Source organism: Candidatus Nitronauta litoralis (genome assembly GCA_015698285.1).
Lineage (GTDB): Bacteria > Nitrospinota > Nitrospinia > Nitrospinales > Nitrospinaceae > Nitronauta > Nitronauta litoralis.
Genome location: CP048685.1, coordinates 3,575,629 through 3,630,290, shown reverse-complemented (window position 1 = coordinate 3,630,290; position 54,662 = coordinate 3,575,629). Strand labels below are relative to the sequence as shown.

General features: G+C 46.1%; 65 protein-coding genes and 2 tRNA genes (2 of these 67 only partly in view). 34 read left to right on the top strand and 33 right to left on the bottom strand.

The annotated features are described in order from the left end of the window. Positions 1 to 94, top strand: the end of a protein-coding gene (locus G3M70_16670; protein ID QPJ63419.1) for an NAD-dependent epimerase/dehydratase family protein. 905 nt of this gene lie to the left of the window's left edge; the window shows 94 of its 999 coding nt (coding positions 906-999); the start codon falls outside the window, past its left edge; the stop codon is at positions 92 to 94. On the opposite strand, the gene larB is transcribed toward G3M70_16670, so the two are convergent. Next, complete coding sequence (gene larB / locus G3M70_16665) at positions 72 to 827, bottom strand: nickel pincer cofactor biosynthesis protein LarB (GenBank protein QPJ63418.1); 756 nt, start codon at positions 825 to 827, stop codon at positions 72 to 74. The two genes, G3M70_16670 and larB, sit on opposite strands and share 23 nt — an antisense overlap. Continuing rightward, positions 817 to 1,842 carry an NAD(P)-dependent glycerol-3-phosphate dehydrogenase gene (locus tag G3M70_16660; GenBank protein QPJ63417.1) on the bottom strand — a complete coding sequence of 342 codons (1,026 nt, stop codon included), beginning with the start codon at positions 1,840 to 1,842 and terminating at the stop codon, positions 817 to 819. The genes larB and G3M70_16660 overlap by 11 nt, the downstream gene beginning before the upstream one ends. 269 nt (positions 1,843 to 2,111) lie before the next feature. Between G3M70_16660 and G3M70_16655 the strand changes: the two genes are divergently transcribed. The 3 genes from G3M70_16655 to G3M70_16645 all read left to right on the top strand — a co-directional run bounded on the left by G3M70_16655 (position 2,112) and on the right by G3M70_16645 (position 4,167). After that, entirely contained in the window at positions 2,112 to 2,801 is a 690-nt protein-coding gene (locus G3M70_16655) for a tetratricopeptide repeat protein (GenBank protein ID QPJ63416.1), read from the top strand. A 146-nt stretch (positions 2,802 to 2,947) separates the two neighbouring features. Further along, entirely contained in the window at positions 2,948 to 3,943 is a 996-nt protein-coding gene (locus G3M70_16650; protein QPJ63856.1) for a M48 family metalloprotease, read from the top strand. 26 nt (positions 3,944 to 3,969) lie between these two features. After that, complete coding sequence (locus G3M70_16645; GenBank protein QPJ63415.1) at positions 3,970 to 4,167, top strand: hypothetical protein; 198 nt, start codon at positions 3,970 to 3,972, stop codon at positions 4,165 to 4,167. Between the two features lie 53 nt (positions 4,168 to 4,220). Here the strand turns inward: G3M70_16645 and G3M70_16640 are convergent, their stop codons facing one another. Further along, positions 4,221 to 6,482 (bottom strand): aconitate hydratase, encoded by a 2,262-nt coding sequence (locus tag G3M70_16640; GenBank protein ID QPJ63414.1) that lies wholly within the window; start codon positions 6,480 to 6,482, stop codon positions 4,221 to 4,223. Between the two features lie 247 nt (positions 6,483 to 6,729). On the opposite strand from G3M70_16640, the gene G3M70_16635 reads away from it, so the two are divergent. From G3M70_16635 to G3M70_16625, 3 genes are all read left to right on the top strand, one after another. Beyond that, positions 6,730 to 7,503 (top strand): alpha/beta hydrolase, encoded by a 774-nt coding sequence (locus tag G3M70_16635; protein ID QPJ63413.1) that lies wholly within the window; start codon positions 6,730 to 6,732, stop codon positions 7,501 to 7,503. Positions 7,504 to 7,528: 25 nt separating this feature from the next. Beyond that, the gene (locus G3M70_16630) at positions 7,529 to 8,728 is read left to right on the top strand and encodes a hypothetical protein (protein QPJ63412.1); all 1,200 of its coding nucleotides are present in this window, start codon (positions 7,529 to 7,531) and stop codon (positions 8,726 to 8,728) included. A gap of 92 nt (positions 8,729 to 8,820) precedes the next feature. Then, entirely contained in the window at positions 8,821 to 9,135 is a 315-nt protein-coding gene (locus G3M70_16625) for a hypothetical protein (GenBank protein ID QPJ63411.1), read from the top strand. Positions 9,136 to 9,196: 61 nt separating this feature from the next. Here the strand turns inward: G3M70_16625 and G3M70_16620 are convergent, their stop codons facing one another. Further along, positions 9,197 to 9,736: a hypothetical protein gene (locus tag G3M70_16620; GenBank protein QPJ63410.1), complete on the bottom strand. Its 540-nt coding sequence runs from the start codon at positions 9,734 to 9,736 to the stop codon at positions 9,197 to 9,199. Between the two features lie 147 nt (positions 9,737 to 9,883). Here G3M70_16620 and G3M70_16615 point away from each other — a divergent pair, with 147 nt between their 5' ends. The 5 genes from G3M70_16615 to larC all read left to right on the top strand — a co-directional run bounded on the left by G3M70_16615 (position 9,884) and on the right by larC (position 13,615). Continuing rightward, positions 9,884 to 11,275: an MBL fold metallo-hydrolase gene (locus G3M70_16615; GenBank protein QPJ63409.1), complete on the top strand. Its 1,392-nt coding sequence runs from the start codon at positions 9,884 to 9,886 to the stop codon at positions 11,273 to 11,275. Positions 11,276 to 11,368: 93 nt separating this feature from the next. Continuing rightward, positions 11,369 to 11,442: transfer RNA gene (locus tag G3M70_16610), tRNA-Met, on the top strand. Positions 11,443 to 11,488: 46 nt separating this feature from the next. Next, positions 11,489 to 11,782 (top strand): (2Fe-2S)-binding protein, encoded by a 294-nt coding sequence (locus tag G3M70_16605; protein ID QPJ63408.1) that lies wholly within the window; start codon positions 11,489 to 11,491, stop codon positions 11,780 to 11,782. A 13-nt stretch (positions 11,783 to 11,795) separates the two neighbouring features. Continuing rightward, positions 11,796 to 12,371: a hypothetical protein gene (locus G3M70_16600; protein QPJ60359.1), complete on the top strand. Its 576-nt coding sequence runs from the start codon at positions 11,796 to 11,798 to the stop codon at positions 12,369 to 12,371. 59 nt (positions 12,372 to 12,430) lie between these two features. Next, positions 12,431 to 13,615: a nickel pincer cofactor biosynthesis protein LarC gene (gene larC / locus G3M70_16595; GenBank protein QPJ63407.1), complete on the top strand. Its 1,185-nt coding sequence runs from the start codon at positions 12,431 to 12,433 to the stop codon at positions 13,613 to 13,615. A gap of 4 nt (positions 13,616 to 13,619) precedes the next feature. On the opposite strand, the gene G3M70_16590 is transcribed toward larC, so the two are convergent. The 4 genes from G3M70_16590 to G3M70_16575 form a co-directional block, all read right to left on the bottom strand. Then, a complete protein-coding gene (locus G3M70_16590; GenBank protein QPJ63406.1) occupies positions 13,620 to 13,895 on the bottom strand; it encodes a DUF507 family protein in 276 nt (91 codons plus the stop codon). A 3-nt stretch (positions 13,896 to 13,898) separates the two neighbouring features. Further along, positions 13,899 to 14,180, bottom strand: a complete 282-nt coding sequence (locus G3M70_16585) for a DUF507 family protein (protein ID QPJ63405.1) — start codon at positions 14,178 to 14,180, stop codon at positions 13,899 to 13,901. Positions 14,181 to 14,201: 21 nt separating this feature from the next. Then, positions 14,202 to 14,277: transfer RNA gene (locus G3M70_16580), tRNA-Gly, on the bottom strand. A 21-nt stretch (positions 14,278 to 14,298) separates the two neighbouring features. After that, entirely contained in the window at positions 14,299 to 14,484 is a 186-nt protein-coding gene (locus G3M70_16575; protein ID QPJ63404.1) for a hypothetical protein, read from the bottom strand. A 311-nt stretch (positions 14,485 to 14,795) separates the two neighbouring features. Here G3M70_16575 and tatC point away from each other — a divergent pair, with 311 nt between their 5' ends. Further along, entirely contained in the window at positions 14,796 to 15,671 is an 876-nt protein-coding gene (gene tatC / locus G3M70_16570) for a twin-arginine translocase subunit TatC (GenBank protein ID QPJ63403.1), read from the top strand. A gap of 11 nt (positions 15,672 to 15,682) precedes the next feature. Here the strand turns inward: tatC and G3M70_16565 are convergent, their stop codons facing one another. Beyond that, positions 15,683 to 16,225 (bottom strand): hypothetical protein, encoded by a 543-nt coding sequence (locus G3M70_16565; GenBank protein QPJ63402.1) that lies wholly within the window; start codon positions 16,223 to 16,225, stop codon positions 15,683 to 15,685. 367 nt (positions 16,226 to 16,592) lie between these two features. Between G3M70_16565 and G3M70_16560 the strand changes: the two genes are divergently transcribed. From G3M70_16560 to hemC, 7 genes are all read left to right on the top strand, one after another. Next, positions 16,593 to 17,483: a pentapeptide repeat-containing protein gene (locus G3M70_16560; protein QPJ63401.1), complete on the top strand. Its 891-nt coding sequence runs from the start codon at positions 16,593 to 16,595 to the stop codon at positions 17,481 to 17,483. Positions 17,484 to 18,022: 539 nt separating this feature from the next. Continuing rightward, entirely contained in the window at positions 18,023 to 18,505 is a 483-nt protein-coding gene (rpiB, locus tag G3M70_16555; GenBank protein QPJ63400.1) for a ribose 5-phosphate isomerase B, read from the top strand. Position 18,506: 1 nt separating this feature from the next. Beyond that, positions 18,507 to 19,766, top strand: a complete 1,260-nt coding sequence (locus G3M70_16550) for a serine hydroxymethyltransferase (GenBank protein QPJ63399.1) — start codon at positions 18,507 to 18,509, stop codon at positions 19,764 to 19,766. Positions 19,767 to 19,860: 94 nt separating this feature from the next. Continuing rightward, positions 19,861 to 20,322 (top strand): transcriptional repressor NrdR, encoded by a 462-nt coding sequence (gene nrdR, locus G3M70_16545; GenBank protein ID QPJ63398.1) that lies wholly within the window; start codon positions 19,861 to 19,863, stop codon positions 20,320 to 20,322. A 121-nt stretch (positions 20,323 to 20,443) separates the two neighbouring features. Continuing rightward, entirely contained in the window at positions 20,444 to 21,232 is a 789-nt protein-coding gene (gene ccsA / locus G3M70_16540) for a cytochrome c biogenesis protein CcsA (GenBank protein QPJ63397.1), read from the top strand. A 2-nt stretch (positions 21,233 to 21,234) separates the two neighbouring features. Next, complete coding sequence (locus G3M70_16535) at positions 21,235 to 22,509, top strand: glutamyl-tRNA reductase (protein ID QPJ63396.1); 1,275 nt, start codon at positions 21,235 to 21,237, stop codon at positions 22,507 to 22,509. Then, positions 22,509 to 23,456 (top strand): hydroxymethylbilane synthase, encoded by a 948-nt coding sequence (hemC, locus tag G3M70_16530; GenBank protein QPJ63395.1) that lies wholly within the window; start codon positions 22,509 to 22,511, stop codon positions 23,454 to 23,456. Before G3M70_16535 ends, hemC begins: the two co-directional genes overlap by 1 nt. A gap of 25 nt (positions 23,457 to 23,481) precedes the next feature. On the opposite strand, the gene G3M70_16525 is transcribed toward hemC, so the two are convergent. Genes G3M70_16525 through G3M70_16515 form a run of 3 tightly spaced genes read right to left on the bottom strand, consistent with a single transcriptional unit; the run spans position 23,482 to position 25,844 of the window. After that, positions 23,482 to 24,285 (bottom strand): hypothetical protein, encoded by an 804-nt coding sequence (locus tag G3M70_16525; GenBank protein QPJ63394.1) that lies wholly within the window; start codon positions 24,283 to 24,285, stop codon positions 23,482 to 23,484. 53 nt (positions 24,286 to 24,338) lie between these two features. Then, entirely contained in the window at positions 24,339 to 24,548 is a 210-nt protein-coding gene (locus tag G3M70_16520; protein QPJ63393.1) for a DUF2892 domain-containing protein, read from the bottom strand. 15 nt (positions 24,549 to 24,563) lie between these two features. After that, entirely contained in the window at positions 24,564 to 25,844 is a 1,281-nt protein-coding gene (locus G3M70_16515; GenBank protein QPJ63392.1) for a Glu/Leu/Phe/Val dehydrogenase, read from the bottom strand. Between the two features lie 81 nt (positions 25,845 to 25,925). Here G3M70_16515 and nadC point away from each other — a divergent pair, with 81 nt between their 5' ends. Both nadC and G3M70_16505 read left to right on the top strand, forming a co-directional pair. Then, positions 25,926 to 26,852 (top strand): carboxylating nicotinate-nucleotide diphosphorylase, encoded by a 927-nt coding sequence (gene nadC / locus G3M70_16510; GenBank protein QPJ63391.1) that lies wholly within the window; start codon positions 25,926 to 25,928, stop codon positions 26,850 to 26,852. A 30-nt stretch (positions 26,853 to 26,882) separates the two neighbouring features. Continuing rightward, positions 26,883 to 27,326 (top strand): hypothetical protein, encoded by a 444-nt coding sequence (locus tag G3M70_16505; GenBank protein ID QPJ63390.1) that lies wholly within the window; start codon positions 26,883 to 26,885, stop codon positions 27,324 to 27,326. 6 nt (positions 27,327 to 27,332) lie between these two features. Here G3M70_16505 and G3M70_16500 read toward each other — a convergent pair whose 3' ends face one another. Continuing rightward, positions 27,333 to 27,758 (bottom strand): DUF1566 domain-containing protein, encoded by a 426-nt coding sequence (locus G3M70_16500; protein QPJ63389.1) that lies wholly within the window; start codon positions 27,756 to 27,758, stop codon positions 27,333 to 27,335. Between the two features lie 145 nt (positions 27,759 to 27,903). Between G3M70_16500 and G3M70_16495 the strand changes: the two genes are divergently transcribed. Continuing rightward, positions 27,904 to 28,509: a hypothetical protein gene (locus G3M70_16495; GenBank protein ID QPJ63388.1), complete on the top strand. Its 606-nt coding sequence runs from the start codon at positions 27,904 to 27,906 to the stop codon at positions 28,507 to 28,509. A gap of 14 nt (positions 28,510 to 28,523) precedes the next feature. Here G3M70_16495 and G3M70_16490 read toward each other — a convergent pair whose 3' ends face one another. The 5 genes from G3M70_16490 to tatA form a co-directional block, all read right to left on the bottom strand. Beyond that, complete coding sequence (locus G3M70_16490) at positions 28,524 to 28,916, bottom strand: CBS domain-containing protein (protein ID QPJ63387.1); 393 nt, start codon at positions 28,914 to 28,916, stop codon at positions 28,524 to 28,526. Positions 28,917 to 29,005: 89 nt separating this feature from the next. Then, positions 29,006 to 29,353: a P-II family nitrogen regulator gene (locus G3M70_16485; GenBank protein QPJ63386.1), complete on the bottom strand. Its 348-nt coding sequence runs from the start codon at positions 29,351 to 29,353 to the stop codon at positions 29,006 to 29,008. A 21-nt stretch (positions 29,354 to 29,374) separates the two neighbouring features. Further along, positions 29,375 to 30,193 (bottom strand): DUF1538 domain-containing protein, encoded by an 819-nt coding sequence (locus G3M70_16480; GenBank protein QPJ63385.1) that lies wholly within the window; start codon positions 30,191 to 30,193, stop codon positions 29,375 to 29,377. Beyond that, on the bottom strand, positions 30,193 to 30,927 hold the full coding sequence (locus G3M70_16475; GenBank protein ID QPJ63855.1) for a DUF1538 domain-containing protein: 735 nt from the start codon (positions 30,925 to 30,927) through the stop codon (positions 30,193 to 30,195). The genes G3M70_16480 and G3M70_16475 overlap by 1 nt, the downstream gene beginning before the upstream one ends. 348 nt (positions 30,928 to 31,275) lie before the next feature. Then, complete coding sequence (tatA, locus tag G3M70_16470) at positions 31,276 to 31,560, bottom strand: twin-arginine translocase TatA/TatE family subunit (GenBank protein QPJ63384.1); 285 nt, start codon at positions 31,558 to 31,560, stop codon at positions 31,276 to 31,278. A gap of 131 nt (positions 31,561 to 31,691) precedes the next feature. Here tatA and G3M70_16465 point away from each other — a divergent pair, with 131 nt between their 5' ends. Further along, the gene (locus G3M70_16465; GenBank protein ID QPJ63383.1) at positions 31,692 to 32,213 is read left to right on the top strand and encodes a hypothetical protein; all 522 of its coding nucleotides are present in this window, start codon (positions 31,692 to 31,694) and stop codon (positions 32,211 to 32,213) included. A 6-nt stretch (positions 32,214 to 32,219) separates the two neighbouring features. Here G3M70_16465 and G3M70_16460 read toward each other — a convergent pair whose 3' ends face one another. The 3 genes from G3M70_16460 to G3M70_16450 all read right to left on the bottom strand — a co-directional run bounded on the left by G3M70_16460 (position 32,220) and on the right by G3M70_16450 (position 34,533). After that, entirely contained in the window at positions 32,220 to 32,519 is a 300-nt protein-coding gene (locus G3M70_16460) for a flagellar biosynthesis anti-sigma factor FlgM (protein ID QPJ63382.1), read from the bottom strand. Then, positions 32,516 to 33,292, bottom strand: coding sequence for a hypothetical protein (locus G3M70_16455; GenBank protein ID QPJ63381.1), 777 nt, complete (start codon positions 33,290 to 33,292; stop codon positions 32,516 to 32,518). The genes G3M70_16460 and G3M70_16455 overlap by 4 nt, the downstream gene beginning before the upstream one ends. 386 nt (positions 33,293 to 33,678) lie before the next feature. Beyond that, positions 33,679 to 34,533, bottom strand: coding sequence for a pirin family protein (locus G3M70_16450; GenBank protein QPJ63380.1), 855 nt, complete (start codon positions 34,531 to 34,533; stop codon positions 33,679 to 33,681). Positions 34,534 to 34,853: 320 nt separating this feature from the next. Here G3M70_16450 and G3M70_16445 point away from each other — a divergent pair, with 320 nt between their 5' ends. Together G3M70_16445 and G3M70_16440 are read left to right on the top strand one after the other, a co-directional pair. After that, positions 34,854 to 35,063, top strand: coding sequence for a heavy-metal-associated domain-containing protein (locus tag G3M70_16445; GenBank protein ID QPJ63379.1), 210 nt, complete (start codon positions 34,854 to 34,856; stop codon positions 35,061 to 35,063). Between the two features lie 225 nt (positions 35,064 to 35,288). Continuing rightward, the gene (locus tag G3M70_16440) at positions 35,289 to 35,456 is read left to right on the top strand and encodes a helix-turn-helix domain-containing protein (protein ID QPJ63854.1); all 168 of its coding nucleotides are present in this window, start codon (positions 35,289 to 35,291) and stop codon (positions 35,454 to 35,456) included. Between the two features lie 172 nt (positions 35,457 to 35,628). Here the strand turns inward: G3M70_16440 and G3M70_16435 are convergent, their stop codons facing one another. After that, a complete protein-coding gene (locus G3M70_16435; GenBank protein ID QPJ63378.1) occupies positions 35,629 to 35,850 on the bottom strand; it encodes a transposase in 222 nt (73 codons plus the stop codon). Between the two features lie 62 nt (positions 35,851 to 35,912). Here G3M70_16435 and G3M70_16430 point away from each other — a divergent pair, with 62 nt between their 5' ends. From G3M70_16430 to G3M70_16420, 3 genes are all read left to right on the top strand, one after another. Further along, entirely contained in the window at positions 35,913 to 36,158 is a 246-nt protein-coding gene (locus G3M70_16430) for an NAD(P)-binding domain-containing protein (GenBank protein ID QPJ63377.1), read from the top strand. 666 nt (positions 36,159 to 36,824) lie between these two features. Continuing rightward, positions 36,825 to 38,864, top strand: a complete 2,040-nt coding sequence (locus tag G3M70_16425; GenBank protein QPJ63376.1) for a TonB-dependent receptor — start codon at positions 36,825 to 36,827, stop codon at positions 38,862 to 38,864. Positions 38,865 to 39,111: 247 nt separating this feature from the next. After that, positions 39,112 to 40,185 carry a hypothetical protein gene (locus tag G3M70_16420; protein QPJ63375.1) on the top strand — a complete coding sequence of 358 codons (1,074 nt, stop codon included), beginning with the start codon at positions 39,112 to 39,114 and terminating at the stop codon, positions 40,183 to 40,185. On the opposite strand, the gene G3M70_16415 is transcribed toward G3M70_16420, so the two are convergent. The 11 genes from G3M70_16415 to G3M70_16365 all read right to left on the bottom strand — a co-directional run bounded on the left by G3M70_16415 (position 40,170) and on the right by G3M70_16365 (position 50,150). After that, on the bottom strand, positions 40,170 to 40,469 hold the full coding sequence (locus tag G3M70_16415; GenBank protein QPJ63374.1) for a hypothetical protein: 300 nt from the start codon (positions 40,467 to 40,469) through the stop codon (positions 40,170 to 40,172). The two genes, G3M70_16420 and G3M70_16415, sit on opposite strands and share 16 nt — an antisense overlap. A 64-nt stretch (positions 40,470 to 40,533) precedes the next feature. After that, positions 40,534 to 40,887 carry a transposase gene (locus tag G3M70_16410; protein ID QPJ63853.1) on the bottom strand — a complete coding sequence of 118 codons (354 nt, stop codon included), beginning with the start codon at positions 40,885 to 40,887 and terminating at the stop codon, positions 40,534 to 40,536. Positions 40,888 to 41,096: 209 nt separating this feature from the next. Beyond that, the gene (locus G3M70_16405) at positions 41,097 to 41,426 is read right to left on the bottom strand and encodes a PepSY domain-containing protein (GenBank protein QPJ63373.1); all 330 of its coding nucleotides are present in this window, start codon (positions 41,424 to 41,426) and stop codon (positions 41,097 to 41,099) included. 570 nt (positions 41,427 to 41,996) lie between these two features. Next, complete coding sequence (locus G3M70_16400; GenBank protein QPJ63852.1) at positions 41,997 to 43,481, bottom strand: FMN-binding glutamate synthase family protein; 1,485 nt, start codon at positions 43,479 to 43,481, stop codon at positions 41,997 to 41,999. A gap of 189 nt (positions 43,482 to 43,670) precedes the next feature. After that, positions 43,671 to 43,847 carry a hypothetical protein gene (locus tag G3M70_16395; GenBank protein QPJ63372.1) on the bottom strand — a complete coding sequence of 59 codons (177 nt, stop codon included), beginning with the start codon at positions 43,845 to 43,847 and terminating at the stop codon, positions 43,671 to 43,673. 81 nt (positions 43,848 to 43,928) lie between these two features. Continuing rightward, a complete protein-coding gene (locus tag G3M70_16390) occupies positions 43,929 to 44,459 on the bottom strand; it encodes a hypothetical protein (GenBank protein QPJ63371.1) in 531 nt (176 codons plus the stop codon). Between the two features lie 544 nt (positions 44,460 to 45,003). Further along, entirely contained in the window at positions 45,004 to 46,386 is a 1,383-nt protein-coding gene (locus G3M70_16385; protein ID QPJ63370.1) for a HAMP domain-containing histidine kinase, read from the bottom strand. Beyond that, the gene (locus G3M70_16380) at positions 46,386 to 47,063 is read right to left on the bottom strand and encodes a response regulator transcription factor (protein ID QPJ63369.1); all 678 of its coding nucleotides are present in this window, start codon (positions 47,061 to 47,063) and stop codon (positions 46,386 to 46,388) included. The genes G3M70_16385 and G3M70_16380 overlap by 1 nt, the downstream gene beginning before the upstream one ends. Before the next feature lie 624 nt (positions 47,064 to 47,687). Further along, the gene (locus tag G3M70_16375) at positions 47,688 to 48,833 is read right to left on the bottom strand and encodes a trypsin-like serine protease (GenBank protein QPJ63368.1); all 1,146 of its coding nucleotides are present in this window, start codon (positions 48,831 to 48,833) and stop codon (positions 47,688 to 47,690) included. 3 nt (positions 48,834 to 48,836) lie between these two features. Further along, positions 48,837 to 49,619 (bottom strand): bifunctional demethylmenaquinone methyltransferase/2-methoxy-6-polyprenyl-1,4-benzoquinol methylase UbiE, encoded by a 783-nt coding sequence (gene ubiE / locus G3M70_16370; GenBank protein QPJ63367.1) that lies wholly within the window; start codon positions 49,617 to 49,619, stop codon positions 48,837 to 48,839. Positions 49,620 to 49,727: 108 nt separating this feature from the next. Then, positions 49,728 to 50,150, bottom strand: a complete 423-nt coding sequence (locus tag G3M70_16365; protein QPJ63366.1) for an EVE domain-containing protein — start codon at positions 50,148 to 50,150, stop codon at positions 49,728 to 49,730. A gap of 225 nt (positions 50,151 to 50,375) precedes the next feature. On the opposite strand from G3M70_16365, the gene G3M70_16360 reads away from it, so the two are divergent. The 5 genes from G3M70_16360 to G3M70_16340 all read left to right on the top strand — a co-directional run. After that, positions 50,376 to 51,326 (top strand): nucleoid-structuring protein H-NS, encoded by a 951-nt coding sequence (locus G3M70_16360; GenBank protein ID QPJ63365.1) that lies wholly within the window; start codon positions 50,376 to 50,378, stop codon positions 51,324 to 51,326. Between the two features lie 6 nt (positions 51,327 to 51,332). Then, complete coding sequence (locus G3M70_16355) at positions 51,333 to 51,992, top strand: bifunctional 4-hydroxy-2-oxoglutarate aldolase/2-dehydro-3-deoxy-phosphogluconate aldolase (GenBank protein QPJ63364.1); 660 nt, start codon at positions 51,333 to 51,335, stop codon at positions 51,990 to 51,992. Between the two features lie 48 nt (positions 51,993 to 52,040). After that, the gene (locus G3M70_16350) at positions 52,041 to 52,310 is read left to right on the top strand and encodes a hypothetical protein (GenBank protein ID QPJ63363.1); all 270 of its coding nucleotides are present in this window, start codon (positions 52,041 to 52,043) and stop codon (positions 52,308 to 52,310) included. Positions 52,311 to 52,579: 269 nt separating this feature from the next. Beyond that, positions 52,580 to 54,088 carry a GAF domain-containing sensor histidine kinase gene (locus G3M70_16345; GenBank protein ID QPJ63362.1) on the top strand — a complete coding sequence of 503 codons (1,509 nt, stop codon included), beginning with the start codon at positions 52,580 to 52,582 and terminating at the stop codon, positions 54,086 to 54,088. Between the two features lie 2 nt (positions 54,089 to 54,090). Then, positions 54,091 to 54,662 carry the 5' portion of a response regulator transcription factor gene (locus tag G3M70_16340; protein QPJ63361.1) on the top strand. Its footprint extends 70 nt past the window's final position, so 572 of the gene's 642 nt are visible here — the first part of the coding sequence; the start codon lies at positions 54,091 to 54,093; the stop codon falls past the right edge of the window.

The following is a 54,662-nucleotide window of genomic DNA, read 5'->3' as shown; positions in this document are numbered from 1 at the left end:
CGCCAAAAGGGATTTGAACTATAGACCTGTCGTTTCACCGGAAGAGGGCTGGAAGAAAATGATCCGTTGGTTTAAGACTCACCCAGTAAATTGATTTTATGAGCAAGACAGGCGGCACCAAACCCGTTGTCAATATTCACAACACCGATGCCCGTTGAACAACTGTTTAACATAGTGAGTAATGGAGCGAGACCCTCAAAAGAAGCTCCGTAACCTACACTTGTGGGAACCCCGATAACTGGTTGTTCAACAAGCCCTCCCAGTACGCTGACCAGCGCACCTTCCATTCCAGCAACGGCGATTATTACCCGGCATTTTCTAAGAGTCTCCAGTTTGGCTAACAGCCGGTGAAGCCCCGCGACACCGACATCGAAAACGCGCTCCACTTCAGTGCCAAGGGTTTCCAGTGTGATCGCCGCTTCTTCAGCGATAGGAATATCTGAAGTCCCAGCAGTAACAACGGCGACCTTGCCCCGTGGTACCACCTTCTTTTTCTTCAGGACCAGAAGTCTCGCCTGCTTGTGAAATTGAGCTTTTGAGGGTAAAGAGCTTTTAAGTTTTTTATATACTTCTTCATCCAAACGGGTGGCCAGAACATTCTGTCCAGAGGCGCAGAGCTTTTTTAAAATCGTTTTAAGTTGTTGAACCGACTTTCCCTCGCAATAAACCACTTCTGGGATACCTGATCTTAGTTCCCGGTGATGATCCAACCTGGCAAAACTGATGTCTTCAAAAGGAAGGTTTTTTAAACTATCAAGTGCTTTATCGGGGGAAACTTTTCCTCTGGCAACCTGGTCGAGGAGGTTCTTTATTTCTTCAGGCTTCATCAAGGCCCCTTACACCCGAGAACTCGCTTCCAGTTTCTACTTTCATTAGATCAGCGAGGGCTCGCCCTGGTTCCTTGTCTTCGTACAAGACCCGGTAGGTTTGCTCTATGATGGAGGCCTGGATGCCGAATTTTTCTTTCAAGGTAAAGGCTGATTTAACCGTTTTGATGCCTTCCGCAACCATCTTCATATTTTCAATTATATCTTTGAGCTTGTCTCCCTGTCCCAGTTTGATTCCAACCATCCGGTTACGACTCAGATCACCGGTGCAGGTCAGGACTAGATCACCCAGTCCGGAAAGCCCATAAAAGGTTTCGGCCCTTGCACCCATTGCCGTTCCTATCCGGCTGATTTCCACGAGGCCCCGTGTAATGAGTCCAGCCCTGGTGTTGTTCCCCAATTCGAGGCCATCACAAATCCCAGCGGCTATTGCGATAACATTTTTCAGTGACCCACCAATCTCGACACCAAGAACATCTGTACTGGTGAACACACGTAGAGTGTCGGTTGAAAAGATTTGTTGGACTGTCTCTGCCGCTCCCGGGTTTTCTGAGGCTACCACAATAGTGGACAACACTTTATTGGCGACTTCTTTAGCAAAAGTAGGTCCTGACAGAGTTACAAGTGGAAATTTACTTACGAGCTCCCTTTGAATTACCTGGGATGCAGGAAGCAAGGTTTCTTCTTCCAATCCTTTACTTGCATTTACGATGATCGCGTTGGGGGCAAGATGTGGGCGAAGGCTTCTTGCAATAGATCCAAGAACATGAGACGGGGTCACCAGAACAATAATCTTTTTACTTTGAACAGCGTCCCTCAGGTCATTGACCGGATTGACAATGTCCGGGAGGCGGAACCCAGGCAGGAAAAGCCTGTTTTCCCCGGTAGTTTGCATGGATTGGGCCAGATCACTTTCCCAAACCCAAAGGTCGACCGGGAGGCCTTTGTTCCCAAGGTGTATTGCGAGGGCCGTTCCCCAACTCCCGCCACCGATGACTGCAACTTCTGGTGTCATTTATCAGTTTTGTTTCAATTAAGGGTTGTTAAAATCTGTACGCTAAGCTTTTTTGCCGATACTATAGTATCCTCTGGTCCAAATTAAAAGGGCAGGAAAGTCCTGATAAAAAGGGGCTTGTGTGGGGTGTTCCTTTGTGCTTAAATTGTCGTTCGTTTTGAAGGTCAGATATGTCTTTGGACGTTACGACATTATAGATTCATCCCTTTTCTTCAAGTATAATTTGTGTTTGCATAATTATACTTCCAACCTTAAAACCTGCAAAATCAATGGCCGCTGAACAAGAAGTATCGAGAAAGCAATTACTGAAAGAGGTTGATCCGGTTTATTCTGCCGGCAGTAAGATCATGGAGCGCCTGGTTGTCAACAAGGTTCCCCTTTTTATCCTTCTGGCCATTATCGTGTTTTCAGCAGCGGGATTGGGAATCTACCAAAAACAGCAGGCTAAAAAAATCCTTCAGGCGGAGGGGCTCGTGTTTGAAATGGAGCAGATCCGTGAAAACGCCAAGGATAAATCTGCTGATGCGGTCCTGAATGAATTAAAGACCAAGTTTGAGGAAATTTCAGAGGGTAAGCAAAAGAGAAGGGGGCAACTTTTGTTGGCCGACTCCTATTTCCAGTATGGAAAATTCGATGATGCAGAAAAAGTCTATTCGGAATTAAAGAATAATGCGACAGGGGATCTTTTGACAGTAGATCTCGCTCGAAGAGGGTTGGGGCATGTGTATGAAAGTAAAAAGGATTTTGACAAGGCCATCCAAGCCTACAAATCGATTATAGACAATCCAGGCCCCTTGCCGGTATTCTATGTATATCTAAGTCTTGCCAGGTCTCATGAACTCAAAGGAGATGTGGAAAATGCCAAGCTGGTACTTAGGGATATTGAAGCCAAATTTCCCGAGCATCCAGATATTGAAAGGGTCAGACTCCAAATCAAAAAACTGGAGGGAGGATCCTGAAAATCTAACAAAGGAAAAACCGGGTGATAAAGGTCTCGTCAGGTAAGGTTAAATTTCTTCCCGGTTTGATAGTCGCCCTTGTTCTTCTCGTTTTTCCGGCAATCGTTGCAGCAGTTCCCTTCATTAGCAAAGAAACTGAACTTGAGATGGGTCAGAACGCTGATCCTCAAGTGATCGCGCAGTTTGGCTTGTATCCCGACAAGGACCTTCAGCTCTATGTAAACCAGATAGGGCAGGATCTTGTATCTTCCCTTAGTAATCCAGAATTCGACGATTATTTTTTCAAAGTTGTCGATAGTCCCCAAATCAACGCTTTTGCTCTTCCAGGTGGTTACATTTATGTGACACGTGGAATTCTGGCTGTCATGAACAATGAAGCTGAATTGGCCGGGGTTCTGGGCCATGAGATTGGTCATGTGGTCAATCATCACGGGGCTGAGCAAATGGTCCGCAGTATCGGGGCGCAGATTCTTGCCATCGGGGGTGCCATCGCCAGCCCCAAAAATGCGGGTCCATGGCTGGCTGTCAGCACTCAACTATTCACGACCATTAATATGGGCTACGGCCGGGAAGCTGAACTGGAATCAGATGCCCATGGTCTGATGAACGCCTATGAAGCGGGATACGATCCCAAGAGCGCCATAAATTTTTTCCGAACCTTGCGGCAGCAGGAAATCATGTCCGGGCAGTCTTACCACAGTTTTCAGGCCACTCATCCGGATACCAAAATCCGAATCATCAAAGGGGATTCCCTGGCGGATACGATTAACAATCGTGGGAACAAGGTGACCAAAAAGAATCGGGATAATTTTCTTAGAAAAATTGACGGGTTGATTTACGGTGGAAAGCGCCATTCAAAGGATCGGCGTGAATACAAACCGGAATACATCGATATATATGAAGTTAAAGCTGGGGAAACTTTCAACAGCATTGCTGTGAAGGAACTCAATGAGCCCCAACAGGACCTGGATATTGCTATTTTAAATGGGATGCGATTAGAAGATAAATTAGAGCCCGGAACCCTGTTGAAACTGGTTAGAAAAGGTAAGCCAGAAAACCACAAGATCCTGGATTTGAAACCCGATCTGGCACGAAATAAAATGAAAAAAAAGCGCGAATTGAACTTCACCTTTTCTGATTAAAGCCCCCCTTTTTTAGTCCAGGGCTGATGAACGACTCCAATTCTATCTTTGTTCTCGAAAAAGCCTGCACGGTTCATCTGAAACCCGAGGGTGAAATCTGCAACCGCCTGCAAAAAGGACGACAGGTTCACCTGGTTCAGCGCAAAGGAAGCTGGGCGAAAATCACCTGGCGAAATGGAAAGAAAAAAGGCTGGGTCGATCTTGGATTGAAGGATAAGGCATAAAAAAACCCGGAAGGCGAACCTTCCGGGTTTTGAAAATTCCTGCTAAAACTCAATTAACCATTTTGTGCGCCAACGAAGTTCAGAGCAGAGCCCGCGTTGAACCACTGAATCTCTTTTGCATTCATTGTGTGGTTTACGGTGAGCTCTTCAGATGATCCGTCTTCGTGAGTGACCACCATTTTAACCGGCTGCCCCTCCGTCAATTTGTCAAGATCCTTGAACGAAACCCTGTCGGTCTGCTGGATCTTGTTATAATCATCCTTATCTGAGAAGGTGAAGGGCAGGACACCCTGCTTCTTCAGGTTGGCTTCAAAAATTCGAGCATAGGATTTTGCGACCATAGCGAGGCAGCCCATGTGGCGCGGCTCCATGGCTGCATGCTCACGGCTTGATCCTTCCCCGATGTTTTCATCGGCAAATGAAACCCAGCCTTTCCCATTTTCTTTGTAATGGCGTGCGATCTTGTTCAGTTCCACATCGTCTTCGCCGGTCATCAGGTTCTTACCGGTGCCTGTACCCCCACCAAAGGCGTTAGTGGCTCCGAGGAACATGTTGTTACTGATGTTGTCGAGATGCCCCCGGAATTTGAGCCAGGGACCAGCCTGAGAAATGTGGTCGGTGGTACATTTCCCGTCGGCTTTGAACAACACAAACAGATCCTGATAGTCTTTAACCGGATCCTGTTTTGGGAATGGTTCAAGGAAAGACAGGCGTTCACTGGCCGGATCTATAATGACTTCTCCGGATTTAGTTGGAGCCATATAACCACTGTCTTTGGTTGCATAACCCTGTTGCGGATAGACTTCTCCGGTAGGTGGCTCAAATTTGAAATCCTTGCCGTTATCCGTTTTGATGCTGTCCGTGAGCGGGTTGAAATTGAGAGATCCTGAGAAGGCATAAGCCACAACCACTTCAGGAGAGCTGATGAAACTCAAGGTTTCAGGATTGCCGTCATTTCTTTTTGCAAAATTCCGGTTGTAAGAACTGATGATGCTGTTCTTATCTCCCTTCTTGATGTCATCACGTTTCCACTGTCCAATACAGGGTCCGCAGGCATTGGCGAGAACTGTTGCCCCGACGTCCTGGAAATCTTTCATGATCCCATCACGTGTGATGGTTTCAAAAATTCGCTCTGATCCCGGAGTTACCAGCAAGTTGGATTTAGCCTTGAGTCCAGCCGCCTTTGCCTGCCGCACCAGACTTGCCGCACGAGTCAGATCTTCATAGCTGGAGTTGGTGCAGGATCCGATAAGCGCTGCGGTGATCTCCTGAGGGTAACCCTTTTCATTTGCCTCCTGACCAATTTCAGATACAGTCCGACCGAGGTCCGGGGTGTGAGGGCCAACAATATGGGGTTCGAGGGTGGACAGGTCAATTTCATAAACCTCGTCGTAATATTTTTCAGGATCCTTTTCCACCTCGGCGTCGGAAACAAGATTCTCTGCATACTTTTTAGCGAGATCTGCAATGGCGTCACGCTCTGTTTTGCGGAGGTAGACGTCCATGTTTTCGTCGTAACCAAAAGTTGAAGTGGTGGAACCGATTTCTGCACCCATGTTGGTGACTGTGCCTTTACCAGTAGCACTGAGAGAGCGGGCACCTTCTCCAAAATATTCGAGAATGGAGCCGGTTCCTCCCTTGGCGGTCAGCATGGTGGCCACTTTCAGGATAATATCTTTAGCTGCTGTCCAGCCGTTTAGCTTGCCTTTTAAATGAATGCCGATGAGTTTTGGCATGCGTGTCATAAAAGGTTGACCGGTCATAACATCCACCGCGTCGGCACCACCAACACCAATCGCGATACAGCCCATACCGCCTGCATTCGGAGTGTGCGAATCTGTTCCGATAATAACTGTTCCGGGGCAGGCGTAGTTTTCGTAAACAACCTGATGGATGATACCGGAGCCTGGTTTCCAGAAGCCCATGTTGTATTTCATGGCCGCAGATTCCAGGAAGTCATAAACTTCTTTGTTGGTCTTGATGGCATTGACCAGGTCTTCAGCAGAACCGGAATGGGCCTGAATAAGATGATCACAATGGACAGTAGTGGGAACCTGAACTTCAGGAATATTGGCCGACATAAACTGAAGGATGGCCATTTGCGCCGTGGCATCCTGCATCGCCACACGGTCTGCGTTGAGGTAGATATTAGAAGCGCCGCGCTCCAGTTTTGAAAAATCTGTGCCCGGTTCCATGTGGCTGTAGAGAATTTTTTCTACCACAGTCAATCCGCGGCCCAGGTTTTTTCGAGCAGCCTCAATACGCTGACCCATGGATTGGTAAAGTTGTTCGATAGGTGCCGACTCCAGTAACATTGACCTCTCCTTATAAACTTTAAAAGATGTTATAGTGTCCTCTTGCCAAAGTTGTATGACAAAAGGTCTAAAATGGGCAAAGGGGGATGTTGCCCCACTAGGGGGAACGGTTGAGGATTTTCCCATGAAAGCCGGTAAAATTCAATTACTTTGAAACGAACGATAAATTCACGAAAATTCAAAAGTCTTGTAAAAACAATAGAGTGGCCCTTTTTCACCATCCGGGCTTCTCAGATAAAAAAACTATATGACAGACTCAATTTTCGATTCTGCAGAATTTAACCGGAATTTATTTTTTCCAAGGCCTGATTCCAGGCCCACATCGCCCACTAAAGAAGAAATATATATTTCTGTGGAGGATGGTGTTTCGGTCCATGTCCGTAAGCACCCCTCGCCGGAAGAAGCAATGTTCAGCCTGCTCTACTTCCATGGCAATGGGGAGATTGTTTCAGACTATGACGATCTGGCTCCGGCTTTCTGGGATATGGGTTGCGATTTTTTTATGTGCGAATACAGGGGATATGGAAAAAGTGGGGGATTTCCCACATTGCGGGCTGCATTGGAAGATAGCAGGACAATTTATGAATATTTGTTGAAGGAAAGTCATCTGAGGGAAAAGGTCTCTGTTATGGGACGGTCTCTGGGAAGTGCCTCGGCCATTGAACTGTGTTCCCGGTATCCGGAAATTTCTTCCTGCATAGTCGAAAGTGGGTATGCGGACCCTATTCCCCTTGTTGAGCGGAGAGGATTGAGAATCAATACCACTACTCCGGAAGAAGATGCCTTGTTCAATAATTCAAAAAAAATAAAGAAAGTAAGTTGTCCGATATTGATCATGCACGGAGAGGAAGATTTCCTGATCCAGTCGCATGAAGCGGAATTGAATTTTCGAAATGCAGGGTCTAAGAACAAGCACCTGGAAATTCTTGAAGGAGTGGGGCATAACGACATTATGTATGCTCAGGGTAATCTCTACTTTCATACTCTTAAAAAATTTCTGGATAGTGTTTACCGAAACTGAACCCGGGATAAAAGGATTTTTTTAAATGGCAGTTACCAAGTTTTACAATATCGAAGGGATCATTCGAAACGGATTCAAACTAAGTCGGGACTACCAGGTTCTCGATTTCACTTTCACCAAGCTTGGTGATTCCGGGGTGGCAGCCCTTTCCGGATCCAAGTCCGTTCGTCAGCTTCGTCGGCTCATTTTAACCGGGCAAAAGTTGACTTCAGTGGCGGCGGAATTTCTGGCCGGTTCTCCTACATTGGGAAATCTGCAATATTTAAAACTCTACCGAAATAAACTGGGTGATGAGGGATGCCGGCATATCGCGAATTCTCCAAATCTGACCCAGTTAAAGTCTCTACGACTTGGGCTAAACGGGGTTGGTCCCGAAGGCGCCCGTCACATAGCCCAATCTGAAACCCTGACTGAATTGACCAGCCTGATTTTATCCGACAATAAAATAGGGGATGAAGGTTTACGCGCCCTGGGCGAAGCCCACAACATGGGAAACCTTGAAATCCTTGAAGTCAAAAAGGCGGGGATCACCGATGAAGGAATTCTTGAGTTTGTGAAATCACGGCATTTTCCTAAATTGCAAACCCTGGTTCTTTCGGACAATCAACTGACAGAAAAGGGACATCAGGCTATTCAGGAATTCTTGATTATTAATCGGGTACTGAACCGAGTTACTGAGGGAAGCGAGGTGCTTGATCTCAGTAAACTGGACCTGAATGATTTTGAAATCTCGGTCATTGCAAACCGGGAGGAACTGAAAGACATTCAGAAAATTTATTTAGAGCTGAATCGACTTACTGCAAAAGGAATTGAAGCGATCACGTCTTCCAGTCAACTAAACAATATAACTCTGCTATCACTGGATCGTAACTCAATAGGGGACGAAGGAATTGCTCATATCGTCAATTCGGAAAACATGCAGAATCTGGAAATTCTGATGGTAGAGAATAACGGGCTTAGCAATGAGGCTCTTAAATTGATTGCAGAGTCAGAGAATATGACGAACCTGACCCGTCTGTACCTGGAAGGAAATGATTATGATGAGGAAGGGCTGGAATATTTGGCAGAGTCTGAGTTTTTGGAGAAACTGGAATACCCGGTTCTTGAACGCGAGGAGGAAGTGGAGGAAGTAGAGGAGGAAGAGGAAGAGGAATTCGAGGATATCGAAGAAGAGGAAGAGGAAGACGAAGAAGAAATCATTGATGATGATGAAGAGTATGCGTGACCCGTTTCGGGCATCGTGTCCAGGATGTTCAGCTCAACGTACCTGATCCATGTATTGGCAGGTTTTATATTAAAATGTTTTTAGGTGGAACAATGCCACAATATCTGATCGCTTACCACGGGGGGAGACAGCCTGCTTCCAAAGAGGAGGGTATGGCCCATATGGATAATTGGAAAGCCTGGGTGGAAGGGCTGGGGGATAGGGTGGTCAACCCGGGAACCCCGTTAATGAACCCATATGTTGTCACCGGAGAAGGTGTTCAGGCTGACAACGATCCAATGTCCATGAAAGGTTTTGCCATAGTTAAAGCTGATAGCATTGAGGGTGCAGTAGAGATTGCCAAAACCGACCCGTTTTTGGGTGTAGAGGGTACTATAAAGGTCTCACAAATGGTAGAGATGGGATAGAAGGCTTTTGTGGAATTAGCAGATTACAAAAGGGCTTCGGATAATTTTGTTTAGTTTGATTTTACCAGGATGTTGACCATAATTCTTTAGAGTGTTTCATCTTGAATATTTCCTGAATACGACCTGCAAATTCTTCCGGACTGAATGACTTATTATAATCATTTGCTTCAAACCGGAATGGATTCCAGGACATTACCATACGCTCTATAAATAGTTCCTCCAAGGGAACGTAAGTGATTTTTTTTATAATATTGGAATCTGAGTCGACCAGAATAGCGACCATAACCGCCTCGTCTTTGGAAAACAGGGCTTCGCAAAATCCAGGGGCCTCCCTTTCTAATGCAGATGGATTGCATGGGGCTTCGAGAATCCAATCTTCGCTCCCGACTGCAAATATCGGTATAGAGGGGAATTCAGATTCTTCATAGAGTTTGGCCCGCCATTTACCGGCCCATGCATCAATTTGTGCCTGGGAGGGACTGGGTACAGCACCCAGCAAAAGCATGTCACCTGCAGGGGAAAAGGAAAGTCCTCCTCCTGATCCCTCTACTTTAATAGGACAAGGTTGGCCTTCTTCAAAACGAGCTGTGGTCGAATCCATATTATCAATCCAATAAGAAGTTTAAAGTTTCCCGTATTTTCTGCAAGCCGGTCTGTATTGTCAACTCTTATAAGACACGGCTTGAGGGGAAGTCGGGTTTAAGGTATCCTAGCCAACTTTCAAAACCCATTGGGCAGGACCCGTTTTATGAATGTCACGCTAGTTGCACACGCTTGCATCCTGTTTGAATCGAAAAACACCAAGGTGATCACGGATCCCATATTATTTGGATATTTGTGGGAAGAAATCAATGTGCATTGTCCTGCCATTGACCTGAATATTGAGAAAATACCCAAGGTGGATGTCCTGAATATTTCGCATCGCCATCAGGATCATTTCGATATTCGCTCGCTGGCCTATCTGGCCACCTACAAATCATTTTGTTCGCCGGATACGGTTGTGCTGGCACCCCAGGATGAAATTCTTCTGGAGGTCCTGGAGGAGGTAGGTCTAAAAAATATCACCCCGGTACGGGATTTCGAACCAATCACAGTGGGTGACTTGACCCTGACACCCACACCGTCGATGAATGAGCAGGATTATTTCCCGGAACATGGTTTGCTGGTTCACGATGGTGAGGTGACAGTCTGGAATCAGGTCGACACGATTGTCACTCCGGATATCGTGAACTATTTGAAAGACCTTTATCCACGGATTAACTTTGCGCACAACCGGTTTCTCCCGTTGCTGGAGGGGAACTTCTCTTTTCACCAACCACTCAGCCTTCCCTTTGAAGAATACAGTTCATTTCTTCGTGTTGTGAAAGCAGTCCAGCCGGAATGGAGCGTTCCCGGTTCTGCCGGGTTTCGTTATCGTGATGAATACGATTTTTTGAACCAGTATTCCTTTCCCACAACACAGGAACAGTTCATCAGTGATTTAAAGTCCTTTGCTCCGGAAATTAACACCAGTACCTTTTTCCCGGGAGATATGGCAGAGGTGACCGCACAGGGCGTAGAGATCCATCGCCAGCATTCCAGTTTTGTGAAAATGAGGGAAAATGATGAATACCGCATAGAGTTCAAGCCGGTAGCGGAAGTTCCCCGAATCAAGACATTGACTGTTGAACCGGAAAAACAGGAAGAAGAATGGGCAACGATCAGAAACTTTGTTGAAGATGAGTTTATTGGGGCTCTCAAGGAATGTAAGCTTTATTCCATATACGCTGAATGGCAGGTAGTTTATCAGTTGGAGGTTTTTGGAGAAAAGGAATCGGTTATCTGGAGCCTGGATTTTCGGAAAGAAAATCTTGAATGGGTGGAAGATCGTGTCGGCCGGATCAATTTATACGAGGGTATTGCAAGCTCCGAGCTGGTTGGATTAATCAATGATGAGGCGAACTGGGATTTTATTGGAATTTCTGCCCAGTACCGGTATTTTCACAATATTTACAGGTTGGCTGACGGACAGTTTGAGTGTTTTCCCTCCAACAAGAAGTTTCCTGCTCCCCTGATGCAGATTTTTGCTGCCGGCGTGGAGATGGACCGGAGAAAATTCATGCTGGATGCGATCCGCTGGAAAAATCATTACCAAAGGTAGCTATCTGGTAAAATAGTCAATTGACACTTAAATCCGGTTTGGGTTAAAGTCTATGGTTTCGAGGATTTAGCGTCATTTTCAGTAGGGTTTATTGGCGGTGTAGCTCAGCTGGTTAGAGCATACGGTTCATATCCGTAGTGTCCGGGGTTCAAGTCCCTGCACCGCCACTCCTTTCCTCTCTTTTTAATAGTCTTCGTTTTTAAATTTCAAACAATGGCAGAGACGAACTCCAGCGAGAATAAAAACGCAGAGCCTGTAGAGGGTGAGTATATCTGCCAGTGTTTCCAGGTCACAGACACCACTATTAAAGCCCACATCCGTTCCAAAAACCTGGATAGTATTGAAGGGATTACAGAAGCCTGCGGAGCGGGCGGTGGGTGCCAGTCTTGTCATATGCTTTTGGAACTGTTTCTCGATGAGCATCACAAGCGAGGGACGTTCGCTGAAAATAAACCGCCGGAAGAAAAGAAAAAAGGGTTTTTCAGTAAACTATTTTCCCGTACCTGATCAGGGGGAGGCCATGGCCTACGCCCGCACCAACTGGACCTTCCAGGAAATTCACCGCGCCCTTCAAAACCCGGTAAGCTCGGAAACCGGCCCTGATGCCCACTCTAAAAAACACGCTACCGAAGGCGAACTCGCGTCCAACCCAATGTTTCAGCAAGCCCGGGTCAATGCCCTGGTCCACGATGAAAAGCACAAGGAATCGAACATCGCTTATGCCGGGGCCAGCAAAAATCAACAAAAGAAACATCCCATGCCTGCCCCGGAAGTTCCGGTGCATTCGACGCTCGATTCCGCTTTGGTAGCGTCCGGACTGGAGAAAGCCTTTAATACATATGGGATGCAGTCACACCTAGGCCAATTGGATTCTGGATCAGATATGAAGGTGTTCGTAAACTTTTCCGTGTCGCTTGGAAAGGGGATGGTGTATCGGACAGGCTACAGTCCTGCTCAACAGGAAATCGTCTGTTTGTTTGTCTATTTAAAACCCAACCCGCGAAACAAGGATATTCCGATTTTTCAGACCGTGGTCCCGCATACCGCTCATAAAGCACAGGCAAGTCCACAGGCGACACCGGTGATTTCGATTTAAGCCTTTGTTCTTTTCTCACCTGCTACAATATCCAGACATAAATCAAACTAAACCAAAAAATGAAACTAGCTCACTTTGATTGTCATTCGGGGATAAGCGGGGATATGATCCTGGGCGCTTTGGTCGACCTTGGTGTGCCTCTCGTTGATATTCAGAAGGAGTTGAAGAAGCTCAAGCTGAAGGGCTATGAAATTTCTGCAAAGAAGGTAAAACGTGGCGGGTTTGGGGCAACCCAGGTGATTGTTGCTCAAACTGGAAAGCACAAGCATCATCACCCGCATCGCACCTTCGTCGATATAAAAAAGATGATTGAGGATTCCCCCTTAACACCGTCAGTAAAAAACCAGGCCATAAAAATATTTCAGATTTTAGGGAAAGCCGAGGCAACGGTCCACCGCACCACTCTTAATAAAATACATTTTCATGAAGTGGGGGCTGTTGATTCCATTGTCGATATAGTAGGCAGTGTCATTGCCATGGAGTCGTTGCAGTTCGATCAGGTGTCCGCCTCGTCTCTAAATACTGGAGAGGGAACTGTGCACTGTGAACATGGAATGCTGCCAGTGCCAGCCCCGGCCACTTTGGAAATTTTAAAGGGAGTGCCTTGTTTCAGCAGTGGGGTGAAAACAGAACTGGTCACCCCGACCGGAGCTGCCATTTTGAAATATTACGCCAAAACCTTTGGTCCTATTCCTGCCATGGCGCTAGGGGATAGCGGCTACGGGGCGGGTTCGAAGGTTTTAAAAGAGATCCCCAATTTTTTGAGAATCCTGACAGGGGAAACAGAAGGAAAAGAGGAACAGACACTCTGCATGATTGAAACCAATATAGACGACATGAACCCTGAGCTATATGATTCTGTGATGCAGTATTTACTGAAGTTGGGGGCCAGGGATGTGTTTTTAAATCCTGTCACCATGAAGAAAGGTCGACCTGGAACCAAACTCTCGATCCTTTGTGACCTTGAGCTAAAGGATAAATTGGCAAAAGCGATTTTAACTGAGACGACAAGTTTTGGTATTCGGTGGTGGGAGGTGGCCCGGGAAACTCTGGCCCGCGAATGGATCACAGTAAAAATTCAGGGATGTCCTGTGAAAGTCAAACTTGGTTTTCTGGAGGGTGAGAGAGTGCAGGCTTCTCCAGAATATGAGGATTGCAAGAAGGCAGGGGCGAAGCTCAAGCTACCCGTGAAAGAAGTTTTCCGAATAGCACAAAAGCTTGCTGAGGACCAGGGGAACGGGTAGAGAATTACATTCCGTGTTTGGTGAGTTGTTCCTCGTAGTGCTTGTGGTAAAGAACATCCCATTCAGGAGATCCTTCGCGAGGACTGTTGGCGTAGGAGGCGACAGTTTTCCTGGCTTCCTGGTCGCACAACTCATCGGTTTTCAATTCATCCAACATTACTTTAGCTATTTCCAAACGGACCTCATTGAGGTCGCATTTGTAGTCAAATTCTTCCCGTTTGGCGAGGTCTTTGACGATTAGACTGCTTATATGATTTACTTTTTCCCGACTTATTTTCATAGCTTATAAAATAAGACCCCTTTCACGTACCAGTTTTTGTTTTACCATTTGGAAGACACGACTAAAATCCATCATATCCCGTTCGTAATCTTTTGTTCGGGATTCAAGTAAAGTTTTCACTTCGTCATTTAGCAAGTCTTCGACCATTAAATCCTGGGTGATGACGTGGTTGATAATGCCTTCCAGTTTTTCTGGAGTATCTTCCCAAATCACCTGTCCGCCATCCAGAAGAGCTTTGGTGGCTTTTTTGGACATTCGTTCGATCATTTCATTTGTTAGACGCATGGCTCTGTTCTTTTAAGGTTTTGGAGCGGAGGACGGGATTCGAACCCGCGACCTTCAGCTTGGGAAGCTGACACTCTACCAACTGAGTTACCCCCGCTTGCAATTAAAGAGGTCTCCTTCAAGCGCGCTTATTCCCAAATATTAGAAAAATATTGTCTTCTGTAGTCTGGACATCAACGAGAATTTTGTTTTGTACTTTAATCTCCTCAATGGCTTTATTGACCATCGTTTCTATTGCCTGTGCATTTTCCTCAATGATATTGATGACCTTAACCCCGGATATTTCATTAATCTCAAGATTCATTGAAAAACCAAGTGTTTAATCATTGTTTTTAAAAGGTTTTTTGCATTTTAATAAGAGACGAAACGAAGGGGAAAACGCCACTCTGGTAGGCATTATCCAACATTTGTGCAATGGAATCAACAGAGAGCCGGTTCAAGGGGTGGAAAACCAACCCTTTCTACAGTAAATGGGATTGTTTTTGACCCGTCCTTTGAGTAAGATAAACGACATTGGAAAGTGTGGTAATGGATTTAAAGTCAATTCTTTCTGGCGGATATAGCCACTCATGTCAAGGGCCGGATAATACTTGTTGTCCGACTGCGGGGTTTTGAATGGGATACGGAATCAAGGATTTAAAATTTCAGGACAAGGTTGGGATTTCTTCCCATTTGAAGGAAGCCAAAGACCGGATGATCCAGGTGACCATCGTGGTCCTGATCTTTTTTGCTGTCAGCTTCTATTTTATTGATATCCCTCTTGCCTGGTTGGAGCAACCCCTCCCCGAAAAGTTTGGAAAACTATCTTTTATTACCCCCACCGAGCCGTTTTTTACAAATATGAAGGTTGCCTTCATGTGTTCCATGTTCATTTCCATGCCCTTTATTCTTTTTCACCTGTGGCAGTTTATTGCTCCTGGCCTGAAGGTAAAAGAAAAGAAAATTACGATGATGTTCGTGACTTTCGGCACCTTGTTTTTTGTGTTCGGAGGCGCATTCTGCTATTTCCTGGTCGTTCCGATTGCTTTGAAGTTCCTGATGAATTACGGGGTCAATTTCTGGAATTTTCAGGTCACAATCGGATTTTATTTTTCGTTTCTGACCAAATTGATCATGTCATTCGCTTTCGCGTTTCAGACCCCACTTATTATGGTGTTGCTTACAAAATTTGGGGTGATCAACACCATCAAAATGAGGCTTTATCGTAAATGGGCTTTTTTAGGATGTTTTGTTCTAGCATCTGTTCTGACTCCACCGGATATCATTACTCAGTTGATGCTGGGTGTTCCCCTTTACGGTTTATATGAATTCGGGGTTATTGCTTCTGCTATCTTTGAAGACCCGAAACAGCGGGACCTTGCTATCAAACAGATGCAGCTTCATAAAGAGATGCGGAAGGCTAAAAAAGAAGCTCAGCAGGCAGCAAAAGCCAAATCGGGAAAGGCCAAAATTAAAAAGATTATCAAGAAGCAGGATAAAAAAGCCGGGTAGCTTTCCAGGGTTTAAAACAAAACACCGAACAGAGTGATCGTCTTTGGTGCCACATAGACCACCAAAACTCCTGCAAGACTACATAAAGCCTGAAAACAAATTCCAGAATATAAAGTACCTGTGAAGCGAAACATCAAGGCCGAAATAGTACCGATTAAGGCCATTCCCAGGCTGAAATCCCAGTAGAATACGGGAAACAGCAGAGTGGCCACAAGGGCGAAACTTATCGTTCTTATGCGTACTGCAATGGGGGACATAAAAAAACCGATCAGCATTATTTGTCCGAGAACAGGCTTTAGAATAAAGAGTTCGAGCAGGGTCAACATGGAAAGGGGAGGTTGTTCAAGAGCGCGGAGATCAGCACCCTTAAACAAAAGCTCCTGAGACAAGGCAGTTACGTTTATTAACTTGTTCAGTAAAAGTGGCGAAAGGGCCACCAGAGCACCAGCACCCAGGCCTAAAAGGAGATGTGGCCCGATATGGGTTGGCTTTAGTGCGTTTCCAAATGCCAGGATTCTTTTTGTAAAGAAAAGTACAAAAATAAGAAAGGCCATGGCTGCTAGTAATACCCAATCACTCCAGAGTCTAAGTTCCGGAAAAATATTTAAAAGGGTGGGGCGAAAAATTAAACTGTAAGCGGGGACTAAGAGCAGGGTCCAGGGTGATGTATTTACGGGTTCGGTAGGAGTTCGGGGAAAAGTCATATTTTTCTGGTTGGGTCCGGAACTTAAATTTTATACTAAGTGGTATTGGGACTTTAAAGCTGGTTTTGACAACTATCCCCCAAAGCTGATCAATGGACAGTTCGTGCTAGAATAACCGCCATTTGTGTCGGGTCAATTATATCAAAACCAATTGGGAGTTCCCTCGACCTGATGCCCCAATAACCAAAAGACGATGGACATTTGAAAGGTTTTTTTAATGAGGGAATCAATACCCGATCTCAAAAAGCAGAATCTTTCCAAAGAAGAGTTCTGCAAGCGAATAGAAAAATTGAAGCACGACCTCATGGGAGAAGAGTTAGCTCGTTTGCAATTAGATGGTATAAAACTGGATGATGCCAATCTGATGAGAACAGATTTTACAGAGTCCAGTTTGAAGAAATGCAACTTTCAAAGTTCGGATTGTATGGGTGCCTTGTTAACGGGCTGCCAATTGACAGAGGCGAAGTTTCGTGGAGCGCATTTAACACAGGTTGATTTAAAAGATGCGAAGGCAACTCAGGCAGATTTCAGTGGAGCCAAACTTAATGAAAGCAATGTATCAAGGGCGGACCTTACTGGTGCAAAACTAAATAAAACTTCCATAACAAAAGCCCGGCTGGATAGCGTTACACTCGAAAAGGCAAGTTGTGTCAGTGCGGACTTTACACACAGTTCATTTCGGGTCGCCGCTTTGAGTGGTACAGACTTTACTAATGCACGGATGGTTCAGGTTGATTTTGGTGAAGCGGAATTGATAGGGGCAATACTTTGTGGAGCTAATCTTGCCCAGTCCAACTTTGGTGTTGCGGAGTTGACCGATGCCAATCTCACTAACGCCAAAATGGAGCGGGTGGTTTTGATCAGTGCTGATCTTGTCAGAGCAAACTTCAAAGGCGCCCAGCTCGAAAAAGCTGAATTTGAAGACAGCGATTGTGAAGGAGCAAATTTCACGGGAGCCAACCTCAAAGGGGCCAAAATGGAAGGGGCACACAACCTTACTTTGGAACAGTTGCAAGCTGCCATAATTGATAAAAAGACGACTCTTCCTTCCAGATTTGAAGTGACCTGGAAATCCAAAAAGGAATTTGAAATTAAGGTAAGGGGGTAAGGCAGGATCAGTGGCTTCCAATTCCTAGAGGTTGCTTGTTCTTGGAAGGTGGAAGAAAAGGGGCCTTAGACCCACTGATATGAGGGGTTTTCTCTTTTTTGTGAGAGTTTTTATGGCCCTGGCCACTAATGTGGACCAATGGCTGGTTTTCATCTGTTTGCTTTCGTGCCCGTTCCCCGGACTCAGTAATTTTTGCCTTCATAAAATTGGCATTTATGTAGAATCCGCCAAAAATCAGCAAGGAAAGAATGCAGGATTCAATGAAAATGTTTCTCCACATATTTAATCTGCCCTCAGGGTAAAAAATTATTGTATGTTCTTTAGAAACGTAATTCAATAACGCCAATTCAATTCAAATTTCCGGTTTCAACCCTCCGGTGTTGACAAGGTAGAGGGATTTTCATAATATCGCTCTAAGGTCCTTACTACCTCGGTTTTGCAGGTAATTTTTGCAAAATTCGTTTAAATCTTCACTTGGCCCCAGACGCCTTCTTTTGTGCTGGGAACGATTATTCCTCCTTATTTTCCCTCGAGAGCCGATGAACGCAAGTCATAATTCAAAAAAAATTATTATTTCTTCAGACCATGCAGGGTTTGAGTTAAAGGAATACGTTAAGGCTTTTCTTGAGGGGAAAGGGGCTGTTGTTGAGGATCTGGGACCTGAGGACACCCAATCAGTGGACTATCCTGATTATGGGATCAAACTTGCCCTTAAAATGACGGATCACCCCGAGTGTGCTGGAATCCTGGTTTGTGGAACCGGTGTTGGAATGTCCATGGTGGTCAACCGTTTTCCCAGAATCCGGGGAGCCCTTTGCCACGATCTTTATACCGCTCAAATGAGTCGGGCGCATAATGATGCGAATGTCCTGATTTTGGGGGGGCGGGTTATCGGGAAGGGATTGGCAGAAGAAATAGTAAATACCTGGCTTACCACCGAGTTTGAGGGTGGCAGGCATCAGCGGCGTGTCGATAAAATTGAAGTGAACGAATCCTCGTCTACTATTAAAGGAGAAGGCTAAATTGTCCCTCTTATCCGATTTTGACCCGGAAATCGCCGGGGCCATCAAAAATGAATTAGATCGTGAAAACTCCACTTTGGAAATGATCGCATCCGAAAATTTTGTCAGTCCGGCAGTGATGGAAGCCCAAGGCTCAGTAATGACAAATAAGTATGCCGAAGGTTATCCGAAAAAAAGGTACTACGGCGGGTGCGAATTTGTGGATATTGCGGAGCAACTAGCAATAGACCGAGCCAAACAGATTTTTGGAGCAGAACATGCCAACGTCCAACCACATTCCGGCTCCCAGGCCAATATGGCGGTCTATCACAGTGTTCTGGAACCAGGCGATACGATTTTGGGGATGGACTTGTCTCACGGTGGACACCTGACCCACGGTAGTCCGGTAAACTTCTCCGGCTATACTTACAAAGTTTTTCAATATGGTGTTTCCCGGGATACGGGACTGATCGATTATGATGCCGTTGAAAAGCTTGCCAAGGAGCACCGTCCAAAAATGATAGTGGTTGGTGCCAGTGCTTATTCAAGGGTAATCGATGCCAAACGGTTTCGGGAAATAGCGGATGAAGTCGGTGCAAAAATAATGACCGATATTGCGCATCCTGCAGGCTTGGTTGCTGCAGGTATCTATCCTTCACCTGTACCGCACTCTGATTTTGTGACGAGCACTACCCATAAGACCCTGAGAGGTCCGCGAGGGGGCTTGATCCTTTGCAAGGAGGAATATGCGAAGATGGTCAACAAGCGCATTTTCCCAGGAATCCAGGGCGGCCCTCTGATGCATGTGATTGCCGCAAAAGCGGTAGCCTTTAAAGAAGCACTTACAGAAGAGTTTGTTGAGTATCAGAAACAGGTAGTAAAAAACGCGCAGTGTCTTGCTCAATTACTGATGGACGGCGGTTTGAACATTGTAAGTAATGGCACTGATACCCACGTGTTTCTGGTGGACCTGACTGAGAAAGGGCTCACGGGAAAAGAAACAGAAGAAGCTCTTGAGCAGGCGGGTATAACCGTCAACAAGAATACTGTTCCTTTTGAAACACGCAGCCCCTTTGTTACTTCCGGGATTCGTATTGGGTCTGCGGCTCTTACAACCCGTGGGATGAAAGAGCCGGAAATGAAGCGAATCGGTGAGATGATCTTGAGCGTGTTGGAGAAAAAGGACGACCCGGCTCACCTCCAATCCCTGCGAGATAAGGTGCGTGATTTGTGTGATCAGTTTCCCCTGTACCAGGAGACATCCAGCACCCAGCAGGTTTAAGCCGTTTCTAATATTATAATATTCTAAATTGCCATCTTCAGGGCTTGTGGGCAAGCTCCTTCGTGGTTCAGAGTAAATTCACCTCAGGCTCAAAATGCGTTGTCCCAAATGCGAAAATGTCGAAAATAAAGTAATCGACTCCCGCATGAACACCAACGGGGAGGTTATTCGGCGCAGGCGCGAATGTCTTGCATGTTCCGAGCGGTTCACAACTTACGAACGGCTGGAGCGCACTCAGATTTTCGTGGTCAAAAAAGACGGGCGAAGAGAAGAGTTTGACCGCAATAAAATCCTCGATGGTATTCAAAAAGCCTGTCAGAAGCGGCCAGTCAGTCTGGAATCCATCGAAGAGCTGGTCGATCGCATTGAAAAAAATTTGCAGGACTCGGGCAATAAGGAAATCTCCGCCATGACGGTTGGAGAAAGTGTTGTCCGGGAACTGGCCCAGCTGGATGGTGTTGCCTACGTCCGATTTGCTTCTGTTTACCGCGAATTCAAGGATGTGAACGAATTCATGTCCGAACTCAAGGATATCCTGAAGAACAAAGACTCCTGAATCTCTCACCTGTTTGTTTTCTTTCCGGATGAAATAACTCCAAGCCATTGAAGGGTTTAGGGTAAAATGATAGGATACTGGATATCCATATCCTCAACGTGCTCCCTGAACATTTTTCAACATGGTCGTTTTCTTTAATATTTCCCTTGTCGGGTACCTGCTGGCTTCAATCGTTTATTTTGTCCAGTTGGTTTATCGCCGACAGTTGATTTCCAATATTGCGATGTCAACTGTCATTGCGGGGTTCATTTCCCATACGTTGGTGATCGCGCTAAGGTCACAGGCTACAGGGCATGGACCCTATACCACCTCATTTGAGGTGGCGGTATTTTTCGCCTGGGTCCTTGCTGTGATTTTTCTGTTTGCCAACTGGAAATATCAAATCAAGGATCTCGGTGCTTTTGTGGTACCGGTTATTTTTCTGGTGTTTTTGTATGCGACCTTCCTGTCTCGCGAAGTGGTTGCCTTCCCGGATACTGAATATCAGGCCCTGCTGACCTTGCACCGGACCTTGTCCATATTGGGCTATGCAGCTCTTGCCATGGCGTTTGCGGTGGGTTGTATGTACCTGATCCAGGAGCAACAGGTGAAATCCAAGAAACTGGGGATGATGTTTTTTCGGATGCCGTCTCTGGAAACCCTTGATAATCTAAACTCCAGGGTTATATCGATCGGATTCCCACTTTTCACCCTGGGGTTTATAACAGGGACTATGTGGAACATGGAAATGACCCAGCATTCCATTTTTAGCCTGAACATGATAAAAGTATGGCCTTTCATAGCAGGATGGCTGATCTACGGTCTGGTCTTTTTTGGCAGGCTTTTTGTCGGATTGCGCGGTAAACGAGCCGCCCAGTTTTCAATGGCAGGTTTTGCAACCGTGATGTTGACCTACTTCTTACACGTGTGACGATGGCAGTTTCTAATCTTATTCTGGTTGGCGTAAACCACAAGACCACCCCGGTGGAGGTCCGTGAAAAGCTCGCATTCAATCAGGGGAAAATTGAAGAATCGACTGAACTTCTGTTGCAGTATCCGGAAATTCAGGAAAACACGATCATCTCCACATGTAACCGGGTGGAGATTTATGCCCGCGTCAATGATATTGAGGCGGGCACTGATCGTTTAAAAGAATTCCTGAGCCAGTACCATCACATTGAATTGGAAGAATTGGATCAGTACTTTTACAGCTATCAGGATAACGATACTGTTGAACACCTGTTCAAGGTTTCTTCCAGTCTCGACTCCATGGTCCTTGGCGAAGCCCAGATTCTGGGCCAGGTAAAGGATGCCTACAGTCTGGCTCGATCCTTGAGAGCTACCGGGCAAATTCTCAATCAACTTTTCGAAAAAGCCTTCAATGTAGCCAAACGTGTTCGAGAAGAGACCGGTATTGCTGAAAGTGCTGTCTCCATCAGTTCCGCCGCTGTTGAGTTGGCACGCAAGATTTTTGATGATCTGGAAAATCACACGGTCATGCTGGTTGGCACAGGGGAAATGGCTGAGCTTGCTGCGAAGCATCTTATCTCTTACGGGGCTAAAACCGTCTACATCACCAGCCGGACTTATGAACGGGCCGCGGCCCTTGCCCAGACCTTAAACGGCTCTGCCCTTGATTTTCAGAATTTCAAGGAAGATCTCCACAAGGCGGACATTGTCATCAGTTCGACTGCGGCTCCTAAATTTATTATTGAGCGGGACATGGTGGATGACGCAATTCACAAACGCAAAAACCGACCGATGTTTTTCATTGATATCGCCGTGCCCCGGGACATTGCCCCGGAAGTGAACGAACTCGATAACGTGTATCTGTACGATATTGATGATCTTCAGGGAGTGGTCAACGCCAATATCAAGGAGCGGGAAAGAGAAGCAGAAATTGCCGTTGAAATCATTCAGTCGGAGGTGGACAAGTTTAACAACTGGATTGTGTCTCTGGATGCAGTCCCGACCATAGTTGAAATCCGCAAGCAGGCGGAGGTAGCAGCTCTAACTGAAGCGGATAAGACACTGGCGCGCATGCCGCACCTCACTGATGATGATCGTCTTGCGATTCATAATATGACACAGTCGATCATCAATAAAATTTTGCACAAGCCGACAGTAAACTTAAAGAAAAAAACCCAGTCTAACGAAGGGCACGCCTACTTGAAAGCCATTCGCGAACTGTTTCACCTGGATGATTAATGGACGACTCAAAAACACTTAAAAAAATCCGCATTGGTACGCGGGGCAGTCCCCTTGCTCTCTGGCAAGCCAATTGGGTCAAACAATGCCTTGAAGAAGAGCACCCCCATCTGACTATGGAGCTCGTGAAAATTTCCACATCTGGGGATAAGATTCAGGATGTTGCCCTTGCAAAAATTGGAGGAAAGGGATTATTCACCAAGGAAATTGAGGAGTCCCTTTTGCAGTACGGAAGCGACATCGCGGTTCACAGTATGAAAGACGTGCCGGTTGGGTTGCCTGCCGGGCTTGGAATCTCTGTAATTCTTGAGAGGGAAGATCCTCGCGATGCTTTGGTTTCCCGGGATGGAACTACTAAACTTGCGGATCTGAAGGAGGGGGCAAGGATAGGCACAGGTAGTCTGCGGCGCACCACTCAGTTGCTGGCATTTCGTCCGGATCTGGAAATCGTTCCTCTGCGTGGGAATGTCCAAACCCGATTGAACAAAATGGAAACCGAAAACCTCGATGGGGTGATTTTGGCCGCAGCCGGGTTGAAACGTTTAGGTTTTGGAGAAAAGATTACGGAAGCAATCTCCGAGGAAATTTTAATCCCCGGTGTAGCTCAAGGAGCGGTTGGAATCGAAACCCGCTTACAGGACCTTCCCATTCTCAGTGCTTTGATGCCACTCGACCATGAAGAAACGAATCAGGCTGTTGAAGCAGAACGGGCTTTTTTAAGACGACTCGAAGGGGGGTGTCAGGTCCCGATTGGATCTTACGCTACCATTGAAGGGGATGAAGTTCATATTCGGGGTATGGTGGGGAGTCTTGATGGTAAACGAATTATCAAGGCTGAAAGAACGGGCCATATAGAAGACCCCGGTCGGGTCGGATACGATCTTGCGGGTGAAGTTTTGGAAATGGGAGCTGGTGAAATCCTGAAGGAAGTGTACGGTCAAAGCTAGGGAGGTGTGGTTAAATAACTATTAACTAACTTTGCAGCGTGGTGGGCCGCTTACCCAATATCCTCGGCAGCATCAGTCCAAATGGAATTATCCAGAGCAGAATATAAGTAAAAGGTTCAAGGTAGTAACGCTCTTTGTAAAATACAGACAGAGGTTCCACCCGTTTGTCTTTAAGCTCAAACATCCTCACCATATTGTCGATATCTTTTTTGGAATGTACTTCCTTCTCATAAGCAATCCGAGCAAGCCCCGGGTTTTCCTCAACAGCCTCTAAATCCGCTTCAATCACCACTCCAAAATCCGGATCCAGAATCCACCATTGTCCCGGTTCAACTTCAGCAGTGAGGATCCGGTGATTGGATAGCCCAAGCATTTTTGCGGGAATGCCATTGCGAGCCAAAACCTGAAGTAGGATGATCGATTGCTGCGAGCATAAGCCTACTCCCCGCTCGACCGCTTTTCGATAATCAAAAAATTCCCACTTCCCAAACCAATCAGGAATAACCCGGCCGAGAGCAGCTAGAATATAATTTTCGGCCCACGGTACCCTGAGGTGGTAGTCGTCCAATCCCTCATCTTCCCAGTAGTGGGCGATTCCCTTGTGAATCACTTCATTGAGTTTATACAGCCAGAGACCTCTGTCTGCATCAGGTTGTTCCAGGACCTGTAATACTTTTTCAAGCGGAAGAATAAGTTCCTTTTTTCCCGTGTTTCCCCTTGCTTCCTGATGAATGACAGGATTGCGGAGTGTCTGGGACCAACCATAGATATTTAATCCCAAAAGAAAAATCCCCAGGAAAAATGAAATCGTTTTCCAATGGGAAGGCATGCCTCGTTTAATTAAAAAAGGTCCGGACGACAAGCCTGTTTTTGTAAAGCATATTAATTTTCCGCTTTTGGTGGAAGGGCACAGGTGTTGATTCCCTGGCAAGTGTAGAAAACACATTTGCCAGTCATGCCAGAAAAGGTCACGACTAAGCCCACAATTACAAAGGCACAACCCAGGCTGCCATTACTTGCAATTCCTCCAAAAACAAGTCCCAGTCCCAAAATCATCCTTATTAATCTATCCGTGGTTCCAACGTTTTTCATTTAACTATCTCCCTTTTATAGCCAGGTTAGTTCTGGTTGTCCAAGCCGGTCTTCAGCTAATGCCAGGGCTTCTTCCCTAAAAGTTTTGTCTTTGATGGGGCTCGAATTTAAACGACCCATTATTTCTTTCGTGTTCCTTGCAACAGTATTATAAATCAAATTTTCAACATACGAGCGACCATTATTTCCGCTTGCTAAAACCCGGGCTCGATAATCTTCATCCATCGTCATTTCCAACTCTGCGGCACAACCGATAACGCCCCCTACATTGACAATAAAGTCTGAGCAATTGAGGATGCCGCGCCTGTTTTCCAGGTAGTATTCAGTTAAACGATTGCTCGGTGCATTGGCTCCCTGGATTACTATTTTGCAATCGATTCTATCAGCGTTTCTAGCCGTGATGGCGTCCGGGCGGGCGGCAGGTATCAGGACATCGCAGGGGGCTTCCAGCAACCAGTCGACATGTTTCGAATCGAATGATTTTTCAGTTTCGTCTGAGTAATGGATCAGACCTCCCTTTTTCTTGGCATCCATCAGGGAGGAAATATTTAGGCCTTTGGAATGAAATATTGCCCGATTAATATCAGATGCGCCGACTATCCGGGCTCCCAAAGCCGCCAGTTTTTCTACTGCAGGTGCTCCGACATTGCCGAATCCCTGAACCACTACCCGGCAACCTTTTATGGAAAAGTCACCTTGCAAGGACTCCAGAGTTTCAAGGGCGGAGACCATTCCATGAGCCGTCAAAGCCCAGGCGTCGATTGGAATTCCACCCGTTTCGGGTAACCGAGAAGCTCCACCACGTTTATGAAATTTTGTCCCGAGTTTCTCGCTATAGTAGTCATAAATTTGCTGGACATCGTGATCATTGGTACCCATATCGGGAGCGGGTATGTAGGAGGGAAGGGTGAACAATGTTTCAGCGGTAAGGTGAATCAGTTCTTTTTTGAAATCCGGATTTGCTATTAGTAAATCAGGGTTCCCAACCAATCCCGCTTTTCCACCTCCATACGGCAGGCAGGCAACGCTGTTCTTGAGCGACATGGCATAGGCGAGTCTTCCCACTTCGCTTAATGTAAGGTCCGGGGCAATGCGGATTCCGCCAAGACCTGGACCTCGATTGGTGTTGTCGACGACTACGAATCCCTTTGCCTCTCCCGTAGCAGGGTCAACCATGCGGTAGCGGGATTGCTCTTCAGCTTGATCGTGAACCGAAAATCGTCCTCCGGATATTTGAGGGAGTTCCTCCAACTCCAGGCGCTTTGGAAGCTGGGGTATTGATTCAGAATTGCTCATAAAAAATTGGAATCAGGAGAGGGTGGGATGTAGAATTTATTTTTTGATTTCAGGAAATTTCGTGTCAAACTTGCTTGGAACATGAGACCGTCTTCTTTGAAAACCTCATATGAAACGAAACAAGCCTTGAGCAGTCAGCACAGTCCAGCGAAACGTATTAAAGCCCGCATTGTACCCGGTTTTGAGGAAATTCAACACTGGGTAAGGAGTGCACTTAAGGAAGATATTGAAAGTGGAGACATCACCACAGAATCTATTGTAGAGCCTGATCGCAAGGCGCGTGGATTGGTAACTGCCAAGGAACCCTTGACCTTGTGCGGTTTAAAGCTGTTTGAAGCTGTATTCAAGGAGCTGGATCCAAATTGTTCTTTTAATATTTTTGGGCATGAAGATGGAGAGCAACTCAAGCCAGATTCAAAGGTGGTGGAAGTTGAAGGTACAGCCCGTGCTGTACTGATTGGCGAAAGGACTGCGCTTAACATCATGCAACGATTGTCTGGTATTGCAACCCAGACCAGGCAATATGCCAAGGCTGCACATCCAGTGACATTGCTGGACACTCGGAAAACAACCCCCGGTCTTCGTGTTTTTGAAAAGTACGCTGTTGCTTGCGGTGGAGGGACCAATCACCGGTTTGGTTTGTTTGATGCGGTCCTGATCAAAGACAATCATATAAAGATAGCCGGGGGTATCAAAGAGGCGGTTGATCGCGTCCGTGAAAATCTGGGAGAGGAACAATCGATTGAAGTTGAAACCACCAGTACTTCCGAGATTGAGCAAGCACTTGCAGCCGAGGTGGATACCATTTTACTGGACAACATGGATAATGAAGCGGTTCGGCAAGCGATCAAGCAAATAAACGGGAAAGCAAAAATTGAGGTTTCAGGAAACATCACGTTGGACCGGTTAAAGGACCTGAGCGGAATGTGTATTGATTATATTTCAGTGGGTGCCCTGACTCATTCGGTCCGTGCGGTTGACCTGAGCCTTAATATCGATCTATCCTGAAGCTAAGAATATTTAAAAGGGATTCATCCAATGCCTTGCCATGACACCTCAGCCCTGATATCCGTCAAGTTTGATAATAGTGAACACTTGTTAGAATATGATTTCTCGAAATTAACCTGTCAGAAAACGATAGGGAGTGACAACGGGTTTCTGGATTTTAGTAAGGGCAGGGAGATGACCGCCCTGGTTGAACTGGAGTTTCAGGATATTGTAAATTATTTGAAGGTTGAGAGCTCGGAAGAACAGTTTTTGCTTTATCTGGAATGGGATGCCCTTCGCAGCACTATCCTTCACTACATGGGGAAAAGTGAGGAGCTGGACACTACCCGGTATCAGTTGGAATCGATTGATTACCAGGAGGAGGGCGTGGAAATCCGACAGGTTATTCGTCCGCCAAGAGAGATGCCAAAAATTGTTTCCTGCGCAGTGAGTGCGAGGTCTGCTCAGGTTACAGAGGCTCCTCAAGAAGAGTAGGGGAAATCATTCATCTCCCCACAGCCGAACCGGCCTTACATATCCCTGGGAAAAATCCTTGTCATAATGCTGGGATAATCCACTCTGGTAGGAGAAGTAATAGGCCGCTTGCTGGTCAAAGGGCAGAGCCCATGAGGCGTTGCCTCCACCTTCTTCAAACAGGTCAGGAAGGTGGATTTCAACATTAGATCGTCCTTTAATAGTACTATCAGGAGTGTGCAGGGTTTCGATTTCATGATTCTCCGGCATGCGCCAGTCATGAAACCCCAGGTAATCTTTGCGGTTTAAATTATCGATGAACGTCATGGCTTCATCGAAATCAAGCCAGTCCTGAGCGATTTGCCAGGAGTCCTTTTGAGCCCACGCAATTTTCAGCTGGTTGTCAAAAACAGTGCCGTCACCCCGGTCGACAAATCTGGGTTCCTCGGACATGAATTGTTTCCCTCCGGAATTGGGTATCGTCACAACCATTCGCATGGTTGTTCATTGAAATTTAATGGCCTGGAATTAACACTTTACCAAAACCGTTCAATCTTATACAGTAAACCCCCGATTGGCGCAATCCTCGAGGAGAGTTATGTTCGCTACCCGAAAATATATTATTTTGATTTTCCTGGCAGCTCTGGGAACATTATCCCTGTTGGGTGAGGCGATTGCTTTCAACTTATCCTTGCAGATTGGTCAGTTGAATATTGGCCAGGTTGCGACAGGGGAGTGTCAGGCACCACCGCCTTCGATTGAGAGATTTCAAACCATGTCCACCGGCGGACTCATAGGCGGCTTTTTAATGGTATTTCTGGGGATTATCCTTGATAGCAAAAAAATAAAAGCGGTTTGTTGGGCATTGGCGGTGATCCCCTTCGGAGTGTGGGGTTATGCCAATTTTCTGGTCGATTATGATCAGATAAAGAAAACAATTTTTAACCTGGACATCAGGGCGGAACAAACTCTTTCCAATATTGCAGAAGCTCAGGATCGGTTCAAATCAGAGCAGGATGAATATATTAAGGATTTATCAAAAGTAAAATCTCATCTTGCTGGTGCGCACGGTTTGGACGAGTGCGTTGATATTCTTGAACTCAATGTATCCTACGAACATTGGGATGCTTCCGCCCGCCATGTATCAAGCCCCAATATTGTCAAATGGGACAGCACATCCGGAAGTTCCATGAAAAAAGGGTGACCTGCCTCTAAAATCTATTCGTCTTTCCAGTGATGCACAATTCCATTTAATGAGACAAGTCCAGCAACCTGGTCACTGCTAATCACCATTCCGTATGAAACATTGAAATTAGTCATCAGCCGCGCAGCATAAATTACTGGCATATCCCCTGGAATCGATAACACCGGCTTTGACATTATTTCATAGGCATGGGTTTCATGAAGTCTCCTGTTCAGCCCGATCACTTTTCTCGCGATATCTTTTAATGTGAGAATTCCGTAAACATCTACTTTGTCTCGAGGTTCAACCAGAACTGCATTCAAATTGTCTTTTTTCATTTGAGGCAACACATCCGAAATCTTGGCAGTGCCCTCAATTTTTTTGAAATTTGGCATCATCACTTCTAGGACTCTTAGATTTTCAGGCATCAGACTCTCCAACTGATTGAAAACTTACTTCGAAAATTTATGATGATTTAATTATGCTTTTCCCTGGACGTATACTGGTCGGGAAGCGGTTATATGTAACTGTCCTTCACATCCTTCTCCATCGTAGGGAGCTGGCTTTCCAGCCCAATCGCGCGGTCGACCAGGAGTGAAAATGCAATTCCGTTTCCAGATTCATTCAACTTTCCTGCCTCGTAGATGGCTTCCATTATTTTGTTGGCATGAAAATCTTCCACTAGAAAAAGCAACAGATCTTTCTGGGATTCCACAGTCAATCCGAGAAATGACTGGTTGTTGTGGATACCTTCTCCTCTGGCATTTAAAATGGTTGCGCCGGTAGCGCCTGCTGCCTTCGCAGCAGTGATTACATCTTCCTGATAGTCGTCGTTGACCAACGCAAGGATAGCTTTAAATCGCATGATTCCTCCATTCGAAACTGCTCATTGTTGCGTGTCCGGGGCAGGGGAGTCCTCTTTTTTCTTTGCAAAGTAGGCTCCAATCATAGCATAGCCCAGGACACTGATTATCGGAAAGAGGGAAGCAAAAGCAATGAGGCCGAATCCGTCCATTAAGGGAGACCGGCCAGGAACATTGGACGCCAACCCGATCCCCAATGCAACCACCAGCGGCACGGTGACGGTCGACGTGGTTACTCCGCCAGAATCATAGGCGAGTGGGATAATGAACTTGGGGGCGAAGTAAGTCTGGATCATCAGGAAAAAATATCCTCCTATAATGTAATACTCCAGTGGATTCCCGACCACAATTCTGTAAGCCCCCAGTCCGACCCCGACTGCCACTCCAAGTGCTACAGCGATTCTTAGTCCCAAGGGTGATATTGAACCGGTGGAAATTTCACTGGCTTTCAGGGCGACCGCAATTAATGAGGGTTCTGCCATAGTGGTTGAGAATCCAATGAAAAAGGCAAATACCAGAGCCCAGATGTAAACCATGGCACCAGGTTGAATGCCCTGTTCTAGGGACGCTTTTAATCCCGGATTGTTTTCGGCCAGAACTGCAGGATTAGACAACTGGTTGGCCATGGCCTTGCCAATGGGAAAAATACATTTTTCAAGACCGACCAGAAAAATAGCGAGACCAACGATCACCAGTGCCATTCCAAATAGGATGCGTTTCAAATTCGGAAGTTTTTTCTGAATGGCGACAGCCTGGAAAAATGTCAGGACGATAATGATCGGCATGACATCCCGTATGGTTCCGGTAAAGGAATCGGCTAATAATGCGATATACCCTTCCATTAACCTCCCACTCCATAAACAACAATCCCGAAAACAAGAACAAACAGGATAGGCAACAGGCTGGCCAGTGCAATGATCCCAAATCCATCCGTTACCGGGTTGCGTCCGCGAATACTGGAAGCCAGGCCAACGCCTAGGGCGGTGATCAAGGGGACCGTGATGGTTGAGGTGGTGATCCCACCTGCATCAAAAGCAATACCGATGATTTCTTTTGGCGCAAAAATTGTGACACTGATAATCAGCGCATATCCTGTGATGATAAAGTGAACAAGAGACCAGCCTTTGATAATTCTAAAAACACCCAGGGCACCGGAAATACCTACAGAGCTCGCAATGGTGATTCGGAGCCAAAAAACAAAATTCCCCAGCGAGGACTTTTCTATGGCTTGCCCTTGAACAGCAAGTTCTCCGGCTTTTCTGGCTATTACGGTTAAGGCAGGTTCTGCAATTGTGGTGGAAAAGCCCAGAGCAAAACCAAAAAATATCACCCAGGGACCGCTCCCTTTTGCTGCAAACTGACCGGCCATTTTTTCGCCGATAGGGAACAGGGCCGTTTCAAGTCCGAGCATAAAGATGAACAGGCCGCCAACCACAAGGACCAGGCCAAACAGACTTTCCGCCAGATTGGGAAACGGTTTTTGAATTATCAGGGTTTGAAAACAGATGATCACTATCAGGATGGGAACGACATCCATGAAAGAGGCCCACAATTTTTTACTGAGTTGCTTGACCATCTGTTGCATAATTGAAACGACTCCAACACAATATACTTTTTGCAGGGTAACGGCTTGAAGTTGTTTTAACAAACCTTACTTTAATAAAAAATTAAAAAATAATTCAGGCCAATGTGTAAAAAAAGAGGGTGGTCTAAATAGAAATTCAACAATCCAGATGAGGGGGAAAATTTTTTGTGGTTAGATTGGGGGAGAAGCCTGGGCGGGATGAGGTTGGCCGAGCTTTCAGGCTGAAACAGGAAACAGCCTCTTGGCCGAAGTATAAATGGTTAGGATAAGTAAAAATTCTGGTCGAGAAGAACAGGGAAGCGAAGCTGTTAATTAACGAACCCCGCTTCCCAATAGAAATTAACTATTTTCGGTGGCTTTCGGGGTATCAGCGTCAGCTTCAACCGGTTCAGGAGCGGGTTCTGAAGTTCCCGCACTTTCGGCGTTTTCAGCCACGGCCCCGGGTTCTGGAGCGGACTCTACTTCGCCCTGCGCTTCACCTTCCTCTGCTTCTTTCATGGAGGTCTTAAAATTCTTGATGCTCCTCCCGAATGCACTGCCAATTTCCGGCAATTTTCCGGCTCCAAAGATAATCATAATAATTACCAAAATGATCATCAGTTCCGGAAACCCTATTCCCATCATGGTCCAACTCCAGTAAAGGTTCGGATAGAAGCGTCAAGTATAACAAAAATAAAGCGAAAACCAAGTCCCTTTCGAGTACATTAGAGGGGCAGACTCGAAACGGATAAACCTATACGGCATTCAGGAGGGGTATGAACGAAGACTTTGACGAGGGGCTCACCCAGGAGAAAATCCTGGAACTTTTCTTCGAGATGGGGGGGAGTCTTGACAAGATAAATACTGCCATCGATGACCGGTTGTTTAAGAACCGGACCCGAAAAATCACAACATTTGAGATGTTTATCAAAAGCCGGATTGAAACCAATCCAAAGGTATTGAAGATGGCAAAAATGGAAATTGATTTCGTGGAAGCAATTTACCTCAGTCAGTACCCCGCTTTGAAGGATTTGGAAATTCTTGATTTAAGACAAAACCCCATTTTAGATTCGGGGCTGATTGCTCTATGTAATTCCGAGGTGTTAAAAAATATAAAGGAACTGGATATCAGGAATTGCACCATCACCCGGGATGGGCTGGTTGCTCTTTCTGAGTCGGAGACCCTAAGCCAACTGGAAAAACTGGATGCCCGTATGAATCGCCTTGGTAAGCGCTGGGAGGAAAAATTGATGGGGTTACCCAATTTACCAAATCTTAAAGAGGTGAAAGTTCTCTGAAAAAAATCAGAAAATAGAAGGCCCCTTGTTTTCACGGATCTTTTGAACCATTTTGTCGGCAATTTCGTCCGCTTTTATTTGATAGGCCCCATTCCCCAGAACTGTTTTAAACTTTTCAACCATATCGCGGCGGACTTCCGACGTACGTCTTTGTCCAGGGATCCTCGAAGCAGGGGAAAGGCTTACTTTGTCATTATCTTGAGGAATAGAAGATGCTTTCCCCTGGTTTTGTTTTTTTTCTGCTTTAGAAGAGGGGGTGATACCTGCTTTGCGCTCTATTTTGTATGATGGGTTGAATTCACTCATAACTCCTCGACCAGTTCAAAAACACCCTGAGGTATTAGGTTGGCCTGCCCCACCATAGCTGTGGCCGATTGAGTCAGGATCTGTTCCCGCGTGAAACGGGTCAATTCACTGACAATATTTTCATCCCGCGCCGCGGGCTCGGCTGCGCTTAAGTTTTCTATTTTGATATTTAAATTGCCCAGGGCTTTTTCGAGCCTGGCCCGGGCAGATCCTGCTTCCTCTTTTATACTTCCTAATTTATTGAGTGCTCTCACCAAGGCATCCATTGCGGATAACGCTTCCCGCGGAGTGGTGACTTGTTCTTGAGATAAACCTGAGATTTCTTTATTAAACGCTTCCTTGTTTATCTTGTTTTCCAGAATATTTGAACTCTGACTATCAAACGCTTGCGATACATCAATCCTATCCAGTTTTTCTTTGAGTTGCTCGAATTCCAGATTAATTGCTTCACGCTCGGTTGCGCTTATAGATTCTGTAGCGGCTTCAGAAGCCAAATTCCTTAGTTGAATAATTAACTCAGTTTGTTTTTGAAGAGAGCTGTCCAGAACACTAACCAACTCAAGATCATGGGTGATGTCACTAACTTCGTTTGCGAAGCTTTGGTTTGATGTCCGAAGATTTTCGGTAAGGGCAGGGCCCTTGGGATCAACACTAATTTGATCAGTTGGGTTTAGAGTTGTGGGATGATCCGGTGAAACGGCAGAATTTTCTTCAAAGGGTCTTGAAGAACGCTGCGCAGGAAATGACAAGTCATTGAAGATTCGATGAAGCATATCCATATCCTCCTTAATATGGTGCTAATGAGTAATTCGGGCCCTCCCGGCCCACTCACCTGTTTATTGCGGAACCTGAGCAAAATACCTTTAGAAAAAAATACGATTTTTAGAGAACAACCATTATTTCTCTGGGTTGGGCGGAGTTTTTAGATAAAGGAGATAAAAACAGGCCTTTGCTCTAATAAGGCTAAGATCAATGAAATTGGAGGGTTCAAGCTGTTTGCTGAAAGCATGGTGAAGATTGGGGCTTGAATTATAAAAATGCCAAAACTATAATAAATTCAACTAGTTTTTCTCCTTTTGGGGTTCATCACAGGGCGAGTCTCCCCACCTGTTGATGAACCCCTTATTTTTTTCCTGCTCCTTAGGGGCAACATTATTTCCTAAAAATTTCCGGTAGCGTAGTCCAGGGCAGCTTGTCGGACCTCGTTTTCGGTGTTCATTACAAAGGGTCCTTGCCGGGCAATGGGTTCCTTGAAGGGAGAGCTCGCGATTAATAAAAAGCGGCAACCGCTTTTTCCAGCCCGGATTTTTACCCGATTCCCAGATCCCAATTCAGCAAGGTTTCCTGTTTCCAGGAGTTCTGTTTTATCCAGGGAAACTATAGATCCTTTGCCTTCAAACATATAAAGGAGGGCAGTGTGGTCTCTTTCCAGTTTTTCAGAAAATTCGCTGTCAGGTAAAAGTTGGACATCCAGGTAAACAGGATCACCCGTAATACCTTGAACTGCTCCTATGTTCCCCTCCTGTGTTTTCCCGGCAATTACCTTGAGGACGCATCCCACGCGCGATACGGTTGGAATCTTTTCACTGGAAAACTCATGATAGAAAGGTTCGGACATTTTTTCACTGGCGGGCAAATTAACCCAAAGTTGAAAACCGTGTAGAAGACCTTCATCCTGTTCCGGCATTTCCGAATGAATAATCCCGCGTCCAGCTTTCATCCATTGCACTGAGCCAGGAGTGAGCACGCCCGCATGCCCCTTATTGTCTTTGTGACGCATACGTCCTGCCAGCATGTAGGTCACCGTCTGGAATCCACGGTGCGGGTGATCCGGGAATCCCCCAATATAATCCAGAGGCTCGTCCGATTTAAACTCGTCGAGGAGAAGGAAAGGGTCGGCTTGCACTAACTGGCGTGTGCCCAGAGCGCGTAAAATTTTCACACCCTGACCGTCGGACACCCGTTGGTTTTTAACGATCAAATTTGCTGTTCGATAGTTTTCAGAATCGCTCATGATATTTTCGTTCCAGCCTCCGTCTTAATCCAAACTGTGGGATAATATTTCTGATGTCAAAGGAACCCGCTTCAGTTTTAGATTACCATTAGGAAAGGCAGTTTGGGGTGAATTCAATATTCCCCTTTCTGGAAGGGGGAAGGCGAAGCCAGAGGGATTGCTACGTATATCCAATTGAAAGATTCTTTTTTATGAAGTAAAAGAAGATGGAAGGATTTCCCCAGCTCTTTTCGTTAAAGGGGGAGCAAGCCAAATCTCGCATATGAGTTTGTCTTAAAATATTGAGAAAATTTTAGAAGGAAGAAAGGGAGAAAAAAAATATGGCTCAGGAAATATTAAAAGTAGAAGGAATGACTTGCGGCCACTGCGCCGAAACGGTGACCAAAGCGGTGCAAGGGTTGGCTGGTATTCAATCAGTCAATGTAGATTTGGACAAAAAGGAAGTCGCCGTGGAATTTGATGAGACCGCCACGCCACTTGAAAAAGTGTCTTCGGCAATTACTGGAGTGGGGTTTGAGGTGGTTAGTTAAACACTGGGAACTATAAAAAAGTTGGGATAGGGGAGGAGTGTGGTGAGTGCAGATGTTCCTGTGGAACTAGCTGGGAATGGAAAAATAATTAAGCCCGACAATCACGATGCAGAAATTTCAAAAATTGAATTCCTAAAATGTGAAATCCACGAGATCGGTTGACAGGTTTTGGCAATTTTAGAACTTTATCAACCGGAGGTCGTGATAACACCAGAAGAATGAGATATTCATCGTAAGCTTCGAGCCTTAGATCCCGCAAAGCCAATCAGAAACGTTTCCAAAACCTTCCGCTATTTTAGGATTTCAAGAACCACATTCTATGAATGGAGGCGGGCCTACGAGGAAAAAGGAGAATCTGGTTTGATTAACCGGAGACCCGGCCCTGCGTACTGATAGCACAGACTCCTAAACAGGGAGGATGATTTCTCGTTTCTCAGACGGACCGTATCTCATATACCGAATTTCTCTGAATCCGTGCCATCCATACTTATTTTAAGGACTCGATTCTTCAAGGCCATTTCTGCCACCAACGGCTTGAGATGTCCAATCTCTTTATTTAAATCCGTTAACTCAGTGGAGTTCGCTTCTCTGGCCATATCTCTATCATCTGTTTCTTCCCAGCTTTAAGAAAATCCTTGCTCCAGAGGTAATACAGGTTATCCGGAATCCCTTCACGACGGCAGATCGCCGAGATACTCTCATCACCTCTTAGTCCATCCAGAACTATCCCTATTTTCTCCTGAGATGAATACTTCTTTCTTGTCCGTATCCGAAAAACATTGACCATACCCTCACTCGACAATTTCTTTGCAAATACACCCTTCTTCTTTTCCGGAGAATTCGATCGGCATGCTCGATTTTAACTCGATAGCGATCGGTGTTTTGCCTTTCTTCAGCATGGAGGTTAAGCATCCGACGGGTGTCGAATACGCGTCGCTCCTGCGAGAAGTAGCGAATTTCTTCGAGCTGCTCATACGCGAGAAGACTGACGTTAAGCGGGTGACCCCAAGTTCGGGCAAAGTGGCAGTTATGGAACAACCTTTCCTGCAAATCGTGCATGGGACTTGCGGAAATATTGGCACCCAGAATAAATAATTTCAAAGGATCAGGGCCCGTTTCTTAATCAATTTGTCGTAATACCTTTAAAGGTTCTCCTCTCTTTCTTTAGTCGTGAAAACTGCCTTTGAAAACTAGGGCATAATAATTTTTTGCAAATACTTTGCATTTAATAAAAATATATATTATCGTGGCCTCCATTTTTGCAAATAATTTGCAAATTCAAAAGCTTGCTTCATTGACTTCGATTTCTCCTGAAAAGGGGGACTCCAGTTCGCTCTCTTCGGCGATTCTTTCCCGGATCAACCGCCGATATTTGTTGATCGTGTTGCGGTTCAAATCCGTCAATTAGGCGATTTTACTCGCCTCAATATCGAGTGCAAAAAACTTCATAATTTGCTTGAACTTCTTCATCGAAAATCGAGAACGTGTTTAAAGTCGGGTTTCGCCGCCTCATGACTGGATTTTAGCCCCTTTCAAGAGCCGTTAACTAGTAATGAATCATCAATAGTTATCAAAACCACAAGGACATATAAAATGGGACAAAGTCATATAGTTAATCGCCTCTCCGTCCTGCAAGCAGGGTGCTTGTTAATCAGCATGACTCTCTTGGTTGGATCGGTTACTAACGCAACTGCAGAGCCACCCAAGAAAGAGACCAAATCATCTATACTCCTCAATGAACTTGACATTAACGTCACGCGTATGAGCGATTCGCTCAAAACCGTGTCGCAATCCGTCACGATCGTGACCAAAGAAGAGCTCGCGCAGCAAACCACCATCAGTCAAACCCGTAATCTCGGCGAGGTTTTGCCCAAGCTCGTGCCGGGTCTGGCGTTGAGCAACCAGAGTACGGATAACTTCGGGCAGGGAATTCGTGGGCGAAACACGCTGGTCATGATCGACGGGGTGCCCCAATACTCCAGCATCAACATCGGCCGGGACCTCAATACCATCGACCCGGCATCCATCGAGCGCATCGAAGTTATTAGAGGGGCAACGGCCATCTACGGCAAAGGCGCCAGCGGTGGGCTGATCAACATCATCACTAAAAAGGCGGTCAAAGGGACGCTGACGTTGAACACGAATGTGACAGGCAATATGTCCCTGGCGCATCCGGACGACAGTTTCGGAGGGTCGCTGACGCAAGGTGTGACGGGAGGGAGCGGCCCGATTGACTACACGGTGACGGGGACATTCTCCCGAACCGGCGGCCAGTTCGATGCCGATGGCGACCGCACCATGCCCGGCTATCAGAATTACACCGGCGCGCTGGCCGACACCAACGTTTTCAACATCCACGGCAAGGTTGGCTACGACATCGACCAACAGCAGCGGATTCAGCTCTCGACCAACTATCATGACGTCGAAACAGACACGGATTATACGTTCGACCAGAACGTTGATGATACGTGTTCGCCCTTTACAGGATGCCGGACCAAAGCCAGGCTTCTCGAAGGCCTGTCGCTGGAAGATGAACCGCATCAAAAAAACCTCGTGACCAGTCTGGACTATACACATCAGGATCTGTGGGGCAGTCAACTGACGGCGCAAGGGTATTACCGCCGAGTGCGTGCGTTGTTTCCTCCCTTTAATCTGTCGGCATTCAGTTCTCCGGGGCTCACATGGCCCATCCAGGCCGGACGGACTGAATCTGACGTCTATGGGGGGCGTCTCCAGATAGTGACACCTATCCCTGTCGCCTGGAATCCGCGGTTACTCTACGGGGTCGACTACAACAACGAAGAGACGTCTTCGACCACCGACGTTTTCGACACGCCTGCTTACAATGCCAGCGGCGGGCGAGTATTTCAGTTCATGCGCGAAGCGCGGGGTATGTCCGGGAGACAACAGGATCTCGGATTCTTTCTGCAAACCGAGGTGAGTCCGTTGGAATGGGTCACGTTCCGTGGCGGCTTCCGCCACGAGCGAATTTGGATCAACGCCTCAGACTCGTATTTCCCTACCACGCCCGAATCGCAGTTCGGTAGCGCCACCGATACCAGTCTTGACGCGACGTTATTCAACGCGGGGGTCACGGCTCAGGTGTCTGATGCGGTCAGTATGTTTTTCAACTATTCGGAAGGCTTTATTCTCCCCCAATGGACGTCCCTGAGGGTTACGACTGAAGACCAAAGATTCGTACCGATTAAAACGGAGAATTATGAGCTGGGTGCCAGAGGAGATTGGGAACGCGTGCAAGGGAGCCTAGCCGTCTTCTACAACAAGTCTGAGTTGGGCGCATCCTTCGACGCGGTAGAGAATACCCTTGTCCGCGCTCCAGAGCGAAGGTGGGGGCTGGAATTTACCGCTGACGCGACGCCAATCGATAACTGGCAGGTGGGGACGACGGTGAGCTATCTGCTTGGCGTGAACGATACGGATGGTGACGGAAGTTTTACACCCATGGCCACTAGCGTGATTCCACCCGTGAAAGTGACCGGATACGTGGAGCATCTGACGTGCCCTGACCTGAGTTGGCGAAACCGTGTCCAGATTTTGTACTCAGGATCCCGAGATTTGGCATTCGATGCCGGGGTGGAACAGTTTCCGATCGAGAGTTTTGTGACCGTCGATCTGATCAGCAGTATACAGGCCGGTCCAGGGACGTTACGGTTTGGGGTGGAGAATGTGCTGAACGAGCTCTACTTTGCACCGCAAACGCAGTCGGATTCCTTTACTAACCGCAGCTATACCCCGTCACGCGGTGCAACGGCGACGATTGGATACTCGATCACCTATTAGTTTGTGACCTGGTGTGAGGGCATGCGATCGAAGCATTGAATCGTTAGGAGGGCAGCTTTCAGATGCTGCCCTCCTAACCAGAAGTCCGTTGGTGTTTCGGCCCAATGTCATTGACGCTTGGTTGAACCGCCAATATCCTCGGCGTGATCCAATGGGATGAGTCATGCATAAGGGAGAGCAGTGCATTGGAAAACCTGACCATGCCAGTGGAAGATTTGACTGTTAAACTATCGCTTGAATCCTATTCATGATGCGGATGAGAAAGGGTATGTGGGGTGAGCGGCTCAGAGTCCCACTTTTTCTGGCCTTTCTGGCTTCTGGTTTCGCCCTGTGCGGTATCGCAGCGTTCTTCTGGTCCGTAGAGGTTCAATCGGTCGTCACACCTTACTACTCTCCGTTCAGCACGGCGGCGGTCGTCATCTATTTGATTATCCTGCTGTGCGCGTGTGGATTCGCGGTATGGATCGGACGCCGTCCCGAGCAGCAGCAGAATGCCTGGGCATCCGCCATCCAGATCGTTCTGCGGTACTTTCTGGCGTTCACGATGCTGAAGTACGGCCTCGTCAAGATCATCCCGATACAGTTCACGCCGAAGCTATATTGGAACGATGTGCTCGCCGAGCACCTCCAACCGTTTGATCGCGCCTGGATATTCTTCTCCCACTCCCGCGTCTACGGGCTGTTCCTGGGAGCGTTCGAGGTGATCGCCGGATGCCTTATGATCGCCCGCAGGACTGCCTTGGTAGGCGCGATCGCGACTTTTTCGATCATGGTCAACATCACGTTCGTGAACTTCGAATACGGTGTTCCCATCGGTTGGAATTCTATTGTGTTCACGATGATGAGCGTTTATCTCATCGTCGCTCATGGCCCGAGGGTCCTGGCACTACTGTGGGATTATGATGCAGAACCTGCATCACGACGGCGAACACTGCTGGCGAGTCTGATCGCGCTGGCCTTCCTCGCATATCACGGAGTTGACCTGTACCGTACCCGGTACCATAGTGACTGGTTCTCGCCCGTATACGGAACCTGGATCGTACTTGACGCTGTGGAACAGACCGGAAGCCGGATCGAGCCGGCAACGCTCGGCTTCGACCGTATGTACTTTGAAGAAGGTAGTTATCTCCACGTTCGGGATCTCAACGGCCGGGTAACCGATCTATGGACATCCTACGATGTGGAGAGAAACCAGCTTCGCACGGTGCACCCCAAGTTCCAGTTCTCGGGGCGGTTCCAGGTCAACGGAGACCACCTCGAGCTGAGTGGTATCGAAAGCGTGAATCAGCTAACCTCGATTAATCTTCAGCGTGCACCGTGAGCACCCAGGTGCGGGGGTGCAGAGAATACATGCAGCGCATGCTCGAGGTCTGGCGATGAGGCGTGGTCGCACGTTCGGATTGACGGGCTGGTAAGCCTCAAGCCGAACTTAAGGGTAGTAATGATTGCGCACAAAAGGTCGTAGGCAGTGTTTGTATTTATATAAAGCTCTTCGATCTCATTTTTGAGGATGAATAGTTCCTTTACCATGAGCGTGACGCAATTTTCTTTTCTACCGTTTACGGCTCCGATAAAGATGGTCAAGTTATGCAGCGGTTTGGTCAATATAATTGCTCTGCGCAACATTTGCGATTACAGGTGGTTTTCTGGTTAAGGATTTTAGATTGTACTATGCGGCTTGGTTTTCCTCCACGTTGTTTTCAAACATGTATTGTGGATAGAGAGATCTTCCGTCCAGGAAGGTCTGCATGAGTGTTCTGTTCTGGCAGTGTTTTCCCTGATTGGTTCTTTGGTTGTTGTAATAGCGCATGAAGTCGTCCATGTCCTTTTGAATGGCTTCGATGGACTGGTACAGCTTCTTCCTGAACGCTACTTTGTAAAATCCTTTCTGCAGAGTCTGGTTGATGTTTTCAGTCGAGCCGTTGGTCTGCGGATGGCGGACCTTGATTCTGGAATGCTCAATGCCGGAAAGATGAAGGAAGAGTTTGCAGGGATGGGCCGCAGTACTCGGTTCCCCGGTCAGTTAAGATACGGGGCAACGCCATGTGCTGGGCGCGGCAGTGAGTGCGATTTTATCGAGATACACCCTGGCGAAGCCAAGGTTGGAATGCGTGTCGATTGCGGTCTGCTGGTAGAGCTTGCCGACTCCTAATATAAAAAGGCCCGGTGCCTTGTGGCTACCGGGCATGATGCAGGCGTGAGTGTTAATTAATCTTTATCGTTTTCTTCTTTCTATTCATATTCATTTGATTCGATTTCTACTTTTATCACTTTACCGTTCCGGGCATTGATGTGGATTTCTTTTTCCCAGCCATTGGGCATTTGAAGTTTCGCTTCATAAACCCATTGGCCATACTCCTTCTCCAGTTCGATTTCCAAAACCTTTCCGCCGCCTGTCTGTTTTGCAATGTCCATGGCCTGTTTCATATTGATATTCAGGTTAGAGGGAATTTCCTGATTTTCCGAGGCCTGGACTTGGGGGCCCTGGATTCCCAATCCCAAAAGTGCCACAAACATCAGAGCGGTTAACAATTGCTGGCTTGACTTTGGTTTCCTGTTCATTTTTGTAACCTCCATAAAATAGTCAAAAAATTTGCCGGTTTGTTCGGCCTGATAAATCCAATTTACCTTTCAAACCTTACGGAAAGATGACGGAAACATTACCAAATTTTAATGTTTGAGGAAGATCGCAAGGAGGATTAAAACGGAGAGGGGGAAACACCAGGATAAACCGGCTTCCTGTTCCCGGATGGCTTTTCAGGTCCACACGCCCGCCATGGGGAGGAGAATGGCATGGAGCACGCTCAACCCCAATCCTTGTTTTGTTCAGACCGATTGGAATCACCACGAAAAATTCGCTCAAATATTTTAGATTGAATCTCAGTTGAAATCCCTTCACGACGGCAGAAGGGAAAGATACTTTCAGTCAAGAGCACGAATCTTTTTCCAAGTCGAACACTTTTTACCCGTCCGATGACGATTCTCTTTTTCAACTCTTTCACTCGACCCCTTCTTCATAACGCCTTCCTTTGGATTGGAAAGGTTAATAAAAAGTGTCTCTTAATTTTTTTTCTGATTTTGGTCCGGGTTTAACTGACGGGGAATAATTTAAGGTGTTTTCTAAATTGAGCCTTATTTGTGTTTGTAATCTGGCAAAACATCTGGGCGCGGGAACAACTCGTCCATGGGGATGGACCTACTGTTTACTTGTACGATGCGAATATGCCTGCGATCCATCAAGCGTGGTCTGGCGACACCGCAGGAGTGAGAAATAGTCTCAACTTCATGAACAATATTTTTGCAGTAATTGGCAACATTCACTGCCTTGTCTTCAGGATTTAATCCCTTTTGCAGCCTTGTGTTGTGCGTTGCGATCCCCGTCGGGCAGGTATTCTTGTTGCAGTTTAAAGCTTGTATGCAGCCCAGTGAAAACATGAACCCACGCGCTGAGGTTACGAAATCAGCACCAGATGCGATAGCCCATGCTACTTCCGAAGGTGTGATCAGCTTGCCCGAACAAATGAGCCTAATGCGCTTCCGGAGATTATATTTGTGAAGAATATCAGAGACCAACGGCAAAGACTCCTTAATCACCAGCCCGACATTATCCATGAGTGGCATGGGCGCGGCCCCGGTACCGCCATCGCCACTATCGACAGTAATAAAGTCTGGCGCATTTTCAATACCGCGTTTGTGAATTTCTTCACACATGTCTTCCAACCAGCTATCACCTCCGATAACAGTCTTAAAACCAGTGGGCTTACCTGTAACATCTCGGATGTGAACAATCATATCCAGCAATGTTTCAACACTGTTAATTTCAGGGTGCCGGTTTGGGGAAATGGAATCCTTTCCTTCAGGGATACCGCGGATTTTGGCAATTTCTGATGTCACTTTGACACCCGGTAGCATACCGCCTTTACCGGGTTTTGCGCCCTGACTCAATTTCACTTCAAACATTTTGACCTGTTCATGAGCCGCAACTTCTTTGAGTTTACGATCGCAAAGCTCACCTTGATCATTACGTACACCGTATTTTGCTGTGCCGATTTGCATTACAATATCGCATCCCCCTTCCAGGTGATAAGAGGTAAGCCCTCCTTCTCCGGTATTCAGCCAGCACCCTGCCAACCGCGCACCCTTGGAGAGCGCCTGGACAGCAGGAATTGAAATAGATCCATAGCTCGTACCAGAAATATTGAATATAGACGGGGCATCGTAGGGATGGTTGCAATAAGGTCCAATCTTGAGCGACGGTATTTCCATAGAGTCCTGATCCAGTGTGGGAAACGGACAATTGACGAAAATCACTGTCCCCGGTGCGTTCAGGTTTTTGGTTGAGCCAAAAGCAACCGTATTGTCGTAGTCATTTGCCGCCCTGCTAATCCATTCCCGCTCAGCCCGATTGAACGGCATTTCTTCTCGGTCCATGGCAAAAAAGTACTGACGGAAAAACACCCCCAATTTGATGAACAGGTAACGAAACCTCCCCAAAGCCGGAAAATTTTTGCGAATGGCATCCTTGGTCTGACTTATATCAATGATAATTAAAATAATAACTGCCAGGACCAATAGACCAATGGTAAATACAAACCCTTGTAAAAGATAATGTTCCATAGTTTCCATAAAGTCGTAGTTCATCGTCATTATCCTTAATTACCTTGTTATGATTGTCATTTTTCAAACATCATGTTAGTGGTCACTATTTTTGTAATGCTCCGATTCTTCACGATCCATTTGGAATTGACGAGCTTTGATGAGGCCTCGAATTTCATTAGCCAATTGCGCGATACCGGCACCATACTTTTAAATCCGTTCTCCTCCCGTATGCCCGGCATTGACCAAGGGGAAGATGTCGATCAAATTCAAAATCACCTGTGCCAGTCCGAGCCGGTCCAAATTTTTATGGAGAAGGCATCCAGGTGAAACCAGGAATTTGCCCCGCAATCCACCAGAACAATTGCGCCACTTCTTCGTGCTCATAAAGCACTTTTTCGGGAAATACCTTTTCGATTTTATCTTTGTCCTTTTCTTTTTTAATCTGGAAATATTAATCTGCAGCCATCAGGAGTTTCCGATAGACTCTTTTTGCCGGTTGACAAACATTTTATACGCAAGTATTGCAAAAACAGTCACCCCTGACACAAAAAATGCGCCCCCTGACAACTGAGCGATCAAGCCGACCGCTTCCTTGGCTGAGTGGGTTCCGCCCATACCGGGAGCAAGCCCTCCGGCCAACAGCCAGAAAATCCCATATCCCAAACTACCCAATCCACTTAGCAGGGAAACTCCCAGTTGAATTTTGGGATGAAAATTGAGCCAGGCAACCAACAGGGAAAATGCAATGGCGATTACCCCCATGGTCTGAGAATGTAAGTGAGCTCTTTTCATATAGACCCATGCCTTATTAACCACTTTGTCTTTTTTAGTCTGTTCTCCTCCATACTTTTCCTGAAAAACCGATTCCGCTTGGGATTTCAGAAATCCCTTTACATCATCCTCACAACAACCGAATGAAAGTCCCATAGACCCACCAAACAAAATGGCGATCATGGCAATTAGAATCCCGTATTTAACATGGGTAAGCTGCATCATTTTGTCCCTCATAGGGTTAATTAATTTTTCAAATTTAAGTTATAACTGTTTGATGCGAATTTAAACGGAGTGTTACCTTTCTGTCCATCTATGACTATAGTTCTCCAATTCTGTATGGGTGTCTGATAATGTCAATTTCTTGAACTCCGGAAAACTTTGTGTGCCTGAGGGCTTGCACGCAATTTTGAAAAAAAATAATATTTGCTTCCAGAAATATTGATGGGAACCCTCAGCAGAGTTTGTGCTTCTAGTATTTCTTTAAATGGCACTTAAGAACTTCTGAATTCAGGAATTTTGAATTTCCATTTGCCAATGTTTTGACTTCCTTGAAATGCATTACTGCCTTTCGGTGTTTCCCCAATTTATCATGCCAGCGCTTCATTTTTAGATTGGGTTAAACCTGGGCTAAGATCAACGTTAAAAAATCAATTAGTAAATGGATCGTATGAGTCAACCGGGTAAATCCAATTTACCTTTCAAACCTTACGGAAAGATGACGCAAACATTACCAAAAATTAATGTTTGGGGAAGGTTGCGAAGAGGGTTAAATCGGGGAGGAGGGAAACACCAGAACAAACCGGCTTCCTGTTCCCGGATGGCTTTCCAGGTCTACCCGGCCGCCATGGGCGAGTACAATGGCATGAACCAGGCTTAACCCCAATCCTGTACCTTGTTCCGACCGGCTGGAATCACCACGGAAAAATCGCTCAAATATTTTAGATTGAATCTCAGTCGGAATCCCCACGCCTTCATCCGCTATAACAACCTGAATGGTCCCATCCGATGATTTGAGGGACACGGTGATGGTCCCCTGATTTGAATAATTCAGCGCGTTGTCTATTATATTGGCCAGCGCGCGTTGCAATTGGGTGGGATTTCCTTTCAAAAGAATGGGGGTGTCGGGTACCTCCAGCGCTATTCGAAGCCCTTTGTCTTCCGCGACCGGTTCAAATAATTCCACAGCGTTCCGGCATAAAGCGGAAAGATTCACGGTTTCCATGAATTCCACTTTCCCGATTGCTTCCAGGCGGGAAATTTCAAGCATAGTGTTGATGGTACCTACCAGTCGGTCACATTCATGAATCATAATACCCGTTACTTCTTTCATCTCTTCTGTTGTTTCCGGCTGGATCAAAACATGTTCCGCGATTCCCCGAATTCGTGTTACTGGACGTTTGAGGTCATGTGCAATGTTATCCGAAACTTCCTTTAATTCTTCAATCAAGGAAGCTATTCGATTGAGCATGGAATTGAACGCCTGCGCCAGTTGATCAATTTCCTCTGCCTTGTTTTCAATCGGGACCCGTGCCTCGAGATTATATTGGCCGATTTGCAGGGCTGTTTCCGTGACGCGCCGAACTCCACCCAGGGCATTGTGTAACACCCAGCCTCCTGTCAGACTTCCGAAAATCAACATGAAAAGCAACAAAGCGAGGAGCACGGAATCAAAGCGAACCAGCATTTTTCCACCTTCCCCCAAGTCCACTCCGGCCTGGAGGATATTACCGTCTGGCAATCTAATTGTTAGTATCCGGACGGGGGTATCCCGGCTCGGCAGGTTAATGCTGGACCATTGGGGTTCCCCACTTTGCAGGTTTTCGAATTCAGATTGAGGGGCTGGTAAATCGGACCAGGCGGTGAGATTTGATGACACCAGGTTTCTTTTGTCAGGAGTGATCAACCTGAAGAACATTTTAAGTTGGCCCTGTTCTTCACCTTCTTCCCGAAATTCTTCCCGTAGTTCCTCCAAGTCTTCATCTTCATATTCTTCTTGTAACTCCATCAAAGCATTTTGAAGGCGGTCATCTACATTTTGCAGGTAGAACTGCGAGGTGCTTTGTGTTGCCCAGAAATAAATTCCGATGGAAAAAATAATTAAAAGAACGCCGTAAAACAGCGTCAATCGAAAAACGAGCGTCTTGCCCATCAACCCCGAACCTCAAGTACGTAACCCGCTCCTCGTATCGTATGGATGAGTTTGTGTTCGAAAGGACGGTCTACTTTATCCCGTAAACGACAGATCCGGGATTCCACAACATTAGTCTGAGGATCAAAATTAAAATCCCAAACATGCTCCATAATCATAGTTTTGGATACAACCCTTCCCGTATTCCGCACAAGAAATTCCAGTAGTGCCCATTCTCCGGATTTAAGGTCCAGCAGTTTCCCATCGCGGGTAGCCTTGTGTCTGACGAGATCCAAAATTAAATTTTCCACTTTTAATTCCTGCGGTTCAGGAATTAACTTCGCCCGACGCATAAGGGACTGAATCCTCGCGACCAGTTCGGCGAAAGCAAAGGGTTTGACAAGGTAATCGTCCCCGCCTGCCATTAGCCCACGAACACGATCATCCACAGAGGCCTTGGCGCTAAGAACCAGCACAGGGGTGGCTATCCCTTTGGTACGCAGACGATGGATGAGGTCAATTCCATCCAAGCCGGGCAACATGATGTCAATGATAAGTACATCGAAAACGCTTTCCGTGGCGAGGTCCAGACCTTCATTCCCGGTCCTTACGTTTTCCACGATAAACCCTTCCTGTTGCAGTCCCTTGGTTACAAATTGGCTCAATACCTTATCGTCTTCTACAAGAAGTATTTTCATCAGGTGGATTTAAGATATATTTCTGTTTGTTGGAATACCTCGTCCGCTGGTTAGGTATCCTTCAACTATATCACTAAGGTTCCATTGCGGAATAATAAGAAACGAAAAAAACCGGCAAGCAAAAATTTCAACATTCAAATTATTATTTAGTAAACTGGAAGGGGAATCAGCGAGGTGTGGTCGTTAATTAATTATATGACTTAGAAAAATAATTTGTATTTGTCGTTAGGAAAAATCAGGTTGTGGAATAACAAAAGGGTAAGATTCCAAAAAAATCTTTGTGATGATGGGGCTGATGAGCAGAATTGAACCGCTGGCGTGAATATCAATATGAAACATATGTGAGAGTCCACAGCTTTTCAACGGGCCAATTTTTCTTTAAGGATTTCATAGGGGGTTTTCCCCCTAAATTCCCCGTGAGGCCGATGGCAGTGGTAGAAAACTTCCAATTCCTTTGCGGGCCCCTGTGATAGGTTTTGCGGAGGTAGAGGATTTTTTCATAGACCTCGTCTGGAAGCCGATGAGGGAAATTTCCGTATTCTGGCCCAGGTTTCCGATTGATCAAAACGTTCGGTGGGAGGCAATACATTCATTTTTTGTCTGGGAAAATTGGGGGTTACCTTTTTAAGAAATCATTTTTCCAATCGTGATCTTTTTCTGCTGGGCTTGGCCGTTTCGTAATATCTGGACAGGGATTTCTTCCCCAATGTTTGATTCTGCCACCATTCTTTGCAGCTCTTTTAAATCGGATACTTGCTCTCCTGCATAGCTGACAATGATATCGCCGCGCTTGAGGCCGCCCTGGTCTGCTGGAGCGCCGGTTTCGACGCTATTGACGACAACGCCTCCCTTATCAATCGCCACCTGAAAAGATTCCGCGAGCTCAGGTGTGAGTTCCTGGATACCAACACCCAGCCAACCGCGAGAGACTTCCCCCTTCTCAATTATCTCTTCAGCAATCTTCACTGCCATTTGAATGGGGATAGCAAACCCCACGCCGGCTCCAATTTCTGCGACGGCTGTATTGATACCCACGACCTGTCCGTCCAGATTGATCAAGGGGCCACCGCTGTTGCCGGGATTGATCGAAGCGTCTGTCTGAATGAAGTTCTCAAACGTGGTGATGCCCAGGTCACTGCGATGAATACCGCTGACCACGCCAACGGTAACGGTTCCCTCGAGTCCATAGGGGTTGCCGATGGCCATGACCCATTCGCCTACCTTTAAATCATCGGATCGTCCAAGTGGTGCAGGGTCAAAGCCGGTCAGAGAAAATATTTTGAGTACCGCCAAGTCGGTTTTGGGGTCGAGACCGATGATCTTGGCGTTGTATTCTTCGCCGTCAGAAAGCTTCACAAGAATTTTGTCGGTTTCTTCCACAACATGATAGTTGGTCAGGATGTAACCATTATTAGTCAGAAGAATTCCTGACCCGAGGCTCTCCATTTGATAGTGTTTTCGAAAAGTTTTGTCGAGGAAGTCCTTGAACCTGTTCAGGAAGTTTTCCCCCGGCTTCAGGTTGGAATGCGGGCTACGCTTCAGCTCTTTCAGATTGTTGATACTGATGACCGAAGGTCTGAGTTGCCGCGCGTTCCTGATAAAAGCTTTTTGCAATGAAAGCAGATCGTTGTAGTTTTTCGGTATTGTTGTGGCAAGGTGACCGGTGGAAGCGGGGATAATATCCGGAATTTTAATTTGGTAACCCTGATAGTTGATCAGCACCGAGGAAAATATCAGGAAAAAGAATGCGATCAGAACGAATTTTTTCATAATTTATTGACTGAACGGCTGATTTGATTCCGACTTGAATGCCTGGTACAAGGTCACAATTCCCAGGCTCATGTCCTTATATTCCACGCTCTCGAACCCCGCTGCAAGCAGTTTCTCCCTTAGTGCATTTCTAACAGGAAACGTTTCTACCGAGTCAGGCAGGTATTGATAAGCATCAGGTTGTCCTGATATCAGGCCACCAAGCAATGGAAGTATTTTCTTAAAGTATAACTTATAGCCAAAGCAAAGAATACGGGAGCGGGGCAGGGAAAATTCAAGAATAATCGCCCGTCCACCAGGTTTCAGTACTCGAGCCATTTCAGTTAGACCCCGGTCAAGATCTGCATAATTTCGGACACCAAAAGCAACGGTGAGTCCGTCGAATTGTGAGTCTGATATCGGAATGGACTCCGCTGCACCCGCTGCCAGAGCAATTTGGGTTGGCGTGGCGGCTGTTGCTGACAGCTTGTCCTTGGCGAGGGCTAGCATAGCTGGGCTGAAATCCAGGCCGATCAGCCTGTTGAGGTGGCCCCTGGTCTGGTGGAGGATTTCGAGAGCTACATCCGCTGTTCCCGTGGCCAGATCCAGAATAGATTCTCCCTCAACTGGTGCCAGCTTTCGGACCATTTTCCGCCGCCATCTTATATCCATCCCGCCGCTGAGCAATCGATTCAGGAGATCATAACGGTGGGCAATGGAGTTGAACATCCACTGGATATTGTGGGCCTTTTGGCTGACAATCTGGTTAGCGCTGATCAGCTCAGGTTTCTCTGCATTTTTTTTCATGTGCCAATGCTATTATTTTTGAGTAGAAGTTTAAAAAATCTTTTAAATAATGTATTTATGAGAGTTTTGTTAATCCTTTTTATCAGCATAGAAAAGGTGCTTCAGGGTTTATATATCCTTAATTGTTGTGTTCCCCATCCCAAGGATGATTTTAAATTCCTCTGCAGTCATGGGCATCACAGAAAGCCGTGACTGTTTTACAAGAGCGATTTCACCGAGTTTCTTGTTTCCCTTGATGTCGTCCAGAGTTACTGGTGTTTTCATAGATTTAACCGGTTTGAGGTCTACCACCACCCAGCGATCATCATCTGTTGTGGGGTCCTGATAGGCCTCACGGGTGATTTTAGCGATCCCCTTGATTTCTTTCCCCACCACACTGTGGTAGAAAAACACCAGATCCCCTTTTTTCATTGCCGAAAGGTTGTTTCGGGCCTGATAGTTGCGGACCCCATCCCAATAAGTGGATTTATCTTTTAAAAACTCCTCCCAACTGTATTTACTGGGTTCCTGCTTGACGAGCCAGAAGTTCACGCTGCACCTCATTCCCTATAAATTTGATAAATTTTGTTTAAATCTATTTAAAAAGAACTTTAATTAGAAGTGATCGGTTTCAGACTTTATTGACATATTAATACCCTTTTCATTATCTAATTGACTGAAACTCAATCACTTTCTATAATCGACTCCCTCATCAATAAATGACATTAGAAGAATTCGCCCGGAAATTTGTGTGGCGAATAAGGGAGACTTTAAGACATGTACCGCCCTGAGATCAAGGTTTTGGATTGTACCATCCGTGATGGTGGATTAATGAATGATCATCAGTTCTCCCCTGAACTGGTAAGAAATGTATATAAAGCTGCAAGTGAAGCCGGGATCGACTATGTCGAACTGGGTTATAAGGCCGACGAGTCTCAGTTTGACCGGTCCAAATTTGGCGCCATGAAGTTTTGCAAGGAAGAAGACCTTAAGGATGCCATTATTGGGGTTGAGAATGGCGCCAAATTGTCCGTGATGGTGGATATTGGACGGGTGGACCCAGAGGACATTCCTCCGAAAAGTGAGAGTGTTGTGACCATGATGCGGGTTGCATCCTATGTAAAGGATATAGACAAGGCGATTGATTTGGTCAACCAGATTCACGACAAGGGGTATGAAACAACGGTAAACGTTATGGCAGTTTCCCATGCACGTGAACGCGAACTGGATGAAGCTCTGATTCAACTTGAGAAAGAATGTGCGACAGATGTGGTTTATCTGGTGGACAGTTTTGGGGCGTTGTATTCAGAACAGATCGCTTACATGGCCAAAAAGTACAAGTCGTTGATGCCTTCCAAGGAAATCGGAATTCATGCCCATAACAACCAGCAACTGGCATTTGCGAACACTATTGAAGCCATCATCAATAATATTAATTACCTGGACGCCACGATTTTTGGAATTGGTCGGGCCGCAGGAAATTGCCCGATGGAACTGTTGCTGGGGTTTCTTAAAAACCCCAAGTTTGATTTGAGTCCGGTCCTGGAATTGATTGGCTCTGATTTCCTCAAAATGCAAAAGGAGATCGAATGGGGTTACACCATTCCTTATGCTGTTACTGGAATTCTGGACCTTCATCCAAGAGCTGGAATGGCACATCTCAAAACAGAGGAGCGGGACGATTTTCGTTCTTTCTACGAAAAGCTGCTCAACGAAGCCAACGTTTAATTAACCATGTCCGGGCAGGTTTTTAATCTGAATTCATTTTTATCCTGCCCTGTCATGGGGATCCTGCGCGGTATTTCTCTAGAGCAGACCGAGCCTGTTCTAGAGGCGGCGCACAATGCAGGACTCCGGTACGTTGAGGTGACACTCAACACTCCCGATGCCTTTACTATAATAAAAAATGCGTCCCGCACTTTTGCGGGACGTTTTACTTTTGGAGCGGGGACGGTTCTTTCCGTTGATGAGGCTCGGCAAGCCCTGGATTCCGGTGCTACTTTTTTAGTGAGTCCAACCTTAAATGAAACTGTAGCTGCATTTTGTGCGAAAGAGAAGGTTGCGTATTTCCCCGGAGCCTTCACTCCAACTGAAATTGAACGTGCATGGAATGCGAGTGCCGCTATGGTCAAGGTATTTCCAGCTTCCCAATTGGGCCCAGGTTATTTTAAGGAAATAAAAGGACCTTTTTCAGATATTAAAATGATGGCAGTTGGGGGTGTGCGGGCGGGAAACGCTCATGAATACTTGAAATCAGGTGCCAAAGCAGTAGCTGTTGGCGGTTCTATATTTTCCAGAGAACGACTGGCGTCGGGAGATACAGCATCGATCCAAAAAGATCTTCAAGAGATTTTATTTGCAGTCCGGGGATTTTTCACTAAAATGTCATCGTGACCCGATTGGGGTTCTTCTCACCTGCCGATCCAAGGAGATCTCGTTGTTATGGCTTTTGACTTTATGAAAGACCTCATCTTCTGGGAAGATGAAGAAAGGTTTCTCCGTCTTTGCGAAAACCTGGATGCTGTCATTCAGGATGCCCGTTCTGAAGCGGGAGAAAACGAAATGACCGAATTGGAAGTAATGCAGGCTCTCGATCATATTGGATTTAATTTGTTCCGGGACAACTGGGAAGAATTCAAGAAGATGAATTTTGACAGAGACCTGGGAACCTACAGCTCAAATTCAAAAGACCGATCCTCCCACCTTCATTAATCGCGTTCGGCTGTAGTTAAGTAAATCCCACTCACTATATGTCCTCCCGGACTTAATGATTTGTTGACAACGGGTCAGTAGCGATATCCCCATATTCGGATATTCCTACGGCTTAATTAATCCGTATTTTCGAGTCCTTTTGCTGCTGGTTGTATCCTACATTTAAGCTATGATAATTTTTTCATTAGTCACTATTAATACTTAAACTAATTGAGATCATGGGGAAATCGCAAAACCAAATTTGGGGCTTTCTTGTATTAAGTTTAGGAATGGCTTTTACATTCCTTTATCTGGACATGTTGTTGCCTTTGGGGATTGCCGGGGGTATGCCCTATATAGCCTTGATATTGGTCGGTATGTGGGCCATTTCAAGAAAGTTGATTTTTTTCAATGCTATTTTAGGATCCGTCTTTACCATTGCGGGTTTTTTCCTGTCTCCATTTAATACTGATGAAACCGTTGCGGCTTTTAACCGCGGTTTGACTGTTGCCACTCTTTGGCTCACGGTCTATTTTTCTTTAATGAATTTGCGCCTTCTGGAAGAGAAGGAACGTAGCGATTTATTGGAAAAAGCCAATAAACAGATTGAGGAGGAGTCTGGTTATGTTGAGTTAAGCCGGGATATCGCCTTGTTTACGAATCTGTCCCGTTCCCTGGGTGAGGCAATTGAATACAGTTTACGAAAAATTTGCAATTTTACCGGTTGGCCTGTCGGGCATTTATTTTTAATCGGTGAAGACAATAAGACTCTTTATCCCGCAGGAATCTGGTACCTGGAAAATGAAAAAAAGTTCAAAAACTTCCAGGAGGTTACCAAAAAAAGCAGGCTGGAGCCTGGAGAAGGTTTACCGGGTCGTGTGATGGCGGATGGAAAATCACATTTCATATTCGACTTGCAGTCCGACTTGAATTTTCCAAGGGCAGGGAAACCGGATCAAATTGAAGTGGCTTCAGGTTTGGGGTTTCCTATTATGATTGGTGATAGAACAGTGGGGGTTATGGAGTTCTTTTCTTCCGATCATGTCAAGCCCAGTGAAAGATTAATGGAGGTAATGGATAGTATCGGTGTTTTGCTGGGCCGTATTCTTGAGAGGACCCGTGCTGAGGAAGCCAAGGAAAAGCATAATATTCACTTGCGCCAGCTCTATAAAAGACTCGATTCAATTCGTGAAGAGGAAAGCAGGAGAATGGCCAGGGAGGTGCATGACAACCTTGGGCAGGTGTTGACAAGTTTGAAAATTGAGCTGTCTTTGTTGGAAAACATACTTCCGGAAAAAAAACCAGCGGTGGATGACAGCATTAAAATGATGTTTAACCTGATTGAAAAGAATATTGAGGTTGTGAGAAAGATTTCAAGGGAGCTCAGGCCGCCCGTATTGGATTCATTGGGTATCGTGGAGGCAATAAATTGGCAGGGAACCACGTTCCAGGAGAAAACGGGTGTTAAGTTCTTCTTAACAGACAAAACTTCAAAATGTAATCTCGATATAAAACGTTCGACAACTATATTTAGAATTTTTCAGGAATGTTTAACCAATATTGTGAGGCACGCTGAAGCCAGTGAGGTCCATGTCGACTTTTATGAGGATAGTGAAAGTGTGATTATGCAAGTTCGTGACAATGGGCAGGGGATAAATGGGCATGAGGTGAATAGCATTACGTCGCTGGGGTTACTGGGAATGAAGGAGAGGGCGGAAATTTGGGGCGGAGATTTTACTGTATTCGGGGGAAGTAGTCAGGGGACAACAGTGAAAATTAAAATTCCAAAAGGAAGCTGACAATGAATAATGACAAGGCAATTCGCATAATGATTGCAGACGATCATCCGATTTTCCGACAAGGGTTACTTAGGGCTTTTTCAGGAGACAATGATTTAAATGTGGTCGCAGAGGCTGTTAATGGCCGGGAAATTTTGGAAAAGGCAAAAGAATCGAAAATTGATGTCGTTCTCCTGGATGTAACTATGGAAGGAGAGTGGAGTCTTGATTACCTGAAGGAATTATTAAGTCATTTTCCAAGAATTGGGGTAGTTGTCCTTAGCGTGTACCCGGAAGAGCATTTTGCCGCGCGTTATGTAAAAGCAGGGGCCTCGGGATACCTTACCAAGGAATCTTCTTTGGAGACTATAAAAGAAGCTATTCGAAAAGTGGCCTCCGGTGGCAGGTACTTTAGTATCGACTTTTTGGAGAAAATGGCATTTAACTCATCGGGTAACAATAAACCGCCCCATGAATTGCTTTCAGATAGGGAATTTCAGGTATTTCGCCTCCTTGTTGCGGGGCATTCACTGACAGCTATTGCCAAATCATTGTTTGTGAGTGTGAAGACCGTCAGTGCTCATCGAAGTCATAT

Excerpts from the sequence above, each read along its gene's own strand:
- G3M70_16480 (QPJ63385.1), bottom strand. The coding sequence starts at position 30,193 with ATGGAAGGGTATATCGCATTATTAGCCGATTCCTTTACCGGAACCATA.
- G3M70_16380 (QPJ63369.1), bottom strand. The coding sequence starts at position 47,063 with ATGAAAATACTTCTTGTAGAAGACGATAAGGTATTGAGCCAATTTGTA.
- G3M70_16490 (QPJ63387.1), bottom strand. The coding sequence starts at position 28,916 with ATGCCTGAAAATCTAAGAGTCCTAGAAGTGATGATGCCAAATTTCAAA.
- tatA (QPJ63384.1), bottom strand. The coding sequence starts at position 31,560 with ATGATGGGAATAGGGTTTCCGGAACTGATGATCATTTTGGTAATTATT.
- G3M70_16450 (QPJ63380.1), bottom strand. The coding sequence starts at position 34,533 with ATGAGCGATTCTGAAAACTATCGAACAGCAAATTTGATCGTTAAAAAC.
- G3M70_16345 (QPJ63362.1), top strand. The coding sequence starts at position 52,580 with ATGGCTTTTACATTCCTTTATCTGGACATGTTGTTGCCTTTGGGGATT.
- G3M70_16600 (QPJ60359.1), top strand. The coding sequence starts at position 11,796 with ATGGCCTACGCCCGCACCAACTGGACCTTCCAGGAAATTCACCGCGCC.
- G3M70_16460 (QPJ63382.1), bottom strand. The coding sequence starts at position 32,519 with ATGAGTGAATTCAACCCATCATACAAAATAGAGCGCAAAGCAGGTATC.
- nrdR (QPJ63398.1), top strand. The coding sequence starts at position 19,861 with ATGCGTTGTCCCAAATGCGAAAATGTCGAAAATAAAGTAATCGACTCC.
- hemC (QPJ63395.1), top strand. The coding sequence starts at position 22,509 with ATGGACGACTCAAAAACACTTAAAAAAATCCGCATTGGTACGCGGGGC.
- G3M70_16495 (QPJ63388.1), top strand. The coding sequence starts at position 27,904 with ATGTTCGCTACCCGAAAATATATTATTTTGATTTTCCTGGCAGCTCTG.
- G3M70_16350 (QPJ63363.1), top strand. The coding sequence starts at position 52,041 with ATGGCTTTTGACTTTATGAAAGACCTCATCTTCTGGGAAGATGAAGAA.
- G3M70_16500 (QPJ63389.1), bottom strand. The coding sequence starts at position 27,758 with ATGTCCGAGGAACCCAGATTTGTCGACCGGGGTGACGGCACTGTTTTT.
- G3M70_16605 (QPJ63408.1), top strand. The coding sequence starts at position 11,489 with ATGGCAGAGACGAACTCCAGCGAGAATAAAAACGCAGAGCCTGTAGAG.
- G3M70_16520 (QPJ63393.1), bottom strand. The coding sequence starts at position 24,548 with ATGAAAAACGTTGGAACCACGGATAGATTAATAAGGATGATTTTGGGA.
- G3M70_16430 (QPJ63377.1), top strand. The coding sequence starts at position 35,913 with ATGCTCGATTTTAACTCGATAGCGATCGGTGTTTTGCCTTTCTTCAGC.
- G3M70_16590 (QPJ63406.1), bottom strand. The coding sequence starts at position 13,895 with ATGAAAATAAGTCGGGAAAAAGTAAATCATATAAGCAGTCTAATCGTC.
- G3M70_16650 (QPJ63856.1), top strand. The coding sequence starts at position 2,948 with ATGGGTCAGAACGCTGATCCTCAAGTGATCGCGCAGTTTGGCTTGTAT.
- larB (QPJ63418.1), bottom strand. The coding sequence starts at position 827 with ATGAAGCCTGAAGAAATAAAGAACCTCCTCGACCAGGTTGCCAGAGGA.
- G3M70_16620 (QPJ63410.1), bottom strand. The coding sequence starts at position 9,736 with ATGGATTCGACCACAGCTCGTTTTGAAGAAGGCCAACCTTGTCCTATT.
- G3M70_16425 (QPJ63376.1), top strand. The coding sequence starts at position 36,825 with ATGAGCGATTCGCTCAAAACCGTGTCGCAATCCGTCACGATCGTGACC.
- G3M70_16615 (QPJ63409.1), top strand. The coding sequence starts at position 9,884 with ATGAATGTCACGCTAGTTGCACACGCTTGCATCCTGTTTGAATCGAAA.
- G3M70_16375 (QPJ63368.1), bottom strand. The coding sequence starts at position 48,833 with ATGAAAAAATTCGTTCTGATCGCATTCTTTTTCCTGATATTTTCCTCG.
- G3M70_16515 (QPJ63392.1), bottom strand. The coding sequence starts at position 25,844 with ATGAGCAATTCTGAATCAATACCCCAGCTTCCAAAGCGCCTGGAGTTG.
- G3M70_16575 (QPJ63404.1), bottom strand. The coding sequence starts at position 14,484 with ATGAATCTTGAGATTAATGAAATATCCGGGGTTAAGGTCATCAATATC.
- G3M70_16630 (QPJ63412.1), top strand. The coding sequence starts at position 7,529 with ATGGCAGTTACCAAGTTTTACAATATCGAAGGGATCATTCGAAACGGA.
- G3M70_16360 (QPJ63365.1), top strand. The coding sequence starts at position 50,376 with ATGTACCGCCCTGAGATCAAGGTTTTGGATTGTACCATCCGTGATGGT.
- ccsA (QPJ63397.1), top strand. The coding sequence starts at position 20,444 with ATGGTCGTTTTCTTTAATATTTCCCTTGTCGGGTACCTGCTGGCTTCA.
- tatC (QPJ63403.1), top strand. The coding sequence starts at position 14,796 with ATGGGATACGGAATCAAGGATTTAAAATTTCAGGACAAGGTTGGGATT.
- G3M70_16390 (QPJ63371.1), bottom strand. The coding sequence starts at position 44,459 with ATGATGCAGCTTACCCATGTTAAATACGGGATTCTAATTGCCATGATC.
- G3M70_16405 (QPJ63373.1), bottom strand. The coding sequence starts at position 41,426 with ATGAACAGGAAACCAAAGTCAAGCCAGCAATTGTTAACCGCTCTGATG.
- G3M70_16400 (QPJ63852.1), bottom strand. The coding sequence starts at position 43,481 with ATGGAACATTATCTTTTACAAGGGTTTGTATTTACCATTGGTCTATTG.
- G3M70_16485 (QPJ63386.1), bottom strand. The coding sequence starts at position 29,353 with ATGCGATTTAAAGCTATCCTTGCGTTGGTCAACGACGACTATCAGGAA.
- G3M70_16395 (QPJ63372.1), bottom strand. The coding sequence starts at position 43,847 with ATGAGCACGAAGAAGTGGCGCAATTGTTCTGGTGGATTGCGGGGCAAA.
- G3M70_16355 (QPJ63364.1), top strand. The coding sequence starts at position 51,333 with ATGTCCGGGCAGGTTTTTAATCTGAATTCATTTTTATCCTGCCCTGTC.
- G3M70_16420 (QPJ63375.1), top strand. The coding sequence starts at position 39,112 with ATGATGCGGATGAGAAAGGGTATGTGGGGTGAGCGGCTCAGAGTCCCA.
- G3M70_16625 (QPJ63411.1), top strand. The coding sequence starts at position 8,821 with ATGCCACAATATCTGATCGCTTACCACGGGGGGAGACAGCCTGCTTCC.
- G3M70_16645 (QPJ63415.1), top strand. The coding sequence starts at position 3,970 with ATGAACGACTCCAATTCTATCTTTGTTCTCGAAAAAGCCTGCACGGTT.
- G3M70_16560 (QPJ63401.1), top strand. The coding sequence starts at position 16,593 with ATGAGGGAATCAATACCCGATCTCAAAAAGCAGAATCTTTCCAAAGAA.
- G3M70_16455 (QPJ63381.1), bottom strand. The coding sequence starts at position 33,292 with ATGCTTCATCGAATCTTCAATGACTTGTCATTTCCTGCGCAGCGTTCT.
- larC (QPJ63407.1), top strand. The coding sequence starts at position 12,431 with ATGAAACTAGCTCACTTTGATTGTCATTCGGGGATAAGCGGGGATATG.
- G3M70_16445 (QPJ63379.1), top strand. The coding sequence starts at position 34,854 with ATGGCTCAGGAAATATTAAAAGTAGAAGGAATGACTTGCGGCCACTGC.
- G3M70_16505 (QPJ63390.1), top strand. The coding sequence starts at position 26,883 with ATGCCTTGCCATGACACCTCAGCCCTGATATCCGTCAAGTTTGATAAT.
- G3M70_16655 (QPJ63416.1), top strand. The coding sequence starts at position 2,112 with ATGGCCGCTGAACAAGAAGTATCGAGAAAGCAATTACTGAAAGAGGTT.
- rpiB (QPJ63400.1), top strand. The coding sequence starts at position 18,023 with ATGAACGCAAGTCATAATTCAAAAAAAATTATTATTTCTTCAGACCAT.
- G3M70_16435 (QPJ63378.1), bottom strand. The coding sequence starts at position 35,850 with ATGGTCAATGTTTTTCGGATACGGACAAGAAAGAAGTATTCATCTCAG.
- G3M70_16660 (QPJ63417.1), bottom strand. The coding sequence starts at position 1,842 with ATGACACCAGAAGTTGCAGTCATCGGTGGCGGGAGTTGGGGAACGGCC.
- ubiE (QPJ63367.1), bottom strand. The coding sequence starts at position 49,619 with ATGAAAAAAAATGCAGAGAAACCTGAGCTGATCAGCGCTAACCAGATT.
- G3M70_16585 (QPJ63405.1), bottom strand. The coding sequence starts at position 14,180 with ATGCGTCTAACAAATGAAATGATCGAACGAATGTCCAAAAAAGCCACC.
- G3M70_16475 (QPJ63855.1), bottom strand. The coding sequence starts at position 30,927 with ATGGTCAAGCAACTCAGTAAAAAATTGTGGGCCTCTTTCATGGATGTC.
- nadC (QPJ63391.1), top strand. The coding sequence starts at position 25,926 with ATGAGACCGTCTTCTTTGAAAACCTCATATGAAACGAAACAAGCCTTG.
- G3M70_16385 (QPJ63370.1), bottom strand. The coding sequence starts at position 46,386 with ATGGGCAAGACGCTCGTTTTTCGATTGACGCTGTTTTACGGCGTTCTT.
- G3M70_16535 (QPJ63396.1), top strand. The coding sequence starts at position 21,235 with ATGGCAGTTTCTAATCTTATTCTGGTTGGCGTAAACCACAAGACCACC.
- G3M70_16565 (QPJ63402.1), bottom strand. The coding sequence starts at position 16,225 with ATGGCCTTTCTTATTTTTGTACTTTTCTTTACAAAAAGAATCCTGGCA.
- G3M70_16465 (QPJ63383.1), top strand. The coding sequence starts at position 31,692 with ATGAACGAAGACTTTGACGAGGGGCTCACCCAGGAGAAAATCCTGGAA.
- G3M70_16635 (QPJ63413.1), top strand. The coding sequence starts at position 6,730 with ATGACAGACTCAATTTTCGATTCTGCAGAATTTAACCGGAATTTATTT.
- G3M70_16525 (QPJ63394.1), bottom strand. The coding sequence starts at position 24,285 with ATGCCTTCCCATTGGAAAACGATTTCATTTTTCCTGGGGATTTTTCTT.
- G3M70_16640 (QPJ63414.1), bottom strand. The coding sequence starts at position 6,482 with ATGTTACTGGAGTCGGCACCTATCGAACAACTTTACCAATCCATGGGT.